Genomic DNA, 54,791 nt, shown 5'->3' with positions numbered 1-54,791 from the left:
GACCCAGTTCTGAAATTCATACGCACGCAGTAATCAGGCCACAGCGCGCGACCGTCCTGCGTTGCGCCCGGAAAAGATGCAGCCGCCCAGAAATGTGCCTTCCAGCGCGTTGTATCCGTGATAGCCGCCGCCGCCGAAACCGGCGACCTCTCCTGCGGCGAACAGCCCGGGAACGACCTGACCGTTTGCACCGATCATCTGACTGTCGAGGTTGGTCTGCAAACCGCCCAGCGTTTTGCGCGTCAGCATGTGAAGTTTGACCGCGATTAGCGGCCCATTCGCAGGATCAAGGAACTTGTGTGGTTTGGCGGTGCGGATCAACCTGTCACCCCGATAGTTGCGGGCCGCCAGAATAGCCGCCATCTGCGCGTCCTTGGTAAAAGGGTTGTCGACCTGTGAGTCCCGCGCTTCGATCTGGGCGCGCAAATGCGCCTCATTGATCAGATCGCCACCCAGTTGGTTCATGCCGCTGACCAGTTCGGTCAGAGTGTTGGCAACGATGAAATCTTCCCCGTGTTGTTTGAAGGCCTCGACCGGCGCGGTGGCTTGCGATCCTGACAAAATGCGCTGACGGATAACCTCTTTCCAGCTGCCCGAGGTGAAATCCGGGTTCTGTTCCGACCCGGAGAGCGCAAATTCCTTTTTGATTACCTTTTGGGTCAGCACAAACCAGCTGTATTCATAACCGGTTTTCAGGATCTCTTTCAGCGTGCCCAACGTGTCGAACCCCGGCAAACAAGGGGGCAACAGACGATTGCCGCGCGCGTCAAACCACATAGAGCTTGGGCCGGGCAGGATACGAATTCCGTGCGATGGCCAGATCGGGTTCCAGTTTTTGACGCCCTCGGTGTAATGCCACATCCGGTCGCCGTTGATCACATGCCCACCGGCCTTTTCGCTGATAGGGATCATCCGACCGTCAACGTGGAACGGCACGCCCGCGATCATGTCTTTGGGTGGTTCGCCCAGGCGGTCGCGCGGCCAGTTCTTGCGCACCATTTCGAAATTGCCACCAATACCGCCCGAACTGACGATGACCGAAGGAGCATAGACCTCGAATTCCCCGACCTCTTCCCGGTTGGTCTTGGCGCCATGCGCGGCTGCGTCCTCAGCCAAGACCTCTCCCGAGACGCCTTTGGCACAGCCGTTTTGCATAATGATATGGCTGACTTGGTGGCGGAACTTCAGCTGGATCAGGCCTGTGCTGACATGTTCGCGCACGCGACGGATGAAATGTTCCAGAATACCAGGGCCGGTGCCCCATGTGATGTGGAACCGAGGTACCGAATTGCCATGTCCATCGGCATAAGAACCGCCACGTTCGGCCCATCCAACCACAGGAAACCATCGCAGCCCCATATCGTGCAGCCAGGGCCGCATTTCACCGGCGGCGAATTCGACATAAGCCTCGGCCCATTTGCGGGGCCAAGCGTCTTCTTCGCGGTCAAACTGCGCGCTGCCCTGCCAGTCACGCAAGGCCAGTTCGTGGCTGTCCCTGATGCCCATCCGGCGCTGTTCCGGCGTGTCGACCATGAACAATCCACCGAGGCTCCAGAACGCCTGACCGCCGAGGAAATGACCGGGTTCCTGATCCAGTATGATCACCTTTTTTCCGCGGTCGCCTAGCTCGGCCGCGGCCGCAAGCCCAGCCAGCCCAGCCCCAACGACAATGGCATCTGCGGTGTTATTGGACATGTTTTTTCCTCTCAGCTGCGGCGCAGCCAGGCGATAAATGGCAGGGCGACGACATACATCAAGATACCATAGACGGCCGATGGCAGAGCAAGAGGGCTTAGCCCGTTTTCCGTGCTGGTAATCAGCGCTGCCAATGTGATGCCAAGAGTCGAGTTTTGGATGCCAGTTTCGATCGAGATCGTCTTGCTCTCGTTCCATGACAGGTTCACGGCGCGGGCCAGTCCCAGCCCGATCAGCAGCAGCGCAATGTTCAGGGTGATCAACGCCGACCCCATCAGCCCCAAATTTTCGACGAACATTTCCCAGTTCCCGGCCAGCGCGACGAGAACGATCAGGACGAAAAGAATCGAAGCCAGTTTGGACAGAGGGGCATCGACCCGTTCTGCGAATCCTTTTGCGAAATGCCGTATACTGACGCCGATAGCGACGGGCAGGGTGGTTATCAGGAACATCGCTATGGCGAGGCCGGTGATCGAAACCTCGGGTGCGTCCTCGCCCATGAAGTGATTGATCGACCAGGCGGCCAATACGGGTACCGTCACCATCGACAGCAAGCTGATGATGGCTGTCAGGCTGACGGAAAGAGCGACATCACCCTTGGCCAGTTTAGTCAGGATATTGCTGGTAACACCGCCGGGGCAAAAGCTGAGGAGCATAACACCGACTGCTATTTCCGGTGGCAGTGCTAAGAGTTTGACCGTCGTAAATGCCGCAATGGGAAGCAAGATCACCTGGCAGAACGCCCCTATCGCAAAAGGGTATCGTCTGCCGACAACCCGGCGGAAATCGGCGATCTCAAGCCCGACACCCAAGGACAGCATGATTATTGCCAACGATAGTGGCAGGCCGACATTAATAAGCAGATCCAACTACAACTCCTCCCAAAGCCGTTCGGACCAGCGTAAGCGAGGGTCAAAGCCGCAGGCAACCGCGCCGTAGGGTCAGCCGTAGCGTTGGGCGAACCTGCGCAGGATTTCACCGGGCAGAGTGACATTGGCGGCGTGGCAAATGTCGATCAGACGCTGCGCATCTTCGGGCGGGAAATAGCCGTGGTGTTTGTAGATTGTGATACGTTCTTCAAAGTCGCGGGCATCAGCCTCGGGGTGGAACTGTGTGGCATAGACATTCTGGCCCCAGCGGATCATCTGGAACGGGCAAGGGTCCGAGGCAAGCAGATGCACGCACCCTTCTGGCAGGGATTGCACAGCCTCTTTATGGCCCACAAAAGCATCAAAACTCTGACCCAGCCCCGAGATCAGTGGATCGGTCGCACCGTCCTCTGTCACGTGGCAGGTTGAGGGGCCGACGGGCTCTCCGAACTGGTCTTTACTGACATCGCCACCCAGATGCGCGGTAAGAATACCCAGCCCATAGCAGCACCCCATGAACGGATGATCGCGCGCGGTGATCTGCGGCATCAGGCCCATGATGGCGGCTTCGGTGCGGGCATCCGTCGGCGATTTTGTCGCCGGATCGTCGCTGACACAGCCGGGGCCGCCGCCGACGATCACTCCGGCATAGTCGGTCACGTCCAAGCCGTCGGGCAGGTCTTCACAATCCAACCGGATGCGATGGGTCTGTTCAGAACTCAGGCCGGTCTTGTCCAAAATCGAGGCATATTCGGCATCGGACGCATCGGTTTCCGGGCGTAACTGCAGGATCAGAAATTGTTTCATGGAACGGCTCTTACCCGTCACAGCGGCCAGAACACAAGGATGGCGGGTATCGAAACCGCAATGATCAGGATTTCCAGCGGCAGGCCCATGCGCCAGTAGTCTCCGAACCGATAGCCACCAGGACCCAGAACCAGCGTGTTGTTCTTATGCCCGATAGGCGTCAGGAACGCAGCCGAGGCTGCAACGGCGACCGTCATCAGAAACGGGTCGGGGGAAACCTCAAGCGTGCGGGCCATCTGAATGCCGACCGGGGCCGCCACAATCGCCGTGGCGGTGTTGTTCAACACGTCCGACAGGGTCATGGTGACCACCATCAGAACGGTCAGAATAGCCCATGCAGGCAGGCCGTCAGTTAACTGGATCAGCGCATTGGCGATCAGTTCGGTGCCGCCCGAGGTTTCCAGTGCGCTGCCCAGGGGGATCATCGAGCCCAGCAAAACGACCACCGGCCATTCGATGTGAGTATAGAGATCTGCGATTGGCATGATCTTGGTCAGCACATAGGCAACCACAACCAGCCCCAATGCGACCGGCAGGTAGATCAGCCCAACACTGGCTGCCAGTACCGCGGTGGCAAACAGGCCAATCGCAAGCCAGGCCTTTTCATTGGCGGTGACGTTCAGACCGCGTTGGGCCAGCGGTAGGCATCCCAGCCATTCGGTCACATCGGCGCTGCGATCACGCGGGCACAGCAACAACAGGATGTCGCCAGCCTCAACCTCGGTTTTGCGGACCTGTTCGGTGATGCTGCGGCCCTGGCGCGAAATGCCCATCAAAACGGTGCTCTGCCGCCATGCCAATCCCAACCCCTGCGCCGTACGCCCGGCGATGCGGGCGTTTTCGGTCACGACAACCTCGACGACTTCCAGCCCGTCGCCTTCAGCGGTCAGAAGCTCCTGTCGACGTGTGTCCGAAAAATCCAGCTTCAGCGCCGCGCGGAATTCATCCAGCTCCTCGGGGCGGGCTTCAAGCACCAGCGCGTCACCCTGATTCAGTGTTGCATGGGCCGACCGGCCATAGCGGCGCTTGCCGTCGCGGATCATGCCGATGATGGCGACGTCGGATTTCTCGGCATCTTCATAAAGCTCGCTGACCCGTTTGCCGATCAACGGCGATTCCGGTGGGACGGTCAGTTCTGCGATATATTCGGCCAGCGCCTCAGAGGTTTCGGTTTGCGGTCCCCGGTTCGGGATCAATCGCCAGCCCACCAGTGAGACAAAGGCTAGCCCGGCAATCGCAGCAATGCCACCCACAGGGGCGAAATCGAACATACGAAAGGGCTCGCCCAGAGTTTCTGCGCGGATTGAGGCGATGATGATGTTCGGTGGCGTGCCAATCAGGGTCGCCATCCCTCCCAGAATTGTTGCAAAGCTGAGCGGCATTAGGGTCAGGCCGACGGCTCGTCCGGCTTTTCGTGCGGTCTGAATGTCGACCGGCATCAACAGGGCCAAGGCAGCGACGTTATTCATGAAGGCGGACAGAACCGCCCCGATACCGCCCATCAAGGCGATATGGGCCCCAAGGCCGCGTGACGCGTCAACCAGGGATCGCGTGATCAGGAATACCGCACCGGACCGGACCAGCCCGGCCGAAACGACCAGAACCAGCGCGACGATGATGGTCGCCGAGTGACCAAAACCGGCAAAAGCGTCATCGACGGGTACTACACCCAACACCACTCCGATCAGAAGCGCGGAAAACGCAACAAGATCATAGCGAAACCGCCCCCAAAGCAGCATTCCGAATACAGTGGCAAAGAGAGCGAAAAGTATGATCTGATCTGTCGTCATACCGCCAACATACTCGCAGAAGAAGCCGTCGCAAGCCGGTCTCTTGATCCCATGGCCCGCAAACGTCTATATGGGCGCCAAATACGCAATCACTATCACGAGGACGCACCATGGCAGGCCACTCCAAATGGGCCAATATCCAGCACCGCAAGGGACGTCAGGACGCCGCGCGGTCCAAACTGTTTTCCAAGCTGTCAAAAGAGATCACCGTTGCCGCTAAGATGGGCGACCCCGATCCCGACAAGAACCCGCGTCTGCGTCTGGCGGTGAAAGAGGCTAAGTCGAACTCGGTCCCCAAAGACGTGATCGACCGTGCGATCAAGAAATCGCAGGCAGGCGACGGCGACGAATACGAAGAAATCCGGTATGAAGGCTATGGCCCCAACGGCGTGGCCGTCATCGTCGAGACGATGACCGACAACCGGAACCGGACCGCATCGACCGTGCGCTCGACCTTTTCCAAGAATGGCGGCAATCTTGGCGAGACCGGTTCCGTCGGCTTTATGTTCGAACGCAAGGGTGAAGTGGTCTATCCGGATACGGTTGGTGATGCCGACACCGTGTTCGAAGCGGCCATTGAGGCAGGCGCGGAAGATGTTGAAAGCTCGGACGAAGGTCATATCATCTGGTGCGCCGACACCGATCTGAACGACGTCTCGAACGCGCTCGAGGCCGCGCTGGGTGAAACGGAATCCACCAAACTGGTTTGGAAGCCAAGCACCACGACCGAGCTGGGGCTTGAGGATATGCAAAAGCTGATGAAGCTGGTCGATGCGCTGGAAGATGATGATGACGTTCAGCGCGTCACAACCAATTTCGAAGCCTCGGATGAGGTGATGGCGCAGCTTTGATCTGCCCCGCATCTTGAGATTTGGAAACCCGGCCGTCAGGCCGGGTTTTTTGTTGGTTGGAGGATAGGGCTATTGGCCGATCAGGTTCGAACCCATAGGCTGGGTCGAATAGCTGAAGCAGTGAGTCAAAGAGCAGATGACCGAACCTCAATTTGATTTGGCCAAACGCAATGTGCCTGTTTTGACCGGGCAGAGTATTCTGTCCCAGGTCGCCTGGACCCTTGGCAGCCCGTCCATTGTCTTGCCGTTTCTTGCGGTTTCGCTGGAACTCCCGATGTTCATCGCCGGCGCGCTGGTTTCAATCCGCATGGTCGGCAGCATGATCGCCGACGTGTTTCTGGCCCAGGTCATTGCGCTGCGCGAACAGAAGAAACGCAGCATCGCGATGACCGAAGTATTGATCGGGGCCTGCCTTGTCATGGCTCTGGCGGCGGCCGCGACGGGCAGTCTCGTGTTCACGGCCACAGCCTTTATCGCCGCATTTTTTTTGATCGGTCTCGTGGGTGAGATCCAGACATTGCTGCTTACTGACCTGCTGGGCGCGCACGTTCAGTCCAGGTCACGGATGATCATGCGATATCTGCAGTTAGGCGCCGGCGGATTGGGCGCAATCGGTCTTGTTCTGTTGGTCCATCAAATCACGCTGGGCAACCCTCCGTTTGCGCGCCATTCGGTTGTGATCGGAGTTGCAGTGGTGTTTTTTCTGTTGTCTGGCCTATCAATCCTGGCGATGTCCGAAGTTCCGCATCAGAAAATTTCCACAGCGCCTGAGGACGAAAGCAAAAGACATTGGTCCGAGTATTTCACCGATATTCTGGCGATGTTCAACCAGACCTGGTTCCGGCGCTATATGGTCATGCGCCTTCCGATTGTGGTTGTCAGTCTATCGGTTCCGTTCTTTGCCCTGATGGCGGCCGAGGCACATCACAGTTCGGCCAAAGGTCTTACCGCAATGATCATTTCGTCGGCCTCTGGATATCTGGTCTCTGCGCCTTTGTGGCAGTTTGTTAACCTGAAATCCCACCGGGCGGTCATGGTATCCGGAACTCTGATGGTGGCCTTGACCGGAGCAGGGCTGCTGACGGTCCATTACCTCCATATCGGTCATCAGGTGCACACTCATGCGGTTGCCCTGTTTGTGGTGACCGTGGCGGTAACAGGCATCAGCAGTGCCCGAAAGTTGTATTTTCTGGATATCGCCCCGTTTGATCAGCGGGTCAAAGGGGCGGCAGCGGTGAAAAGCATCTCGCGGATTGTTGCGGTCATCGTGTCGGCGGCACTGGCTGGTCTGGCACATATGCAAGAGGTCTCGGCGGCGGTTTTGATCGTTGTCTTGGTCAGCCTGATCGCAGCTTTTGCCTGTTACCGGGTGGTGACGCCGATTCCTAAAGCGCCCGAGCCATCCTGATCGGCCAATCCTGTCTATCGTTGAATAAGCGCGTCGACAGCCGCGCGCTTTACAGCGGCGGTCAGCGGCGAAAGGGCCGAGGATAAGACACGCCCGACCTGCCAGGTCAGCGGAACATCAAGGGGCTTGTCTGGTATCAAGGGGCACAACAGGCCATCTGCCAAAGGCTTTTGTACCAACTCAATCGGGTTCATTCCCCACCCGATGCCGGCGATCGCTGCATCCACAAACCCGTGTGAGGATGGCAGGAAATGCGATGGCGGGGAAATGTGGTGCCCGAACTCTCTCGCAAACCAGGCTTTCTGAAGACCGTCCTTTTGATTGAAGGTCAGGCACGGTGCCATGGCAAGGCTGCTTTTGGTTACACCTTCCCGGAACCATTTATGCATAAAACCTGGGCTGGCCGTTGGAATATACCTGAAATCCCCAAGTGGATGGGCATCGCAGCCAGAGACCGGTTGCCCTCCGGTGGTAACAGCCGCGCTGACCTCACCGCGGCGCAACCAATCGGCCGAATGGTCCTGATCATCAATTACCAGATCGAACAGCAACTCATCTGTTTGGGCCATCGCAGCGATGAACCATGTGGCCAAACTGTCTGCGGGAATTGCAATGCGCACCTGGGTGGGGCCAGAGGTTCCCTCCAACGCAAGTTCACGGGCCAGCTGTGCCTCAAGCAGCCCGATATCCTCGGCGTATCTGGCAATGCGCAAGCCGGCGGGTGTCGCTGTGCAGGGCGCACCACGAGTGATCAGAGCGGCGCCTATCCGATCCTCTAATGACTTGATCCGCTGCGATATCGCCGAAGGCGTCACCGACAGCTCTGAGGCGGCGGCGTCAAAGCTTCCGTGGCGTAGAATGGCCGAAAGTGCGGCAAGGTGATTGGGATCCAGCAACATTAGCAGAGCTTAACCAGGTGTAACTTCTTTAATTTGATAAATCGACTGACTGGCTCTAGTCAATCAAATCGAACACAGGAGGTTTCATGTCCGCATCTCTGATTTCCGGATTCGCTCTGGGCTTTAGTCTGATTTTGGCCATTGGTGCGCAGAACGCCTTTGTCCTGCGTCAAGGGCTGCGCCGCGAACATGTTTTTGCCCTATGCCTGACCTGCGCCGTATCGGATGCCATTCTGATTGCGGCAGGGGTTGCCGGGTTCGGAACGCTTGCTCAGACTGCTCCTTGGTTCGAGCCGGTCATGCGCTATGGCGGGGCTGTGTTTCTGACCTGGTACGGGTTGCGCAGCCTGCTATCGGCCTGGCGCGGCGGGTCTTCCATGGATGTCAGTGAAGGGACACGTTCAAGTCTGAGGTCTGTCCTGCTGACCGTGCTGGCCTTCACCTGGTTGAATCCGCATGTCTATCTGGACACGGTGGTTCTGATCGGGTCGATATCTGCACAATATGATGACCGGTTGGCCTTTGCTATTGGAGCGATGCTGTCCAGCTTTGTCTTCTTCTTCTCGTTGGGCTACGGGGCAAGGATTCTGTCGCCGGTCTTTGCCCGCCCAAGGGCATGGCAGGTGCTGGATGTTGTTATCGGTTTTGTCATGCTGGCGATTGCGGCCAAGCTGGTGGCGATCTGAGGTCTTGTTCCCGCCTGTGTTTCGGTGTTGAACCGTTAACATGACAACTCAACCTAACACCTATCGGCCATTGGCGGGAATGTTCTGGATGTTTTCCGCCGGTCTGTCCTTTGTTGTCATGACTGCGCTCGTCAAATCTCTGGGCACCTCCATGGACCCGATACAGGCCGCATTTCTGCGCTTTGTCTTTGGGTTGGTGTTCCTACTGCCAGCGTTACGGCTGATCGTTACGACACCTCTGACACGTAGGCATCTGACACTGTTCGGCATCCGCGGGGTGGTTCACGCCATTGCCGTGATGCTGTGGTTCTTTTCCATGAGCCGAATTCCGTTGGCCGAAGTCACGGCCATGAACTACATGACGCCGGTCTATGTCACATTGGGTGCTGTGCTGTTTCTAGGCGAGAAACTAGCCTTCCGCCGGATTGCCGCCATTGGTGTCGCATTGATCGGTGTAGCAATTATTCTCCGACCTGGGTTTCGGGATATCTCGGTTGGTCACGTGACCATGTTGGGGACTTCGTTGACGCTTGGTGCGTCCTACCTGCTGGCCAAGATGCTGGTGCGAGATCTGCCGCCCTCGGTCGTGGTTGCACATATGTCCATATGGGTGACGACGGCGCTGATACCTTTCGCCATTGCCGTGTGGTCCCCTCCAAGTCTCCATGATTTGGGTGTGCTGTTTCTGGTTGCCTGTTTTGCAACACTTGGACACTATCTGATGACCTTGGCCCTGCAGGCCGCCCCCGTTGCAGTGACGCAGCCCGTCACATTCTTACAGCTGATCTGGGCCACGCTGGTTGGGGCGTTGGTTTTCCACGAAAGCGTAGATTTGTGGGTGGTCGCGGGGGGCACGCTGATTCTGTTGGCAGTCAGTTTTATTGCCTGGCGCGAGGCCGTGTTGAACCGCAGCAGCCTGACGACCCCCAGTATTGCACCTAAACTTTAGCCGGTTTCTGCCGAAAAAACGTTATTAATTGACGAGTCAATAAAAATCTCCTAGCGTTTTTCTATCAAAAGCAGTTGAGGGGTACGGATGCCGAAACTCGGAATGGAGCCAATCCGCCGTGATGCGATCGTTAAGGCAACGATTGCTGAGCTCGGGTCGAAAAAATCCCTCGATGTAACCGTCAGCCAGATCGCTAAGCGGGCTGGCATGTCCAGCGCGCTGGCACATCACTATTTCGGCGGTAAAGATCAGATTTTTCTGGCAGCGATGCGCCGCATCCTGTCGGATTTCGGGGCAGAGGTCCGGTCAGAACTGAAAGCAGCCACGCCAAGTGGACGCGCGCAGGCGATCATCCGGGCATGCTTTGCCCCATCCTGTTTCACGCCGGATGTGACGGCAGCGTGGATGACATTCTACGTTCTTGCGCAGACCAATGACGACGCCCTGCGATTGTGGCAGATTTATCAGGCCCGTATCCGGTCGAACCTGGTTTATGCGCTGCGCCCGCATTTGGCCGATCCGGTTGAGGCGGCCGGCAACATGATCGCCTTGATCGACGGACTTTATATCCACGCCGCGCTGAGCGCCCCGGAAGAACCGCAACTGGCTGTAAACCACGCGATGCGCGTGCTCAGCACCTTGCTCGAGGCCGAGAAATGACAAAACCTAATATTCTGATCCTGATGGTGGATCAGTTGAACGGGACCCTTTTTCCTGACGGTCCTGTCGACTGGCTGCATGCGCCAAACCTGAAAAAGCTGGCCGAACGATCCACGCGATTTGCGAATGCCTATACGGCGTCGCCCTTGTGTGCGCCGGGTCGGGCCAGTTTTATGTCCGGTCAGTTGCCGTCGCGCACTGGTGTCTATGACAATGCCGCCGAGTTTGGCAGTGATATTCCGACCTATGCCCACCATCTGCGCCGTGCAGGGTACTATACCTGTCTGTCGGGCAAGATGCATTTCGTCGGGCCTGATCAGTTGCACGGGTTTGAAGATCGCCTAACCACCGACATCTACCCCGCCGATTTCGGCTGGACCCCGGACTACCGTAAACCAGGCGAGCGGATTGACTGGTGGTATCACAATATGGGTTCGGTCACGGGCGCAGGTGTAGCCGAGATTTCCAACCAAATGGAATATGATGACGAGGTGGCCTATAACGCCAAGTCCAAGCTATACGATCTGGCCCGTGGCAAGGACGACCGTCCATGGTGCCTGACTGTAAGCTTTACCCACCCGCATGATCCCTATGTTGCACGTCGCAAATACTGGGACCTGTACGAAGATTGCGAGCACCTTCTGCCCGAGATTGCCGACCTTGGTTATGATAATCAGGACCCGCATTCGAAACGGATTTTTGACGCCAATGACTGGCGCAGCTTTGACATCACTCAAGAAGATACCCGCAAATCACGCCGCGCCTATTTCGCCAATATCTCTTATCTGGACGACAAGGTCGGAGAAATCCTCGAGGTGTTAGAGACCACGCGGCAAGAGGCGATCATCCTGTTCGTTTCGGATCATGGCGATATGCTTGGTGAACGCGGATTGTGGTTCAAGATGACCTTCTATGAAGGGTCATCCCGCGTCCCGCTGATGATCTGTGCGCCCGATCTGCCAGCGGGCCGGATCGACGCTCCGGTTTCGACCATAGATGTGACGCCGACCTTGGGTGCTCTTGCCGGTGTCGATATGGCAGAGATCGCGCCGTGGACAGATGGCGAAAACCTAGTGCCGCTGGCCATGGGGCACGAGCGCAGCGCGCCGGTCGCGATGGAATATGCGGCCGAGGCCTCTTATGCGCCACTGGTGTCCTTGCGCTATGGCAAATGGAAATACAACCGATGTGCGCTAGACCCTGATCAACTGTTCGACCTCGAGGCGGACCCTTCCGAGTTGGAGAACCTCGCAGACCGGCCAGAGCATGCAGGAACGTTGCAGACCTTGCGTGCCAAGTCCGATGCTCGCTGGGATCTGGATCGGTTCGACGCCGAAGTTCGCGCCAGCCAGGCGCGTCGCTGGGTCGTGTACGAGGCGTTGCGCCAGGGCGGGTATTATCCTTGGGACTACCAGCCCCTGCAGAAAGCATCTGAGCGGTACATGCGTAACCACATGGATCTGAATATCGTCGAGGAAAGCCAACGCTTTCCACGCGGAGAGTAACAACCCGAATTAACAAGACCCTCTCCGGTCAGGCAGAGATTTTTCGATGAAAAATCTTGGCTCCGGTTGAGAATGGAGACCCGAAAATGGAAGCAGATTTCGTCATCGTCGGCGCAGGTTCCGCAGGCTGCGCGATGGCATATCGTTTGAGTGAGGCCGGTGCCTCGGTTCTGGTGATCGAGCATGGCGGTACCGACATGGGCCCGTTCATCCAGATGCCCGCCGCGCTAAGCTATCCGATGAACATGTCGCGCTATGACTGGGGCTATCAATCCGAGCCTGAGCCGCATCTGAATAACCGTCGTCTGGCCTGCCCGCGAGGGAAGGTGATTGGTGGGTCCTCTTCGATCAACGGAATGGTTTATGTGCGCGGCCACGCCCGGGACTTCGATACCTGGGCCGAGATGGGCGCGGATGGCTGGTCTTATGCGGATGTGCTGCCGTATTACAAACGGATGGAGACCTGGCATGACGGCGGTCATGGTGGTGATTCCGCGTGGCGGGGCACTGACGGGCCGCTGCATGTGTCGCGGGGCCCGCGTGCGAACCCGCTGTTCCAGGCCTTTGTCGATGCGGGCCAGCAAGCCGGGTATGAAGTCACGGGCGACTATAACGGTGAAAAGCAAGAAGGCTTCGGCCCGATGGAGCAGACCGTCTGGAAAGGGCGGCGCTGGTCGGCGGCAAATGCCTATCTGCGGCCTGCGCTCAAGCGCGAGAACTGTGATATCGTGCGCGGTCTTGCGACCCGGATTGTTCTGGAAAACGGAAGTGCTGTTGGTGTTGAACTGATCCGTGGCGGCAAGACAGAGGTGATCCGCGCGCGCCGCGAAGTGGTCATCGCAGCCTCGTCCATCAATTCGCCGAAACTTTTGATGCTGTCTGGAATCGGCCCGGCTGCGCATTTGGCTGAGCAGGGGATCGGAGTTGTTGCAGACCGTCCGGGGGTTGGCGCAAATCTACAGGACCATTTGGAGCTGTATATCCAGCAAGCCTCGCTTCAGCCGATCACGCTCTACAAACACTGGAACCTGGTCAGCAAAGGCCTGATCGGGGCGCAATGGCTGTTCACCAAGACCGGCCTTGGTGCCTCGAACCAGTTCGAAAGCGCGGCCTTCATCCGATCAAGGCCGGGTGTCGAATACCCCGACATCCAGTACCACTTCCTGCCGATGGCAGTGCGCTATGACGGGCAGGCTGCGGCCGAGGGGCACGGGTTCCAAGCACATGTGGGTCCGATGCGATCGGAATCACGGGGTGCTGTGACATTGCGCTCGGCTCGACCCGAGGACGCACCTGTTATCCGGTTCAATTACATGAGCCAGGAAAAAGACTGGGAGGAGTTCCGCACCTGTATCCGCCTGACGCGAGAGATTTTCGGGCAAGAGGCGTTCAGACCCTTTGCCGGGAAAGAGATTCAGCCCGGTGCTGCGGTACAAACAGATGAAGAGTTGAACGCCTTTATCGCTGAGCATGCCGAAAGTGCCTATCATCCCTGCGGCACCTGCAGGATGGGACGGGTGGATGACCAGAACGCGGTTGTCGACTCCGAAGGCCGGGTGATCGGCGTGGATCGGCTGCGTGTGGCGGACAGTTCGATCTTTCCGCAAATCACCAACGGCAACCTTAATGCGCCGTCGATCATGGTGGGCGAGAAAGTCTCGGATCATCTGCTGGGCAAAGATCCGTTGCCCAAAGCCAATGATCAGCCTTGGATTCATCCGCAATGGGCCTCGGCGCAGCGCTGATTTGATCCGCGTCAAAGCGGGGGGAGTGGGACCAATATAGACCTGAATCGCAACGCATTTTCTAAGGAGCGAACAGGAATGTCCCACACCCCGCACGAATTGGCCGAAGAGTTTCCCGACAAAGTCGAATTGATCAGTCAGCTTAAACAGTCCGATGCGCATTTTTCTCGGCTGGCCGAAGAGTATCATGAGGTCAATCGTATCGTGCACCGCGCGGAAACCAACGTCGAGCCGATGGAGGATCTCGCCGAAGGCGAGCTGCGCAAGAAACGCGCAGCACTGAAGGATGAGATCTGGGCGATTTTGTCGAACGCTTAAGGGTTGGGCGGGGGCATTGCCCCCGTTTCGGCTGGCCGTGGTTTTAGGCCGGGTAAAGCTCAGGTGACTTCATAGGGTAAGGTTCCGCGGGTATGAGTGTCGATGGACAGGCGACGTTCCAGCGGAGGAACTGACCGTTGGTGGCAGTTCTGGCGTTCGCAGATCCGGCACGAGATACCTATGGGCTCGTAGGCACTGGCGTTTGAGATATCCAGATTGTCGGCATAAACCAACGCTTCGGCGTGGCGGACCTCGCATCCAAGCGCAATCGCATAGCGCCGGACAGGCGCTCCGTACGAACCGCCCGATTTCGAAACATCCCGCGCCAGCGAGATATAGCGGACCCCGTCCGGGGTTTCGGCAAGCTGCCGCAGGAAGTGACCCGGAGTTTCAAAGGCGCGGTGCACATTCCACAACGGGCAGGCACCGCCAAAGCGTGCAAATTGCAGGCGCGTGGCGGAGTGGCGTTTTGTGATCGTTCCAGCCTGATCCACCCGAACAAAGAAGAATGGTATCCCCTTTGCACCGGGGCGCTGCAGCGTCGAAAGCCTGTGGGCCACCTGTTCGATGGATGCTCCAAAACGATTACTGAGCAATTCCAAATCATGGCGGTAAAGCTGGGCTGCACTGAGAAATTCGCCATAGGGCATCAGAGAGGCGCCAGCGAAATAATTCGCCAAGCCGATCTTCGCAATCGCGCGCGCCTCATCACTGTGAAATTTGGCGAAATCCAGTGTCGCTTCAAGCAGCTTGTCCTGATTGATTAGGGATACCTGCAAGAGCAGCTGAAACACTTGTGTTTGCGGTGCAATCCGTGATGACAGCAGCAATGTTTTGCTATCCGCATCGTATTTCCGGGTTTCTTCGATATCCGGGAACTGAACGCGAATACCATTTTCACCCAAGCTTTCGATTGCGGCGGCGCGAATTCCGCCTTTGTCCTGGGCGCGGCCAGAAAATCGTTCCGCAGCCCGGTCAACCGCGTCAATGTAGTTGTCGCAATAATGGAAAAAGTCTCGCACTTCTTCCCAGGGGCTGGCCTGAATCTGTGCGTCTTCACGTCCCAGGGCCTCGTCCAGCGAGGCCAGCCTTTCATGCGTCTGGCGATACGTGCGGTGCAGGGCGATAAACGCTCGGGCCATTGCGGGGGCGTTTGAAGCTGTCAGGCGCAGATCAGCGAGCGGTGGCATGGCGTCATCAAACACGGGGTCCGCCAGCGCCTCGCGCAGGTCTGAGACCAGACGTTCGCTGTCACCAGTGCTAAGTTCGGTCACGTCCATGCCGAATTCCTGCGCCAGAGCCAGAACAACCGTGGTCGAGATCGGGCGGTTGTTATTCTCCATCTGGTTCAGATAGGGAAGCGAAACCCCCAGTTTGGCTGCGAATTCCTTTTGTGTCAGCGTCAGGCGCGTGCGCATTTCACGCAGTTTTGCACCAGCATAGAGCTTTTGGGTCGCCATGGCGTGCCTTTGCAACTTTTCTAATCTTGAACGCTAGCTTTGCAAACCGTCCTGCGCAAGGCGTGTTACAGGCCCAAATACCGTTCGCGCCGGATCACGATGGCAATAGCAACGATGGCAAATGTTGCAGAGGCCAACATCAGCCACAGCAGCGGCATCGCGCCTGTTTCATGGGTTAGTATTGCGCCCGTGAGCGCGCTCAGGCCAGCTCCGCCGCCCAGCATGATGGCCCCGCTCAGCCCAGATGCTGTCGCGGCCAGGTGCGGGCGGACGGACAGTGCGCCTGAAGTTGCGTTTGGAATGGTCATACCATTGCCCACACCAACAATGGTCATGAACCCAAAGAAGCTGAGAACCGAGCCGAAGCCCGTAAGGAACACGATAGTCGACAGTGCAACGCCGGTTGCGTTCATCCAGCACCCCCAAAGAACCATCCGGTTCACGCCAAAGCGGACAGAGAACCTGCCGCTGAAGAAGTTGCCGAAGAAATAACCCACCGCAGGGGCGCCGAAGTAAATGCCCAGTTCTGACGCTGTTAGGCCGAACAGTTCAGTCCCGACGAAAGGCGCGCCGCCCAGATAGGCGAAAAAAGCGCCCGACGACAGGGCTGAGGCCATGGAATAGCCCCAGAACCGAGGGGATCTGAGCAATTCCGGGTATTCACGAAACTGCTGCAGCAAGGTCAGCCCGCTTTTGCGGGATGTTTCTCCGAAGTCGGAATAGGTCAGCATTAGCGCCAGTAGACCCAGCCCGAAAGGAAGCCAGAAATTTGCCTTCCAGCCAAAGCTCTCTTCCAGAAAGCCGCCGATGGCAGGGCCAATCATTGGAACAATGGCCATTCCCATGGTGACATAGCCGATCATCGAAGCGGCCTGATCTGCTTCGTAAAGGTCTCGCACCGCTGCACGGCTAAGGACCATTCCAACTGCCACGACCGCTTGAAACATCCTGAAGGCCAGAAATACTTCGGCGTTCGGGGAGTAGATGCAACCCAGTGTTGCAATCAGAAACAGTACCAATCCCCAGAGAATAACCGGTCTGCGGCCAACCTTATCTGCGATGGGGCCGATCAGAATTTGGATTACTGCGCTGATCATCAGATACAGAGCGATCGACAGCTGCATGACTTTGTAGTCTGCGTCAAAATACGCGGCCATATTGGGCAGGCTGGGAAGGAAAAGATTCAAGCTCAGTGCTGACAGCCCGGATAGCATCACAAGTGTGGCAATGGTGGGGGGCGAACGACGCGCTGGCGAAAAAGTAAACTGCATGGTTCACATGTATAGTGACGGTTTTTGGGATTGCCATCCGTGACCGTGTCTCAGTGCGAAACTTTGCATGTTTACAATTACCCGGAACTGTATTTTCAAAGATTTGCAAATTTGCCGAATGAGGCTTTGGTCTGAACGAAACTAAGTATAGTGTCGCGCCAAATTTCAAAGGGGATCATCGTTATGAAAGACATCCTTTCCGAGCTTGAAGGCCGCCGCAACGATGCACGGCTGGGGGGTGGGCAAAAACGTATTGATGCGCAGCATGCGCGGGGCAAGCTGACCGCACGCGAACGCATAGAGCTGTTGGTGGATGAAGGCAGTTTCGAAGAATTCGACATGTTTGTCAGCCATCGCTGCACGGATTTCGGGATGGAAAATCAAAAGCCTGCGGGCGATGGTGTCGTCACCGGATGGGGCACAATCAATGGTCGTATGGTCTATGTCTTCAGCCAGGACTTCACCGTTTTCGGCGGGTCTCTGTCGGAAACCCACGCGCAGAAAATCTGCAAGATCATGGACATGGCAATCCAGAATGGTGCCCCGGTGATCGGCATCAACGATTCGGGTGGTGCGCGAATCCAGGAAGGTGTGGCCTCGCTTGCGGGTTATGCCGAGGTGTTCCAGCGTAACATCATGGCCTCGGGCGTGGTTCCGCAGATCAGTGTGATCATGGGCCCCTGCGCCGGTGGCGCCGTCTACAGTCCGGCGATGACCGACTTTATCTTTATGGTCAAAGACACCTCGTACATGTTTGTGACAGGCCCCGATGTCGTCAAGACAGTCACCAATGAGGTTGTAACCGCCGAAGAGCTGGGTGGTGCATCGACCCATACCAAGAAATCCTCGGTTGCCGACGGTGCATTCGAAAATGATGTCGAAGCACTGGCCGAAGTGCGCCGTCTTGTCGATTTCCTACCGTTGAACAACAAGGAAAAACCGCCCGTTCGTCCCTTCTTTGACGAGCCGGGCCGGATTGAGGCTTCGCTGGATACGTTGATTCCGGACAACCCGAACACGCCTTATGACATGAAAGAACTCATTGCCAAAGTGGCGGACGAGGGTGATTTTTACGAAATTCAAGAAGATTACGCCAAGAACATCATCACGGGCTTTATCCGTCTGGAAGGTCAGACCGTAGGTGTTGTAGCCAACCAGCCGATGGTGCTGGCCGGCTGTCTGGATATCGACAGCAGCCGAAAAGCCGCGCGCTTCGTCCGGTTCTGTGATTGCTTTGAAATTCCGATTTTGACACTGGTCGACGTGCCGGGCTTTTTGCCGGGAACCTCGCAGGAATATGGCGGTGTGATCAAACATGGCGCAAAACTGCTGTTTGCCTATGGCGAGGCGACCGTTCCGAAGGTCACAGTGATCACCCGAAAGGCCTATGGCGGTGCCTATGACGTGATGGCATCCAAACATCTGCGTGGCGATTTCAACTATGCTTGGCCAACCGCCGAGATCGCGGTGATGGGGGCCAAGGGCGCGACCGAAATCATCCACCGTGCGGATCTGGGCGATGCCGAGAAAATCGCACAGCACGCTCAGGACTATGAGGACCGGTTCGCCAATCCGTTTGTGGCTGCGGAACGTGGATTCATTGATGAGGTGATCATGCCGCATTCGACCCGCCGCCGCGTATCGCGAGCTTTTGCAAGCTTGCGTAACAAGCAACTGAAAAACCCCTGGAAAAAGCACGATAACATTCCGCTGTAAGCTGAAGGTCGCGGGGCAGGTGCTCTGGTGTGCCTGCCTCTCGGCACGTTGGTGTAAAGACCCCCAAACGGCGAATTTGACTTTGAGAGCAAAGCTGCTAAATGAAATGCCTTATTGGACATAGAAAAGCGCGAGCCAGTAGGCATGCGCGCGCGATCCCGGAGAGAGGAGCTCGCCTTTGGTGGGTCTGGGATCGCGCCTTATGTCTGGCAATTCTCTGTCTTGGTTCGCCTACATTCGCTGAAGCATTGGTGCCGGTGCCCTCTGGGCAGCCTGTACATCTGAACGACGTCCTGCTGGACAACAATCCGGGCGAGTTATGGCTGCGCTTTCGGTTCATCGCGCCAAAGATCGGCTCGGATGTGGGACGCATTGGATATGATGTCGCCACGATCGACATGGAGCACCTGTGTCAGACGCTGGCCGTGGCCTATGTCGCGCACCACAAGCTGGAACCAGCCAGGGTTGTGATTTCCCTGTCGAACAAGCCGATAGATTTTGGCCATACCGCGCCGGATGCCACGCAGTTCTTCGAAGCGTATCTTCTGCAGGATTCCCAATGTGTCTGGGATGGAGGGATTTGAGAATGGTTGTCAATTACCACAATTTCTGTGCATTCCCCTTCGCCTCAAAGGACCTTAGCGAAGAGGCGCTGAAATGTTGAAACATCGCGGATTTCCCGGCCGTCTGACCGGGACGGATTATCAATTCACTATCAGACGGGCCAACCCAAAGGGTGTTACCCCACTGACAACGCGTGAACGGTTCCGGGATCGTAAACCAGCTGATCGTCGCGCGGATGCGGCCTTTATCGAGGCCTTGTGGGAGCATTTCGGCGACCAGCCATTCGAACGTGGCAATCTGGATGCCGGTCGCCTGAGCTGGTTTTTCGGGCGTGAGGTCATTCCGGCGGAGGATCCGTTTGACCCCGCCAGCTATGATGCCTTGCTGGTCATTGATCCGAGCGTGGCCAGAGCCTCGTTTCCTGACATTTTCGGCGGGGATGGCTGAAGGTGATCGACGTCGTCGCACATAGACGCCTTGGAAATTCCAACAGGGTTTGTTTGCCCCGGTTGGGCCAAGAAGGATATGTGCGCTGTGCAGATCGGGCGCGTGACAATCGCGCAAAATACCTGAGGGAAAGGGCGCAAACCGCTGATTCTATGGCGTGTATCACCCGTGGCTTGGTGGTGGGAGAACCTTCAAGGCTTGGGCAGGAAAAAGGCCGGTCGGCGGGGGGTGGCCGCGGCGACTTAGGATCGAATTCTTCAGGTCATTCGCTCTCAGGTAGCGCTGATAAAACAAAGGTTTGCGTAACTGTCGGGGCGCGAATTTCACCCTGCTCAACCAAAGTTCATGCGAGCGGAATCGGCGCGTTTCTGCGCGATATTTCGCTGAATGGGCAGATTCTGGCCGGAAATTTCACCACTGGCCAATCCCGGTTTGCAGGTGCAACCGGGCCGTGCATGGTGAGCGGGTCGTGCGGCTCTACTTTGCCTGCGTCGCACGCGCACCTACTATTCCGTACCCCTTCCTTCCGCGGGCAGGCTTGTGGTTTTCACAATGTCCTGCCCGCGTTTTTCTTTGTGCAAACTTCAGTCATTGGATGGCATAAAACTGCGCAAATGAGCATTTCGGTACGCTCGTTATTGAATAACAGTGGCGATTTCCCGCATCTGGCTCTGAAATTGTTAAAAAACCAAAAAGGGCAGACATCATGCGAATCTCGAAAGTCATTCTTGCAATGGCGACCTGTGCAGGGCTCGCCGCGTGCGGAGACTCGACCGGCGAGCAGGCGTTGCTTGGCGGCGGAGCCGGCGCCGTTGGCGCGGCAGTCGTCAGTGCCGACCCGCTGTTGGGTGCCGTGGTCGGCGCGGCAGGCAACGTGCTTTACTGCAAGACCCAGAACAACTGTAGATAACGAAATCTTCGGGGCCCCCGTCGCCCCGACCGTCATCGCGCGACACGCCGTCGTGGGGCCATTGCCCCGCGGCGGCGTTTTGCGTTTCCAGAACTTCAAGACAGAGGACGTTCCATGTTCAACAAGATCCTGATCGCCAACCGGGGCGAGATCGCCTGCCGGGTTATCAAAACCGCCCGCAAGATGGGCATCGGCACGGTCGCCATCTATTCTGACGCGGACAAGAACGCCCTGCATGTATCGATGGCGGATGAGGCGGTGCATATTGGCCCACCGCCTGCAAACCAGTCCTATATCGTCATCGACCGCGTGATGGAGGCAATCCGTCAGAGTGGCGCGCAGGCGGTTCACCCGGGGTATGGTTTTCTGTCGGAAAACTCGAGATTTGCCCAAGCGCTGGATGCCGAAGGCGTGGCCTTTATCGGCCCTCCGGTCGGTGCGATTGAAAGCATGGGTGACAAGATCACCTCTAAAAAGATCGCGCAAGAGGCCGGCGTCTCTACGGTTCCGGGCTATATGGGCCTGATCGAAGACGCCGACGAGGCCGTCAAGATTTCGAATGAGATCGGATATCCGGTCATGATCAAGGCCAGTGCTGGCGGCGGTGGTAAGGGTATGCGGATCGCATGGACCGACGACGAGGCGCGCGAAGGGTTCCAGTCCTCCAAGAACGAGGCCGCGAATTCCTTTGGCGATGACCGGATTTTCATCGAGAAGTTCGTGACCCAACCCCGTCACATCGAGATTCAGGTTCTGTGCGACAGCCATGGTAATGGCATCTATCTGGGCGAACGCGAATGCTCGATTCAGCGCCGAAACCAGAAGGTTGTGGAAGAGGCGCCATCGCCTTTCCTGGACGAGGCGACACGCAAGGCGATGGGCGAACAGGCGGTGGCCTTGGCCAAGGCTGTGGATTATGCCAGCGCTGGCACGGTCGAGTTTATCGTTGATGGTGACAAGAACTTCTATTTTCTGGAAATGAACACACGCCTGCAGGTGGAACACCCGGTGACCGAACTGATCACCGGTGTCGATCTGGTCGAACAGATGATCCGCGTCGCGGCCGGTGAGAAGCTGTCGATCTCGCAGGACGATGTCACACTGACCGGCTGGGCGATTGAAAACCGTTTGTATGCCGAAGATCCTTATCGTGGCTTCTTGCCGTCCATTGGTCGTTTGACGCGCTACCGCCCGCCTCAGGAAACTGCCGCTGGTCCGCTGTTGGTTAATGACAAATGGCAGGGTGAGGCCCCCAGCGGAGAGGCCGCCGTTCGCAATGATACCGGCGTCTATGAAGGCGGCGAGATCAGTATGTATTACGATCCGATGATCGCCAAATTGTGCACCTGGGCCCCGACCCGTGATCAAGCGATCGAGGCGATGCGGGTGGCGCTGGACAGTTTCGAGGTCGAAGGCATCGGGCACAATCTGCCGTTCCTGTCGGCAGTGATGGATCACCCGATCTTCATCAAGGGCGAGATGACTACCGCGTTCATCGAAGAACAGTACCCCGATGGGTTCCAGGGCGTAGAGCTGCCCGAGGCTGACCTGCGCCAGATCGCAGCCTCTTGCGCCGCCATGCACCGGGTGGCCGAGATTCGCCGCACCCGTGTATCGGGCCGGATGGACAACCATGAACGCAAGGTCGGCAAACGCTGGGTCGTGACCCTGCAGGGCCAGGAATACGCAGTTCAGGTGAATGCCGATAAAGAGGGCGCGACGGTCAAATTCGAAGACGGCGCGACATTGCGCGTGGCCTCGGAGTGGACGCCGGGCGACCAGCTGGCGGTGCTGGACGTAGACGGTAGCCCGCTGGTTCTGAAGGCCGACAAAATCTCGGGCGGGTTCCGGATCCGCAACCGGGGCGCGGATATGAAGGTGCATGTGCGCCGTCCGCGTCAGGCGGAACTGGCCAAGCTGATGCCCGAGAAACTGCCGCCGGATACGTCGAAACTGCTGCTCTGCCCGATGCCTGGCCTGATCGTAAAGGTCGATGTCGAAGTGGGCCAAGAAGTGCAGGAAGGTCAGGCGCTGTGCACCATCGAGGCGATGAAGATGGAAAACATCCTGCGCGCCGAGAAAAAAGGCACCGTTGCCAAGATCAACGCAGGCCCCGGCGACAGCCTCGCCGTGGATGATGTGATCATCGAGTTTGAATGATCATGACCGTGCGTTTGACATATCCTGCAAGGGAACCGGCGGTCGCCGCCGGGGCCGTCGGGTATGGGAAACGCGTTCAGCCGCCCTCGCGCCGTTCACGGATTTCGCGTTGGCGCAGGGGGGTCTTGTCGATGGAGCGACCGATTTCACGCACGCTCCAAGGGGAAGGTTTGCGCAGTTTGACCACGCCGTCCTTGTCGACAAACACCATCTGGAACCCGCGCGGGCGCAGTTTTGACCGGATGGGCGAGCGGGCGTCAGGGTCAGTGTCGATCAGAACGACCACATCGCGGTCGCGCATGACGTCCTCCCCTTCCAAAAGCATGTCGACCTGCTGCTGGAATCGCGGGTCAGCAGGTGTATCGGCGAAGACAACAATGGGCCGCTTGATCCACAGATATTCGCTGAGCTCGCTATCCCCCACAGGGCGGACAAATTTATCGTCAGCCGGGGCTACCCCGTCAGCTGCAAGCGCCGCCAGTGGAAATAGCGCCGAAAAAACAAAGGCTAGCGTTCGTATCATTGGGCCTCCTGTTGGATTGAATATAGTCCCTGCGCGCACGAATGCGACCAGCGAAATGCACGCAGCCCATAAAATATTGCGTCCCACCCAATTCGAATGGGCGCAACCACGGATGATAACGCGCAGGCCACGCCCTTGCGCGACCCGAATTGAGAAAAGGATATCGCAATGACCAATAGGAAAGACTGGCAGGCGCTGGCCGAGAAAGAGCTGCGCGGTCGCCCGTTGGACGACCTGACTAGAGAGACGCTCGAAGGCATCGCCGTCAAGCCACTCTATACGCAGGAAGATACGGCTGATCTGCCGCATATGGGCTCCATGCCCGGGTTTGGGCCGTTCACGCGCGGGGTAAAGGCGACAATGTATGCCGGTCGTCCCTGGACGATCCGCCAATATGCGGGGTTTTCCACCGCCGAAGAATCGAATGCCTTCTACCGTCGCAATCTGGCGGCGGGTCAGCAGGGGGTCTCGGTGGCTTTCGATCTGGCCACGCACCGCGGATATGACAGCGACCACCCACGCGTTGTCGGCGATGTGGGCAAGGCCGGTGTGGCCATCGACAGCGTAGAGGACATGAAGATTCTGTTCGACGGCATCCCGTTGGACAAGGTCTCGGTCTCGATGACCATGAACGGTGCCGTGGTTCCTATCCTGGCAAGTTTCATTGTAGCGGGTGAGGAACAGGGCCACGACAAATCCGTCCTGTCCGGCACTATTCAGAATGACATTCTGAAAGAATTCATGGTGCGTAACACCTATATCTACCCGCCTGAGCCTTCGATGAAGATCATCTCGGACATCATCGAATATACGTCGAATGATATGCCCAAATTCAACTCGATCTCAATCTCGGGCTATCACATGCAAGAGGCCGGCGCGAACCTGGTGCAGGAGCTGGCCTATACGCTTGCTGACGGGCGCGAATACGTTCGTGCAGCGACGCAGGCCGGAATGGATGTCGACAAATTCGCTGGTCGCTTGTCGTTCTTTTTTGCCATTGGCATGAATTTCTTCATGGAAATTGCCAAGCTGCGTGCGGCCCGTACCCTTTGGCATCGGGTGATGACCGATTTCGGCGCGAAATCCGAGCGCTCTAAGATGCTGCGGACCCATTGCCAGACCTCAGGCGTGTCGCTGCAAGAACAAGACCCCTATAACAACGTGATCCGCACCGCCTATGAGGCGATGAGCGCGGTTCTGGGCGGCACCCAATCGCTGCATACTAACGCCTTGGACGAGGCGATTGCGCTGCCCACCGATTTCTCTGCTCGCATTGCACGGAACACTCAGTTGGTGCTGCAAGAGGAAACCGGGGTGACCGATGTGGTCGATCCGCTGGCCGGGTCTTACTATATCGAAAGCCTGACCAATGAGCTGGTCGAAAAAGCCTGGGCTCTTATGGAAGAGGTCGAGGAAATGGGCGGCATGACCAAGGCCGTTGCATCCGGCATGCCAAAGCTTCGGATAGAAGAAAGCGCCGCCCGACGGCAGGCGATGATCGACCGAGGTGACGAGGTAATCGTCGGCGTCAACAAGTACCGCAAGGAACGGGAAGACCCGATAGACATTCTGGATGTCGACAACGTGGCTGTCCGCGAGGCGCAGGTGGCACGTCTGGAACGCATCCGTGCCACGCGCGATGAGGCTGCCTGCCAAAAGGCGCTGGACACCCTGACGACCACCGCCCGCGATGGCGGCAACCTGCTGGCCGCTGCTGTCGAAGCCGCCCGTGCCCGCGCATCCGTAGGAGAGATCAGCATGGCAATGGAAAAGGAATTTGGTCGCCACCGCGCCGAGGTCAAAACGCTGGCCGGTGTTTATGGGGCCGCCTATGAGGGCGACGAAGGCTTTGCCGCCATCCAGAAGTCCATTGAGGATTTTGCTGAGGCCGAAGGCCGTCGCCCGCGCCTGCTGGTCGTCAAGATGGGGCAGGACGGGCATGACCGGGGAGCCAAGGTGATCGCCACAGCCTTTGCCGATATCGGCTTTGACGTGGACGTTGGCCCGCTGTTCCAAACGCCGGCCGAGGCAGCACAAGACGCGGTGGACAATGACGTCCATGTCGTCGGCATTTCGTCTCAGGCAGCCGGGCACAAGACGCTGGCCCCGCAGCTGGTCGAAGAACTGAAAAAGGCCGGGGCTGAGGATATCATCGTCATCTGCGGAGGTGTCATCCCACAACAGGATTATAAGTTCCTCTATGATCACGGGGTTAAGGCGATCTTTGGTCCGGGTACGAACATCCCAGAGGCGGCACAAGATATCCTGAGTTTGATCGGCGAAGCCAAAGATTGACCCGGCGCAGAGGTTTTTCGTCGAAAAATCTTGTGATCCAGCGCCTTTGAGGAAAACATACGGCCAGACCCTTGCGGTCTGGTCGTTTGTCATCTGGGGGGCTCATCCGTGTTACTTGATCACTTGGCGGTAGCTGGCGAAACGCTTGAACAGGCTTCGGCTCATGTCGAACAGGCGCTGGGCGTACCCTTGCAGGACGGCGGCAAGCACGAGAAATTCGGAACTCATAACCGGTTGTTGGGCCTGCGGGACGGTTTGTATCTGGAAGCCATCGCGATTGACCCCGATGCACCCAATCCGCAAATAACCCGCTGGTTCGATCTAGATCGGTTTCAGGGCGCTCCCCGCCTGACCAACTGGATTTGCCAGGTTCCGGATATCGAGACCTCACTGATGGTCTTTCCTGACGGAGTCGGCCAACCGATCGACCTAAACCGTGGCGCGCTGCGTTGGCGCATGGCGGTGCCTCCCAATGGGCGCCTGCCGTTTGATAATCTTTTCCCGGCGCTCATCCAGTGGCAGGGTGACCTTCACCCGGCAAACATGCTGAACGACAGTGGCTGCCAGCTGCGCCGCCTAGTCGTCTATCACCCTGATGCGCTGGATCTCGCCAAAGCGGTTGGGCCGTTGGGGCAAGTTGAGTTCGACAGCGGTCCGGCGGCGTTGCGCGCGGAAATTGACACGCCGCACGGGGTGCGGGTGCTGGAATGAATATCCGGCAAGCCAGTTCAGACGACGCGCCCGCCGTTGCGGCGATCTCGAATGCGATCATCCGCGACACGCTGGTGACCTTCACCACCGAATTGCGCAGCGATGACGCCGTTGCATTGGATATCAAATCCAGAGGGGCGGCGTTTCTGGTGGCCAAGCGTGACGGCGTTGTTCTGGGCTTCGCAACCTATGGTGCGTTTCGGTCAGGGCCGGGCTATGCCCATACGCGTGAACATTCGATCCTGTTGGCACCGCAGGCGCGGGGCCAGGGGATAGGCCGCGCATTGTTGCAGGCCTTGGAAGCCCGCGCACAGATGGACAATGTTCATGTTTTGATTGCGGGCATTTCCTCGGCCAACCCTGCGGCCATCGCTTTCCATACGGCTGCCGGATTTACACAAGTGGGCCTGATGCCCGAGGTGGGGTTTAAATGCGGTCAGTGGTTGGATCTTGTGCTGATGCAGAAAATTCTTGCCCCGCAGTGATCTGTCGCACCTGACAGTCGCGACGGAGCGGGTTAGGGTGCGCTCATGTCGATTTGGACCCGTATATCCGATGCGCTAAGCGCGCTTGCACAGGGCGAAAGCCTGACGGCCGTGTTCGAGAAACTGCGCACGCCGCCGGAACGCTCGGTCGCCTTTGCGATTGCGGTCATCGCCCTGGGGGCCAAGATGGCCAAGGCCGACGGGCAGGTCACGCGAGACGAGGTTACTGCCTTTCGGGATGTATTCCAGATCGCGCGCGAAGATGAGGCCGGTGCAGCCCGTGTCTTTGACATGGCGCGCACCGATGTCGCCGGGTATCAGGAATATGCCAGCAAAATTGCCTATATGTTCGCAGAAGACAGCACCACCTTGTGCGACCTGATGGAGGGGTTGTTTCATATCGCAATGGCCGACGGGTTTTATCATCCCAACGAAAATAAGTTTCTGGAAGATGTCAGCCGGATATTCGGTCAGACCGATGCTCAGTTTCTGGCCTTACGCGCACGGTTTGTACCGGATGCACCAAAGGATCCCTATACGGTGCTGGGTGTGCCGCGGAATATGCCTCTGCCCGACATTCGTAAGGTCTGGCGACAACTTGTACGCGACACTCATCCCGACGCCATGATGTCACGAGGCGTTCCGGAAGAGGCCATTCGTCTGGCCGAAAAAAAGATGATCGACATCAATCGCGCCTGGGATGAAATCAAAGGCGCGCAGGCCTGAACCGATGCGATTGGCAACCTACAATATTGAATGGTTCGCCAATCTCTTCGACCGGCAAGACCGTTTGATCGTAGATGACAGCTGGTCCGGCAGATACAATGTCACCAAAGCTGAACAGATCGAGGCCATCGCAAAAGTGCTGACGGCGATTGATGCGGATGCCGTGCTGATTGTTGAAGCTCCGAATACTGGTAAGACGCAGAACACGGTGCGTGCGTTGCAAGGGTTTGCCGAAGCGTTCGATCTCCGCATAGGAAACGCGATCATGGGGTTTCCGAACGATACCCATCAGGAACTTGCGTTTCTTTTCGATCCTCAGATCCTGTCATTGCGCCATGATCCCAAAGGAAACAAGGAAGGAAAAGGGGCTGCCCCTCGTTTTGATGGCGTGTTCAAGATCGACCTGGATATTGATGCAACCGAGGATCATGTGCGCTTTTCCAAGCCGCCAATGGAGTTGTCAGCGCAGACGTCAGGCGGGGCGACGTTCCGCCTGATCGGAGCGCATCTGAAATCCAAAGCCCCGCATGGGGCAGAAAGCCGCGATGAGGCGATCCGGATATCCATCGCCAATCGACGCAAACAGCTTGCACAGGCTGTCTGGTTGGGGCGGCGAGTACAGGCGCATATTGCGGCTGACGAGCATGTCATCCTTTTGGGCGATCTCAACGACGGGCCGGGCTTGGATGAGTTTGAAAACCTGTTCGGGCGCTCATCTGTTGAAATCCTGTTGCAGACCGGTCTGTTCGATCCGCATGCGGTGATGGCAAATGAGGCTGAACCCGAAATCTTACCCTCGTCCGCGCGCTTTGTGCGCCGCGACAGGGCTGATCATCTTGAGGCGTTGTTGGATTATGTCATGATCAGCGAAGGGCTGCGCGCAAAGCGTCCGAAATGGCGCATCTGGCACCCCTTTCAGGACCCGGCTTGTTTGGCCGCGCCGGATCTGCACAAGGCGTTGCTGACTGCCTCGGATCACTTCCCTGTCACGCTGGATATTGATCTGTGACCTTTCATCGCCGGCGTGGGCGACTTATATCTGAAGCATGAAAAAGTTCATTTCAATATGTGTGGTCACAGCGGCCATGGGCGTTCCGGCACAGGCAGAGGACGACACAGGCAAATCCTTGATGGAACAAGGGGCTGAGTTGTTCTTTGAAGGGCTGCGTCAGGAAATGGAACCCGCGCTTGAGGATTTGTTGGGGCTGGCAGATCAATTCGGCCCCGCGATGCAGTCGTTTTTTGAGGAAATGGGACCGGCCCTGGCGGAACTGGCCGCCGAAGTACAGGACTGGAGTGTTTACGAGGCTCCGGAAATCCTGCCGAACGGGGATATCATTATCCGCAAAAAGCCGCCCGAGCCCGAGGTTGAGCCGGAAAAACCCGAAAATGAGCCCGAAGGCGAGATTGATATCTGAGGGTCAGCCTTTGATGATCAAGCGGGGTTCGGATTTCAGCGTGCTTGCCAATGAGTTCAGTCGTGCTTCGGCTACTTCGCTAAAGAGAGGGGCTGCGGTTTCGGGCAAAATCAGCTCTAGCTGACGTTTTTTAGGGTACAGCCGAAGCGTGCCCATCGTGGCTTCGTTCTGCATCCACAGCATTGCACCAAAGCGCATGGCTTTGCCCAGAATCTCGGCCTGTTCCTGATCTTTTTCGCCCAACAAGTCATAGAGAGGGGTAAACCGGTTGCCCTCACGCTTGTTGCGATACCTGTGCTGCAGGGCCAGCCCGATATAAACCCGTTCGGAATGCTTTAATCCGCCCAAGTTGGCGCGAGTTACGTAATCAAAGCAGGTTTCAGCCCGGTAATCCGGATGGGCGCGCCAACTGACATCGTGCAAAAGACACGCAGCCTTGATCAGCCTGACCCGCGCGGCCGGCGCGGATTTGAACAGAGGCATGACGAATTCGAACAGATGTTTGCCAAAACCGGGCAGGCGGGCATCTTTGGCTTCGGAAAAATAGCTGGCTTCGATCAGAGGGTCACGATCGCGCAGGATTTGTGGCATCTGTTCGTAAAGCAGGCCTTCGCGGATGCCATAGCTGGAAACGGCAATGTCCTTGGGTTTGAACGTTCGCACCAGTCGCGCAAGCACATCCATCGCATAAGGGATCAGCGCCATCCGAGAACCCGAGACGCCTGCCAGACTGCGCAGTTTTTCCGGGTCACCCTTTTCGATGAATTTGATGGTTTGATGCACCTGCTTCGTCGTCATCCGATATTCATGCAGCACGTTCAGGGGATATCCCCGGCGCAGCATGTCGAGCCTTGCAAAGGCCCGCCAGCTTCCGCCCACCAGAAACAGACGATCGCGCTGAGGGCCCATCTGGTCGCGCAGGTTTTCCATCGTCTCCTTGATTTGCGCCTTGCGCGCGCGACGACCGCCCTTGATATCCCGCAGCTTCAGCGGACCTAGGGCCGACGACAGGCGACGACCAACGTCTCCGCCACCGATCTCGGCCAGCTCCATCGAGGACCCGCCGATATCACAGATCAGACCATATGCACCGGGCCAGCCCAGTAAAACGCCCTGAGCGGACAGGCGTGCCTCTTCCCCGCCGTCGATGACCGAGACCGTCAACCCGGTTAGCGCGTGAACTTCGGCGCAGAAATCCGGGCCATCCTTGGCCTCTCGCACGGCGGCGGTGGCCACGACGTGCAGCCCCGGCAGACCCAGATCGTCTGACAGCCGGGAAAAACGCTTCAACGCAGCCAGGGCACGTATCCTGCCAAGCGGGTTCAGGCGGCCGGTCTCGGACAGGCCCGCGCCAAGCTCGCACATGACTTTTTCATTGTAGAAATAGGCAGGCGATCGCGCCGCACCATCAAAGATGACCATCCTAACCGAGTTCGACCCTACATCAACAACGCCGACGCGCGACAGGGCGCGGGCCTCGGGGTTGTCAAACAACGGCTTTCCGAAAGGTCCCCAGTCGGGAATGTTGGTATCTACGGCTTGATCCATATCTCGTCCAGATATTCCAGGCTTAAGATGCGAAATCACCGGGGACGGGTCAATCGCTGGTTTCGGCATCTTCCAGTTCCGCACTCAGTACTCGTACGGCCAGAGCCCGCGTGATGTCTCGTTTCTCAGACAGCGCCAGTTGATCCAGCAGCGCCACAGTGCTGGCGGCGGTTTCGAAACGGCGATCCATATGTTTGACGAGGTAAGCGATGACCTCGGGTCCGGGGTTCAGCTGTCGGTCTACGAACAGTTTGGCCAGCACGGCGCCTAGCAGCGCGTCATCGGGCGGGTCCAGCGCAACGTGATGTGCGCCTTCGATCCTGCTTTGCAGGTCAGGCAAGGGCAACTGCCAGAAATTTGGCGCAAGGCGCCCGGTCATCAACAGGGCGTGGCCTTCTGCCAACACAAGATTGTGCAAATGGAATAGGGTTTTCTGCTGGTCGATATCGCCAGCAATCATGGGGACATCTTCCACTGCGATCGGTGTTTGGGCGAGGTCAGGAACCTCGTCGTGCTTAATCTGCGAGGCTTGCACAATGCGACCACCGGTCTCGGCCGCCCACACATGGGCCAGATGTGTCTTGCCCGCGCCTGCAGGACCGCTGAGCACCAGTTTATTCCCCGGCCATGAGGTAGCCGAGATCATGGCCACGGCCAGCGCATTTGCGGGCGAGACGAAAAAATCCTCGCGCCCCAGCGCAGTCTTGGCCGGTAGATCAAAGCTCAGCTGTAGGGCCATTCAATCGTCTTCCTGGTCCAAACCCACAAGGCCAGTATACAGACGGCTATCCAAATAGATCGACGTGGCAAAGCGCGCCAGAACGCCAAGTGCTGCGGCGACCGGGACGGCGATCAGCATCCCGACAAATCCGAACAGGGCGCCAAAGACCGACAATGCCAGCAACAGCCAGACCGGGTGCAACCCGACCGAGCTGCCGACGAGCTTTGGCGTCAGAAAATTGCCCTCGGCCACCTGACCCAATGCAAAGACCGCTGCGACCAGCCCAATTTGCGTCCAGTCTCCCCAGAACTGGAAAAGTGCCAAACCAATGGCCAGTGAGCCCCCGATCAGGGCGCCCAGATAAGGGATAAACGTGACCAAGCCGGCGATGAACCCAACGACCAGCCCGAACTGCAGTCCGACGGCCATCAGCGCGACGGCGTAATAGGTGCCCAGGATCAGGCAGACCGTGCCCATTCCACGTACAAATGAGGCCAGAACGCTGTCAATCTCACCAGCCAGTCGCTTGATGGTGGGGGCGTGGTCGCGGGGCAAAAGCTCTGCGATACGAGCAATCATGCGGTCCCAGTCCAACAGCATGTAGACGGTGACTACTGGGACAATCACCAGCAAAACCACCACGTTGATGGCTGATCCAAGCGACGCAGCGACAGATTGCAGGACATCACCAGTTTTGGACTGAAGCGTCTCACCCAAGGACACCAGAAACTGGTGCGTGTTGGATTCGCGGTCCAAAAGCGACGGGAATTGCTGTTCGATAAACCCTCTTAGCTGCTTGAGAAGGCTGGGCATAACCTCGACCAGGTCGATCAACTGGGTGATCAGCGCCGGAACGACCATCAGGATAAGCAGTACGAAACCCAAAACGCCGACAACCGTGATTACCCCGGTAGCGGCCATGCGGGACAGGCCCAGCTTTTCAAGCCTATCCGCAACAGGATCAAGGAAATAGGCAATCGCGCCACCGATTACAAAGGGCAGCAATACATCGCCAAGTGCCCACAACAGCAGTACAATAACCACTGCGGCGATGCCCCAGTACCTGAGTTGATCTCTTACCGGCAAAGCCATGGCTGTCCCCTTGTTTCGGCACGTCCAAATGTTCTTGGCGTATGCGGCCCTACGATGCAAGCGCTTCATGACCCGCCAGAATCGCGCGGGGCTAGTCGCTTAACGTGCCCAGTTCAGGGGTGGCGTCATGCGCTGTTTCATCGGGCCAGTTGGTGCGCCAGATTTCAGCCGACCAATGGCCGCAATGCACGGATGGCCTGTCAAAGCCGGGCAGGGGCGGTAAAAGCGGTTCGACAACCACATCATGACGCGGCACCGCGAAATACGGGAAGGAATAGCGTTCTTTTCCCGACCGGTTGACCACCCGGTGCGGCGTGGATTTCAAGCGCCCACCTGACCAAAGCTCCAGCATGTCACCGATATTGACGACGAACCCACCCGGCGGGCAGTCGGGGGTTATCCAGCCTCCGTCACGGGTCTGAACCTCAAGCCCGCCGACTGGGTCCGGGGCGATGATGGTCAGCGCATCCGTGTCTTTATGCGGGTGGATGCCGTACCCGGCCTCGTCCGGGGCCTGAGGGGGGTAGTGCAACAAGGTAATATTGGTCATGGGGTCGCGGAACGCAGCGCGCAGCTGGTTCGCAGGTAGCTTCAATCCCATCTCCAGCGCGCCCAGCAGCATATGCGCGACACCGTCCAGCTTTGACCAGTAATCCAGAATCACTGCCTGTGCCCGTGGAACATGGCGGGGCCAGATATTGGGGCCATAGAGGGCACAATCTCGGCGGATGGGCGCATCCAGGTCCACCTGATAATGCAGCTTGTAGCCTTCGTATTTATCCGCTTTGCCCGACCCGTCATTCGGGGTGAAAAACCCCATCGGGATAAAACCGCGATAATTCTCGCGTGTGATCGCCTGATCCCATTTCGCATCATCGTCGATGTCGAAAATCGCCCGGACGCAAGTGCGCATGTTGTTGACGGTGTCCCGCGAAACGCCGGTGCCGGTAATCGACAGGAACCCAATCCGGGTGCAGGCATCCATGACTGCCTGAACGGTTGCGTTGAAATCGGTGTGGCTGGCATCACCCAGCGGAGCAATGTCGATTGTTGGGATGTGGTCCATCAGCGTATCCTCACGCCTTGCCGTGCCAGTTCTTTATGCACCGGGGCAAGGTTCAATTTATCGAGGTCTTGGTTGCTTTTGAGTGAAAGCGCCGCAGCAATCCCCGCGCCCTGACCCATGACCGCACAGCAAGCCATGTTGCGCGTCGCCGCATGGGCAACCCGGTCCGCCCCATGTGACCGGCCCGCGACCAGCAGGCCCTTGATCCCTTTGGGCAGCATCGACCGATAGGGGATATGCATGTACCGACCAGTCGTGGGCAGGATCAAAATGCCATAGCCGTCGATGAATTCGGGGTAGATGCCGATTGTGTCTTCGAACCGGCCCTGATGGCGGGCATCATCCTCGGTCATGTTGTACACCGCGTCGATCTTGCGGGTGTCGCGAATGCCGATGGTCATCCCGAAATTCCGCAGCCGGGCGTTCTCACACCCGGGCATGAACCGGCGCAGCGCCTCGATGGCGAGCATTGACTGACGCCGCCCTTCGATCTCACCGCGGGTCATGCTGTCGGGATCGGTGCCATCGATCTCGGCCAGATGAATAAGGTTCATATAGGTCAGCTCACCGGTGTCATGCATCGCGCCCCAAGTGCCCGCGATGGTGTTCAGATGTGCTGGGATCAGCCCCTGATCAATCGCCTGCTGGAACGGTTTGTGCACAAAGGGCGAGTACATGTCGTCCTCTTTACCGCTGGTCTCAATGTTCCATTCGCCACCACCGCCCCAGTCCTTATAGGTCTGGGGGTCGGCCTTTACGCCTTCGATAAAGGCGCGCTTGTCGACGCCCGCCAGATGGAACATGACCGAGGCCGCCATCATGTCTTCGCGTGCGGTCTTGTGCGTGGGCGCACCGGCGCGATGGGCGACATCTGCGTCCCCGGTAGCGTCAATGACAACCTTCGCCAGTATCGCCTCGCGCCCGGCTTTGGATTCGGTGATGATGCCGGTGATCCGCTCGCCGTCCATGATCGGAGCCACGAATTGCCGGTGCAGCATCGGATGCACACCGGCCTCTTCGATCAGTTTGTCGGCGACCAATTTGAACCCTTCGCTGTCCAACTCATAACTCAGCGACTGACTTTCTGGCACCGCCGCACCCATTTCCTTGGCGCGGGTTTCGAACTCCATGCCGATGCCGCCAGCCTCAACCGTTTGTTCGTGGCGATACCAGGCAAAGCCTTCAACGCCGACAGCGGTGATATTGCCGCCCATGCAGCCGAAGCGGTCGACCAGCGACACTTCGGCTCCGGCTCGTGCGGCCGCCAGCGCTGCGGCCAGACCTGCAGGCCCGGAGCCAACAACCAGAACGTCCGTGGAATGGACAACGGGGATCTGACGGGCGGGTTCTTGAATGGTCTGCATGGGCGCCTCGGTGACTTTACATTGCCGCCACATTTGACGCAGCTAACTGGCGGGTCAATCAAAAAACCGACAGGCCCGTGGTCGTAAAACCCCAATGCGTGATTGCCCCCGGCGGGGCTTTGGCATAATCACCTTTGAAGTCGAATTTTACCTCTAAAGGTCAAGCCATGCGCCTCAGCCGTTACTTTCTGCCCGTTCTCAAGGAAAACCCCTCCGAGGCTCAGATCGTCAGCCACCGGCTGATGCTGCGCGCGGGCATGATCAAGCAGGCCGCTGCTGGGATTTATTCCTGGCTCCCGCTGGGGTTCAAAGTTCTGCGCAAGCTGGAAAACATCGTGCACGAAGAACAGGCGCGGGCGGGTCACATCGCCATTCAGATGCCTGTCATGCAATCGGCAGATCTGTGGCGCGAATCCGGACGTTATGACGACTACGGCCAGGAAATGTTGCGCATGAAAGACCGGCATGACCGGGACATGCTTTTTACCCCGACTGCCGAGGAACTGGTGACCGACATTTTTCGGGGTCATGTCAGTAGCTACAAGGACCTGCCGCTGACGCTCTATCAGATCCAGTGGAAATTCCGCGATGAAATCCGTCCGCGTTTCGGCGTGATGCGGGGCCGCGAGTTCTATATGAAGGACGGTTATAATTTCGACTTGACCAAAGAGGATGCGCTGCACGCCTATAACCGCCACCTGGTTACATATCTGCGCACCTATGAGCGCATGGGCTTGCAGGCGATCCCGATGCGCGCCGATTCCGGCCCAATCGGTGGCGACGATACGCATGAATTCCTGGTTTTGGCTGAAACCGGCGAGTCTGAGGTGTTCTATGACAGCGCCGTCACCGACCTAACTTTTGGCGACCGTCAGATTGACTATGACGACCGTGGTCAATGTCAGTCCATTCTGGAAGAGTTCACTTCAAAATACGCCCGCACCGACGAGACGCATGACGAGGCGCTGTTCAATCAGGTGCCGGAAGATCGGCGCCGCGTGGCGCGCGGGATCGAAGTTGGCCAGATCTTTTATTTCGGCACAAAATATTCCGAACCTCTTGGGGCAACCGTTCAAGGCCCCGATGGCAAACCGGTTCCGGTCCATATGGGTAGCCACGGCATCGGTGTCAGCCGCTTGGTTGGCGCGATCATTGAAGCCAGCCATGACGACAAGGGCATCATCTGGCCCGAGGGCGTGACCCCGTTCCATTGCGGTATCGTGAACCTGAAGCAAGGCGATGACGAAGCGGACGCAGCCTGTGAAAAACTCTATGCCGCGCTGACCGTGCTGGGGTTGGAGCCACTTTATGATGACCGTAACGAACGGGCAGGCGGTAAATTCGCCACGATGGATTTGATCGGCCTGCCTTGGCGGATCACGGTCGGCCCGCGCGGCCTGAAGAACGGTGTGGTGGAACTGACTTGCCGCCGCACTGGCGAAAGCGAAGAGTTGAGCCCCGAAGCCGCCGTCACCAAGATCGCCGAGATTTATGAGCGCATCGCCTGAAACCGACTCGCCGCTGATCTCGGTCATCACGGCGACATATAACCTTCTGTCCCAAGGGCGGCAGGACAGTTTCCGCGAAGTCATAGCCTGTATGGCCCGGCAGAGTTGCGACCGGGCCGAACATATCATTCAGGATGGCGCATCGGATGACGGCACGGTGGCGTTTCTGGAAGAGCTGATGGCAGGTGCACCACGAACGCGCGTGATCAGCGCGCCTGATACTGGCCTGTATGATGCCATGAACAAAGGCGCCGAGGCTGCACAGGGTGAATATCTTCTGTTCCTGAACTCGGATGACTCGTTGGCATCGGATGGCATTTTGAACACCCTTGCCGACCGGCTTGCGGAATCTCGACCGGATTTCCTCTATGGCTCGACCCTGCGCAAATACGAGGACGGCACGGAAAGTCGGGAAAAGCGCATGGCGCTCAAGGCGATCCTGCAACGGATGCCGTTCTGCCACAACTCGGTCTTGCTGAGGCGGGATGTGTTTCAGGCGCTGGGCGGGCATGACACGCAGTTTCGGGTGGCTGCCGATTATGACCTGATGCTGCGGCTCGTCGCCGGAGGATATCAGGGCGCGCGCACGGATGAGCCGATTTCGATGTTCTGGGGCAGGGGTGTCACCAGCGATATCGTCAACACCGCCGAAGATTATGCCCGCGTCTGGGTGCAGTTCTATTCAGGCTTCAATGCGGCTCGGACCCTGACCCAGCAGGATTTCTTCCGGTTCTACCGCCGCGGACATATGCCCGCCAATCTGATGATTGAATTGCTGCGACGCCCTGATACGCCGGACGGGATCAAATTGGCTGCACGCCATAGCCTTTGGAAAACAGCCCGCCGGTCCATACAGTTTTGGCGGCGCTATTAGTGGCCTGTCGCAGTCGGTCGGACCGAGACCAGGTCGCCATCAGCACCTGATCCGCGTGGGACAACGATCGGACGACCCAAACGATTGACCAGGTCCTTAAACTCGAACCCCAGAAATCGTATTCCGCAAACACGGTCACCGGTCATGCGGTCGGTGATACAGAGCCGCCCTTGCCGGAACGCCAGATGATACCCTTTGTCTTTCAGGATATCTGTCAGATTGCTCCAACTTGCGGCGCCAGAAAATATCGGACGTATCGCTGCGCGCAGCAGTGCTGCGGTCTCGCAATCAATTTCTGTAGATAGTTTCCGGGCCGAAATTGCGCCCGGTTGTTCTGTCTCAGTACGAATATTCATGAGCGACCCCCGCTCTGGAAATGAATTCCCCCACAAAGTAGGGTGACAAAGTTTCTTTAAATAATCAAAAAGCGAAATAATATTGCGCCTAAAATGTTGCATTTTGAGTGCAGTTTCACCCTGAATGCTCACATTGACTTCATAGCTGAAACAATGCGGTGCTGTCTGTGAAGGGCTTCACAACCAAGGGTATAATGCGGCATGTGGAAATCATCCGTATTTTGAAAAAACTCCGACCTGATTCGCCGATGGTTGAATTTCTTGCGGAATTGGATCACCTGCAATTTGCTGATACACGGGCCGAAAATCACAAAAGGATCCACGGTTTGCTGAGCTTCACAACCGTCGTCTATTCCAAAGACTTCCCCTTGCTTGAATTGCAGGCATTGTCTTTTGCCCGATTTGTTGACCCTGATCAGGTCGGCTCGATCCGGGTGATCATGAACGATGTGGACGAACCGGCACTGCGCGCGATGGTGGAACCGATTTTGGCTTCTTACGGTCCGTTGCGACCCAAAGTTGAAGTCCTGAGCGGCGATGACGTTTTGCTGGCTCCTGGGCAATGCGCGCGCCGGTCGATCTCGGACAGGATATTAGTCGAAAACCGATACCGCATTCCGGGCGCGCGCAAGGGTGGATGGCGTGGCAACAACGGATACCGGACACAGCAGGTTTTGAAATTGGGATCTGCTCGGGCTGCCTCGACAGAAAACATTGTAATACTGGACACCAAGAACCTGTTTCTGCGCCCCTTTCAGGAGGCCGAGTTTTTCTCGGACAGTGGTGCGGCGCGGATTCCGTTTATCGGTGTGAACAGCGATTATCACAGACGCTGGCTGGAACAGAGCTTTGATGCGCTGGGCGCGTCGATCCCGGAAACGGACGGTATACAGACAACAAATTTCGCAACGCCTTATCCTGTGCGCCGGTCGCTGATCCTGAATCTGCTGCAAGAGATAAATGCGCGCCACGGATCGGTTCAGTCGCTATTTGCCTCTCGCAGGCGCCCGTCTGAGTTTATGTTGTTGAATGCATTTTGTCTGAAATCCGAAGCCGGTTTTGCGCCTTGGTTCGAACCCTCGGGAAACACCAGCATAGGGCTGTGGCCATCCTTCTCGGCGCAGAAACTGACCAATGAGCTTTCCCGCCTCGACGATCCGGAAACTCTGACCCTAGGCTTGCATAACAGAGCGCTTTACAAGCTGCCCGCCGACATTCGAAACCGGGTGTTTCACGAGCTGGAAAGCCGCGGTATCTGCGATCGTTCCATCGCCGAGGCAGCCTTGAACAGAACCGCTGCTTTGACGGGGCAAGTCGAAGTGGGCGGATAACCGGCTTGACCCCCGATCGAATTGCCGAGAGGGTCGCCACAAAACAAAACCAGCGGAGCAGACATGGCCAAGACACCACCGCCATTTGCGCTTTTTGAGTGGAAAATCGCTTGGCGATACCTGCGTGCGCGCCGTGCTGAAGGTGGCGTCAGCGTGATGACATGGATTTCGCTGATCGGGATTACCCTGGCAGTGTTTGCGCTGATCGCCACATTGGCCGTCAGATCCGGTTTCCGGTCCGAATTTGTCGGAACCATTCTGGGGGCTAACGCCCATGTGACCGTGTATTCATCGGGTGAGTTCACTGCGCAGGGGCAGGTAGATCGCACTATTGCGGATTATACGGACATGGCCGACCGGATCGCTCAGGTTCCAGGCGTTCAGCGTGCAGCACCTTTGGTGAAAGGTCAGGTTCTGATCACCAATCGCGACCGCAGCAGCGGGGTTGAGGTATTTGGCATCCAGCCCGAAGATTTGCTGGAGCTGCCCGGTGTCGCCGAAAGCGAACAGGCGGTTGGTGATCTGTCGATGTTTCAGAACGGCCAGGACGTCATTGCCATAGGTTCAGGCGTCGCGCGCAGCATCGGGGCGACGGTGGGCGATACCATCAAGCTGACCTCGCCCAATGGGGTGAAGACCGCGTTTGGCACCTCTCCCCGAGTGAATGCCTATCAGGTGGTTTATGTGTTTTCTGCTGGGCGTTATGACATCGACCGGACGCGGGTCTATATGCCCTTCGAACAGGCGCAGGGTTTTTTCAACCGCGAGGGCGTGGCTGATGAGATCGAAGTTATGGTTGACCGCCCTGAAGAGCTGACGCCGATCCTGATCCCGATCCTTGAAGCCGCAGGCGAGCGCAGCCAGATCTGGACATGGCAGGATGCCTCGGGCGGGTTCCTCCGCGCGCTTGAAGTGGAAGACAACGTCATGTTCATCATCCTGTCGATCCTGGTTCTGATCGCGGCGATGAACATCGTCTCGGGTCTGATCATGCTGGTGAAAAATAAGGGCCGAGACATCGGCATCTTACGCACCATCGGGCTAAGCGAAGGCTCGATCCTGCGCGTGTTCTTCATCTGCGGGGCATTTACGGGGATCATCGGCACTGCGTTGGGCGTGGTGCTGGGCTGTCTCTTTGCGATCTATATCGACCCAATCTTCAGTTTTGTGAACTTTGTGATGGGGGGCGGGGTTTGGGATCCGTCCATCCGCGGCATCTATGCGCTGCCTGCGGAGCTGCATCTGTCGGATGTGCTCAAGGCTGTTGGTCTTTCACTTGGGCTGTCCTTCCTGGTCACCTATTTCCCCGCCCGTCGCGCGGCGCGGCTGAACCCTGTTGAGGCGCTGCGCTATGAGTGATGTAATGATGCGATTGGCCGGTCTAACCAAGACTTATCTCAAAGGTAAGCCGGGTGAGGTTCAGGTATTGCGCGGTGTCGATTTGGACCTGCGTGCGGGCGAGGCCGTGGCTCTTGTGGCGCCCTCTGGTGCCGGTAAGTCGACGCTGTTGCATATTGCCGGATTGTTGGACACACCCGACACAGGATCGGTTGAGATTGCAGGCCAGAACGTGACCGGGAAAGGTGATCGCACGCGTACTGCCTTGCGGCGGCAGGATGTCGGCTTTGTCTATCAGTTCCACCATCTGTTGCCGGAATTCACCGCGCTGGAAAATATCACACTGCCGCAGCTGGCCAATGGCGTGTCCGAAAGGGCAGCCCAGGAACGGGCGATGTCCCTTCTGGATCATGTCGGCGTCGCCGCGCGCGCCGATCACCGGCCGGCCGCCCTGTCTGGCGGTGAGCAGCAACGCGTGGCCTTCTGCCGCGCATTGGCCAACAAACCTCGGGTTCTTCTTGCGGATGAGCCGACAGGCAATTTGGACCCTGAAACCTCGGATCAGGTTTTTGACGCATTGATGGCTTTGGTGCGGGACGAGGGGCTCTCGGCTCTGATCGCCACACATAACATGCAGCTTGCCGCCCGGATGGACCGAACACTGAGGCTGGACGGAGGCGCGCTTAGGCCAGTTGAGTGATGGCAACGCCTGCAGCCATCACTGCGATACCGCTTGCGCGAACCCATGTCAGCGGGGTGACCTGCGCGCCAAACAAGCCGAAGTGGTCGATGGCTGCAGTGCTGACGAGTTGCCCAAGAAGGACAAAGAACACCGCGTTGCCGACCCCAAAATGTGGCGCAACATGGGTGATTGACAGAACATAAAAGGCGACAAGCACACCGGCCAGAAGCAGGTGCTTGGGGGCATCGGCAATTTTTGAAAGGGCTCCAAAGCCGGGAAAAACCACCATCAACGCTGCACTTGATGCAAAGGCTATCGCAAACAGGACCACAGCCGCTGTTGTTGGCGACCCGATCAATTTGCCCAATGCGGCATTCAACGCGGCAAGGATCGGAACCCCAATTCCAGCCACAAGCATAATAGCAGCATATTGTGTCATGCGGTTTTCCTATTGGCTCGTTGATCTGGATCATTGCGCCAAGCCCAGGCACGGGCAAGCCTGAAAATGTCAAATCTGACAGGAGGATGTGATGATCAGACAGGCAATGGGGGCGCTATCGATAGCGGCGTTTGTGACGGCGTCTCAGGTCAGCGCGCAGGATACAGATACCGGCGCCGAGCTGTACCAGCATTATTGTGCAACCTGCCACGGGATCGACGCGACGGGATACGGTCCAATGGCAGGCGTCCTTGTTATTCAGCCAACTGACCTGACGCGGCTTGCAAGCAGCGAAGGGGTATTCCCGACCGCTCGTGTTGTGGCGCGCATAGATGGACGAGACCCGCTGGTCAGCCATGGCAGCCCGATGCCAGTCTATGGACCGTATTTCGAAGGGCAGGATACGGCGATGAAAACACCAGATGGGCAGCCGATCCTGACCAGCCAGCCGATCGTGGATCTGGTGGCTTATCTGCAGACGCTGCAGGCCAACTGAACGTTACCGACAGATTCCTTTGATCTCGGCATCGGCCCAGGGGATGACCACTGCGCTTTCACGCTTGTCACCACGTAGCGGAGCCAGATCGAAATGTGCGCCCAGCATCTCGTGCAGACGTCTGGTGCGGGGTGCCGAAGGATCCAGCGCCCGGCAACAAATGTATTCCTCGACAATGGCGCCCTGCTGTTCGAACCCGTAGGAAAGGAAATCTGGTGAGTTCTCCAGATCGAATTGATAGGGGTCGTTATTCCCGCCATGCTCGGCTGCGGCGCGCAGCGGATGATAGCCGGTCTTCTTGCGGTTTTGCCATTGCCACACATGGGTCAGTTCATGACCCAGCAGCATCGCCGCGATCAGGTTCATCCGATCCGGGAATTCGGACATGTAATCGTCCAGATACCAGTCCCGGGTGAAATAGACCTTGTTGAACAGGGCCACTGCCGCGGGTTTTGCGGTAACGATACCTTCCTGCGGGGCGGGAAAAATGCGCTCGCGGCAGGCAAGGCGTGACCGATCTTTACGATAGAAAGTTATTGGCGCAACTGGTGCGCCTTCGACCAACCGCACTTTGTTGAGTTTCAGGGTATCACCCTGAAGTGTGCGGGTAAAAGCAGCCTCCTGATCAGTCAGGGGGCGACCGCAAGCGGTGAATACCAAAAGGGACGTCATCAAAATGAGGCGTAACATGACAAAAAATCTATTCTGGCAGCACACGTGTGCAAATGGTTTTTTTACAGGCTCATTGCCAGGACGCGGCTGATTTCCGTCAGAGATCGCCCGGACTGTTCCATCCATGTGTTGAATGCCGCTTGAACCGAGGCCATCGCCTTTTTCGATGTCGGCGGCTTATCGACCACGCCCTCGGCCACCAGCCGTGCGGTCACATCCTGCGACAGGATGAAACTTTCACGCCCCGCAAATCGCATCGCATATTGCGCCGATGCACCGCCCAGCCGCGACCCGCGCTTGCCCAGCATATTCAGCAGACCGACATAGTCATCCGAAGGCCACCCACCCAGAATCTTTCCGACGCCACCTTCTTGGCGCAGTTCCAGCAAAAAGGCAGCATTGTCGCGGACCGTGGCGATCTTGGTGCCATTGCGCACGATCCGAGTGTCCTGCAGCAGAGCATCGAACTTTTCGTCGTCCATAAAGGCGCAGCGTCCAATGTCGAACCCGTCAAAAGCGGTTTCGAACCCGTCCCATTTGTTTTCGATGACCTTCCAGTTAAACCCGGCCTGAAAGATGCATTTCGTGATAATCGACAGCCAGCGATCTTCGGGCATTTCAGCCAGTTCCGCAGGGCTTTTGGGTTTGGAAAGCTTGTTGCTCAGGGCATCTGTCCCGCCGTGACGGTTGGCGGCTATGGCGAAAATCTCGTCGAAATGGCGCATCTGCAGAATCCTCCAAACCTAGCGTCGCGTTTTGCGGTCGATGTTGCAAGGTGGCCCGGGACACATGCCTGCCAAGGTAAAAAAACATCCCAAGCCCAAAAGAAATGCTCGACAAAGTGGGTGATTCTGGTTTGTGATTGACTCGTCAATCAATATCCGCACCGCAATGCTGGGGAAATGCAGTGGGCGCGGGCGCCTAGCATGATGCTGAAAGAGTGGAAACACTGGGGCAAAGGGGTGAGTTATTCCGTGCCGCGCCGAACTGTCTGCTTCCCTTCTTCGCCAGTTTTTGTGCATGTTGCGACATGGATTTGTCACATGACAAGCCGACTGGCGCGAAACAACGCGCCGGACCGGGCAAAACGAATATTGCAGGGAGAAAATCAATGAAAAAACTGAGTGTAAGCCTGATGGCGCTGACCGTTGCAGGCTCTGCCTATGCCGCCGAGATGGGGGCCGTGGATCAGCCGATCAAACTGGCGATCAACGAATGGACTGGCCAGCACGTGACCACCCATGTCGCGGGTGAGATGCTGAAAGCTGCCGGATACAATGTGGAATATGTGACTGCAGGCATGATGAATCAGTTCCAGGCGTTGGCCGATGGTGACATCGACGCGACCCTGGAAATCTGGTCGTCCAACGTATCGGATGAATATGCCAAGAAGATCGACGAAGGCACCGTCGTTGAAATCGGCGATCTGGGCCTCGACGCCAAAGAAGGCATCGCCTATCCCGCGCATGTGGCTGATCTGTGTCCCGGCCTGCCCGCATGGGAAGCGCTGAAGGACTGCGCGCAGGTATTTGCGACGGCCGAAACGCTGCCCGGGGGCCGTCTGGTCGATTACCCGGCTGATTGGGGTACGCCCGGCGCTGACCGTATGGTGGGCCTGGATCTGCCGTTCAAAGCGGTTCCCGCAGGTTCCGAGGGGGCTTTGATAGCCGAGCTTCGGGCCTCGACCGAGCGCAACTCGCCGCTGCTGATCACCTTCTGGCAGCCGCATTGGGCTATGTCGGCCTATGATGTGCAATTCGTCGAACTGCCAGCCGGGGAAGACGCCTGTTTCACCGATCCCGCTTGGGGCCCGAACCCGAACGCTGTGAACGATTGCGATTTCTCGCCGTCGCGCATCTTCAAGGCGGGTTGGAGCGGTATGGAAGACAAATGGCCCGCAGCCTATGAAATCCTGACCAACTATCAGCTGGCGGTCGAAGATCAGCAGCCGATGATGGGTGCGATCGACGTTGATGGTGGTTCCGTCGAAGAGGTCGTCGCCGCTTGGATGGCTGAAAACGAAGGCAAATGGCGCCCTGTTGTTGACGCGGCAACGCAGTGAGCTGACATCAGTGACTGACGCAAATTCGCCAGCCATCGCCTGCCAGAATCTCTGGCAGGTGTTTGGCCCCGGCGCTGACAAAGCCCTGACCGACGCGCTGTCTCGGTCAGGGAATGACGCCGAAAAAGCCGCCGCCGATCTGCGGGAAAACGGGTTCATCCCCGCCGTTCAGGATGCCAATTTCGAGGTCAAGGAGGGCGAGCTGTTTGTGATCATGGGCCTGTCCGGTTCGGGCAAGTCCACTTTGATCCGCTGTATCTCGCAGCTTTTGCCGGGCACGGGTGGCGAAATCCGTGTGGATGGCGAGAACGTCATCGGCGCGTCAAAGAAAGCCATGACCGAGCTGCGCCGCAAAAAGCTGGGCATGGTATTTCAGCATTTCGGCCTGTTCCCGCATATGACCGTTGCCGAAAACGTCGCCTATCCGCTGCGTGTTCAGGGTGTTAGCCGCAAAGAGCGGATGGCCCGTGCGCAGGAGGTAATCTCGTTGGTCGGTCTGGAGGGGCGCGAAGACAGCTTCCCGCGTCAGCTTTCGGGTGGTCAGCGACAGCGTGTCGGGATTGCCCGGTCTCTGGCCGTGAACCCCGATATCTGGTTTTTGGACGAACCGTTCTCGGCCCTCGATCCCTTGATCCGCCGTCAGTTGCAGGATGAATTCCTGCGCATTCAGGCGACGCTGCAGAAATCCATCGTCTTCATCACCCACGATATTCAAGAGGCGCTGAAACTGGCCGACCGGATTGCCATCATGCGCGACGGCAAGATAGTCCAGATCGGTACACCCACCGATATCGTACTGCGCCCGGTGGATGATTACGTGCGAGAGTTTTCAAAGGATGTCGCCAAGGGTCAGCATGCCAAGGTCGCATCGGTCATGCGCCAAGACGGAGAGCGGGGACCAGATGACCCTGGCCTGACAACCTCGATGACATTGGACGCTGCATTGGCGCATTGCATGGAGTTATATGAACCGGTGCCCGTCAGGGATGCCGATGGTAACATCGTCGGAACGGTTCATCCGTCCGATCTGGCCGCCGCCCTGCAGGTTGATGAAACATGACTGTAGCGACGGAAGTTTCTGTGCCGCAGGCGCGCCTGAGCATTGGCGCGCGCGCCGCACTGTTCACAGTCATCGTCGGTGCGTTGTGTCTGGCGCTGGAAGGCGTCGCGCCCTGGCTGGTCAAATGGCCCGCAGGCTGGGAACTGCCTGCAACGCAATGGGTAGGCACGTTTCTGGACTGGTTCCTGAACGGGATCAAACCGGTGGCGCGGCTGTTTTCCGATCTCATGGCCTATCCCATGAACTGGGCCAACTTTGTGCTCGGCAATACGCCATGGCCCATCCTGATCGGTCTGGTGACTGCGCTGGGTTGGTATCTGGGCGGCTTGCCGATGGCGGCGCTGGGCTTTGTGGGCCTTAGCTTTGTGTTGGCATCGGGCTATTGGGCCGAAAGTATGAACACCCTAGCGTTAGTGGCCGTTTCCGTGCCAGTTGCGCTGATCATGGGCGGAGCTATCGGTATCCTTGCCAACGAAGTTCCGCGCGTGAAGTCATTTGTGCAGGCCGTGCTGGACGTGATGCAGACCGTGCCGACATTCGCTTATCTGACGCCGCTGCTGCTGCTGTTTGGTTTCGGTCCTGTGGTTGGGCTGATCGCCTCGGCCATCTATGCGGCCCCTCCGATGGCGCGCAACGTGATGTTGGGGCTGGAGCGGGTCGAACCGGAAATCAAAGAGGCTGCCATCATGTCCGGCGGCACGCGGTTTCAACAGCTGTTTCAGGTCGAGATCCCGGCTGCAGCCACGCAGATCATGGTCGGTGTGAACCAGTGCCTAATGGCTGCGCTGTCGATGGTTATCATCGCAGCCGTCATTGGCGGCTTCAACGATATCGGTTGGGAGGTTCTTCTGACCATGCGCAAGGCACAGTTCGGCGAAGCCTTGATGGCCGGTCTGGTGATCGTGGTCTTTGCCGTCGTCATCGACCGGATGAGCGGGACGCTGGCGACCGAACGTAAACGCTATGACCAGCGTGTCGCCTGGGCAGTAATTGGCGTTGCCGTGCTGTTCACCGCTGTCTTCTGGACCAGGCTGCCGAACCCGTCCGAACTGACCATTCTCGACCCGCTGGCCGGGGTGATTGACGGCGGGCTGACGGCGTTTACCCAGGCTAATGGGCCTTGGCTTGACGCGCTCAAGAACAACTCTTTGTTCTATGTGCTGCTGCCGCTTCGGATTGGTTTGGACCAGGCCGTGCTGCCGTTCACATGGGGTTTTCAGTGGACGCCCGTGATGAGCTATGGCCTGTTCGCCGCCGCCGCAGCGATTGCTGTGCTAATGGCATGGCGCGGACATCTGACCGGCGGGCTGGTGATGCTGATCCTGATCGGGATGCTGGAAACCGGCATTGCCAATCTGCCCTGGCCTTTCGTTCTGACTGCCGCCGCCGCGTTGGGTTGGGTGGCAGGGGGCTGGCGATTGGCGGCGCTTTCGGTCGGATTGCTCTGTACCATTCTTGTCTCGGGCCTGTGGGAACGCGCGCTGTTATCGCTGTATCTGAGCGGTGCTGCGGTGTTTTCCTGTGCCGTAGTCGGCGGTGTGATTGGTCTGGCCAGTGCGGTCTGGTTGCCTGTTTGGAAAGTGGTCCGCCCCGTCTGTGACATGTTGCAGACGATCCCACTGTTCGTGTTCCTGATTCCTGTGCTGATGGTGTTTCAGATCGGCGAGTTTTCGGCCTTTCTGGCAATCTGCGCCTATGCCGTTGTTCCGATGATCCGCTACACTCGGCACGGGCTGGTCAATACACCGGATGAGATGATGGAGGCCGCCATCTCTAGTGGCGCGACCGAGTGGCAGATCATGCGTGACGTGCGCGCGCCTTATGCTGCGCCGACTATCTTACTGGGTCTGAACCAGACCATCCTTTACGCCTTTGCCATGCTGGTGATCGCTGCGCTGATCGGAACCACCGGTCTGGGCCAGTCGATCTACCTTGCGCTGGGCCAGGCGGATGTGGGGTTGGGGATTTCAGCAGGGGCGGCGATGGCTATCCTTGCGCTGATAGCTGACCGCATCGTGCAGGGCTTTGCCGAGGAACGTCGCAAGGCGCTGGGCCTGTAAACATCGGCAGAAAGGCGGAACAACCGCCTCTCTGCCTCATTTGATTTCGGGCAAGGACGTTCCGGCGCCGGTAATTAAACCTGGCGCAAATGATCGGAGACTACCATGGCAGGCTGGCCCCTATTCTTTGCTGCACTGATAGCGTTTCTGGCGACCCATGCGATACCAGCGCGCCCCGCTGTGCGCGATCGTCTGATCACTACGTTCGGACGGCGCGGGTATTTCGTGGCTTATTCCATCTTGTCTCTGCTGGTTCTGGGTTGGTTGATCATCGCTGCAGCGCAAGCCCCGTATGTCGAGGTGATCCCACCCATTTGGATATTCCGCTGGATTCCCGTTCTGATGATGCCCGTTGTGTGCTGGCTCGCGGTTGCGGGCTTGACGATCCAGAACCCGTTTTCATTTGGTGGTTTAGGCCAGCGCCCGTTCGATCCGGAAAAGCCCGGCATTCTGCGCACCACGCGCCACCCGGTTTTGGTGGCGCTGTTGGTGTGGGCCGTCGCTCATCTGCTGGCCAATGGCAGCCTGTCCCACGTGATTTTGTTCGGTTTGTTTGCGGTATTTGCTGCGATGGGGCTGCCGCTGATTGATCGACGCAAATCCCGTCAGATGGGTGCTGAATGGGGTCGGCTGTCGCGCAACACTGCAAGGTTTTCTTTGCGTGCGCCACGCCCTTGGCCGCCTGTTTGGATCGGGTTTGTAGCGCTGGCGGCATTTGCAATCCTGCTTCACCTACACGAACCGGTGATCGGATTGTCTCCGCTGCCATAAGCTGAGTGGTGGTCGGGGCGGGTCGTGCGTGCTATTTGATGTTTCGAACTGTTGCGACAAGGGGATTTGCATGTACCTCGCCTATGTTACGACCACCGACCGCGGTGCAACCGACCGTCTGCTGAGCGCGGCTGCGGATCGCCTTTTGGCGGTAGATGCGCAGTTGGCGGGTGTGGTGCAAACCAACACCGAATGCGCCGACAGCAGCAAGTGCGACATGGACGTCCGTGTCCTGCCCGAGGGCGAGACCATCCGGATTTCGCAGTCTTTGGGTACTCAGTCGCGCGGCTGCCGTCTCGACCCTGCGGCACTTGAGCGGGCAGTTGGATATGTGACGGCATCGCTGGCAGAGAATCCCCAATTGCTGATCGTTAACAAGTTCGGCAAGCACGAGGCGGATGGGCGCGGTTTTCGCCCGGTCATCGCTGAAGCACTGGCGCAGGACATTCCGGTTCTTGTCGGGGTGAACGGTTTGAACACGGCCAAATTCGAAGAATTTACGGGCGGCGGTGCCGAGCAGATTGAGCCCGACCTTGAGGCGATCTTGGCCTGGTTTGACCGGGTCACTGCGCAACGTGAAGCTGCCGCCTGACAGAACGGTCATAAGGCGGGGCCATTGGTCCTGCCAATTTCTGCATGGTGCGGTGTGATCAGCCATCCATCACCCGCGCTGGCAAAGCTTGCTGGATGTCTGGAAGAAAATGGTGGGCGACCCTGGAATCGAACCAGGCGTGCGTCTCCGCGAGGGAGTTACAGTCCCCTGCCACACCTTGCGGCCTGTCGCCCACTGTCAGGCGTTGCACCTGACGTGGAGGCGTGATTACTAGCGCTCTAAAGGAGCGTCAACAGGAAAATACTGCTTTGACGCAGGAAACCGAATTCGCGGCCCGGAGGCCAAAGAAATGAAGAAACCCAAGTGGGTCGTCGAAAAAGAACAGGCGCGCAAAGCTGCCGCATCCGAAACTGTTTGGCTGTTTGGTCTGCATGCGGTGCGGGATGCGCTGATGAACCCAAACCGCACAAAATTGCACCTGATTGTGACACGGAATGCGCGGGACAAGCTGGTGGAAGCCATTGAATTTGCAGGTATTGAGCCCGAGATGGTTGATCCACGCAAATTTACCGCTCCGATCGACCCGGGGTCGGTTCATCAGGGCGCGGCCCTTGAGGTTAAGCCTTTGGAATGGGGTGGTCTGGCGGAAAACTGCATCGGGCGCGAACACCCGCGCGTCATTTTGTTAGACCGCGTGACCGACCCCCATAATGTCGGAGCGATTCTACGGTCAGCTGAGGTTCTTGGAGCCAGCGCTGTAGTCGGTATGCGCCATCACGCGGCGCCGGAAACTGGCGCGCTGGCTAAGACCGCCAGCGGTGCACTGGAACGTCAACCCTATCTGCGGGTGCGTAACCTGGCTGATGCCATTGTCGAGTTGCAGGGAATGGGGTTTCTGGTCCTAGGACTGGACGGCGAGGCGGACGACACGATCGAGGCCGCCTTGAGAGGTAACCCGGACCAGCCAGTGGCATTGGTGTTAGGCGCAGAGGGACCGGGCCTGAGGCAAAAAACCAAAGAAACCGTCGACAAGTTGGTCAAAATTGACGCTGTGGGCGGGTTTGGTTCTCTCAATGTCTCAAATGCGGCGGCGATTGCCCTATATGCTTCTAGGCAAAGATAACGACAGGAGAACGCCATTTCCACGCCATCCAAAATTGCGACCTGCTGTTACTGTGGGACCCGGGCAGCGCTTGTTCTAAAAGGCACGCAGCGCCAAGAGCTCAGTTGTTCAAGCTGCGGTGCCCCGCTGCATAACCTCAAGATGATGCCAAAGCGCAAACTGGACGATGCCAAGGCGAACCGTCAAACAGCCAAGCAGGATCGTCCCTACAAGAGCAAAAAGAAGAAAAAAGGCGTTTTCTCACGGGTGCTGGATGAAGCCTGGGATGTGATCGAGGACATTTTCGACTAAAGGCTGGCGTTGACGGTTCGAATGTTCACAAGCGCGTTAAAAGGGGTTTCAGTCGCGATAATAAATTGCATCTTGATACCCTGAGTTTCTATTTGTGATCCGATGACCATGAACAGACGTTTCCTTTTTGGCGCGATTGCCGCCTGTGTGATTGCTCTTCCTGCGTTTGCGCAGGATCTGCCCGTCTTCTATCGGACGGACGGTGCAGCCATGGCCGGATATGATGCGGTGTCCTATTTCAATGGCGAAACACCTGTTCGGGGTCAGCCTGAATACGCGGTTATGTGGAAAGGCGCCGAATGGCACTTTGCCACCGCTGAGAATCGGGATGCGTTTGAGATGAATCCGCGTGCCTATGCACCTCAGTTCGGCGGGTACTGCGCCTTTGCAATGGCGCAAGGAGAGCTTGTCAGCACCGATCCGACTATTTGGCAGGTGATTGACGGTCGGCTATATCTAACCCACTCGCCAGAAATCGAGCGCATCTGGCAACGCGATACCGCAGCTTATATCCGCGAGGCCGAGGCGCATTGGCCAAGCGTTCTGTATGAATAACAGGGCGGCGGTCGTTTTTTTCTGATCTGTCATCACAAAATTGCGCGCTACCTCTTTTTTTCTCTGAACTCATGCTTAAATGTCACAGTGACCGCGGAACGGAACTGCCGCGGGTCATTTCACTGTCCCTCGTTCCAACAACTGGCGCTCAGGTATTCCTGGGCGCTTTTTTCTTTTGGAAAGGGCGACTAGGGTGCGCAAATGACTGAATATTCCGATGATTTCCTGACCCAGATTCTAAAGCGTACCAAGACCATTGCGGTGGCGGGCGTGTCGATGAATCCGGTGCGACCCAGCTATTATGTGGCGCGGTATTTGTCACTCAGGGGATACAAAGTGATCCCTGTTAACCCCGGCCATGCGGGCAAGATGCTGTTTGGCCAGACAATCCGTACGTCGCTATCCGAGATTTCGGAACCGGTAGACATGGTCGATATCTTTCGCCGATCCGAAGCTGTACCACCCATAGTGGACGAGGCGCTTGAGGCGTTTCCCAATCTGCGCACAATCTGGATGCAGATTGGAATAGAACATGCCACGGCTGCGGCCACAGCGCAGGCGCGCGGGGTGGATGTCGTGATGAACCGCTGTCCGAAGATCGAATATCAGCGTTTGTTTGGCAAATTGCGCATGGGTGGTTTTGCCACCGGAATGATTTCGTCGAAACTCTGAGCGGTTATTCACCGAGATATGGTTGGAGTTCGCCGAATTGTTCCAAACGCCGCTTTTCCAGAACCACTTCGCGCGGAACCCAGTCATAGCGCGTGTCTTGTGGTAAGGGCGTCCAGTACAGCACGCCGCCATAGCGCCAGGGGTCCAGCACAACACCGTCATACATTGTCTCGCCTTTGCGACTGATGATTGCCGTGCTGTGGTCGATCCGGAACGGGTTGTCGGCATTAGCGATGGCGCGGTGCATTTCCAGCGTCTGGAAGTTTTCCTGATCCAGCCGCCGTTCGATATCCTCGGCCCAGTGCCAACACAGTCCTCGCGGCTTCAGGCCCTTGTTGACTTTGGCATTGTGGATCAGTGGCGGGTCGGTGATCTGATATTCCTGAGCCAGTTGATCGGTGTAGGCATAGGCAATGCGCGCGGCGCGGTTGGCCTCTTCAGGGTCGATGTCAGGCCCGAGGTTGCGGATTTCAGACGCCAGGCGCTGAACTTCATCACTGGTGGACGGCGGGGCAATTGCGCAGGACCCCAGAACGGCTAGCGCCAGTCCAAATACCAAAGCTCTGATCATCTGCGCACCCTTTGACCTGCGAACCTGTCAGGATCAGAATAATGGATCGACAACACCTGCGTCACCCCTTGGGTCGCGCGGCCTTTTCCGCGATGCCGCTGGTGCCCTGACGCCGGGCCAGTTCGGCCAGCACATCATCCAGCGCCACATCGCGCGCGGCCAGCATGACCAGCAGGTGATACAGTACATCCGCCGCCTCTGAGGTCAGCTTGGCCTGATCGCCCTTGACCGCCTCAATGATGGCCTCAACCGCCTCTTCGCCGAATTTCTCGGCGCATTTCTCGGGGCCTTTGGCCAACAGCTTGGCGGTCCAGCTGCCTTCAGGATCCGTCCCTTTGCGGGCCTCAATCGTTTGGGCCAGGTCGTGGAGAATGCTCATGTCAGCCTCATCGGGATGCCAGCGGCGGCCATGTGTTCCTTGGCCTCGCGGATGGTGTATTCGCCGAAGTGAAAGATCGATGCGGCAAGGACAGCGCTGGCACCGCCTTCGGTGACGCCTTCGACCAGATGATCCAGAGTTCCAACCCCGCCCGAGGCGATCACTGGCACATTCACAGCATCCGAAATGGCACGTGTCAGCGGCAAGTTGAACCCGGCTTTGGTACCATCGCGATCCATCGAGGTCAGCAGAATTTCACCCGCGCCCTTGGCAACGACGGTTTTGGCGAACTCAACCGCGTCGATGCCAGTGGGCTTGCGTCCGCCATGAGTAAAAATTTCCCACTTGCCGGGACTGACAGTCTTGGCGTCGATGGCACAGACGATGCACTGGCTGCCGAATTGATCGGCGGCTTGGGCGATCACATCCGGGTTTGCCACTGCCGCCGAGTTGAAGCTGACCTTGTCTGCACCGGCCAGCAACAGAGCGCGCACGTCTTCCTTGGTCCGCACGCCGCCGCCAACGGTCAGGGGTACAAAGCACTGTTCCGCTGTGCGCTGCACCACATCGAACATGGTCCCGCGGTTTTCATGGGTGGCATGGATGTCCAGAAAGCAAATCTCGTCAGCGCCTGCCGCGTCATAGGCCTTGGCGGATTCCACCGGGTCACCCGCATCGCGCAGGCCAACAAAGTTAACACCTTTGACAACGCGGCCATCGGCGACATCCAGACAGGGTATGATACGGGTTTTCAGCATCTCTCGTCCTTTGTTGGCGCACCTCTAACGGCAAAGCCCCGCCGATGCCAGACTTGTGATTGTCACAACTCTGGAACCTGTGAAAACTGTCCCCAATTCATCAGGAGATCAATGAGATGCGTAGACTCTTTTTAGCAACCACTTTCATTTTCGCAGGAGCAGCTGCCGCAATGGCTGACGATATCATCAAGATGAAGACCGACAAATCGGTGACCCAGGCGCTGGACGCGCTTGAGACGGCGATTGGCAACGCGGGTGCAACGGTTTTTGCGCGGATCGACCACGCCGCCGGAGCTGAAAAGGTCGGAACGCCGATCCCGCCCAATCAGGTGCTGATTTTCGGCAATCCTGCGCTGGGTACGCCTGCAATGCAGATCGACCCCCGTGCCGGACTGTTCCTGCCGCTCAAGGTGCAAGCGTATGAAGATGCCGACGGTCAGGTTTGGCTGATCTATGAAGATCCAAAAGAGACGATGGATGAGTTCGACGCGGTCGAAAACTCTCCCATCATCGAGAAAATGCGCGGGGCGCTGGCAAAGCTGACTGCGGCTGCCGCGCAGTAAATCAGGTCAGGGCGCGAATGGCCTCTGCCAGGTCAATCGCGCCGTCATACAGCGCCCGGCCGGAAATCGCGCCGTTCAGTTCCACACCGCAATCACGCAGAGCAATCAGATCATCCAATGAGCTGACGCCGCCTGACGCGATCACTGGGATCGATACGGCACCGGCCAAGTCCGCGGTGGCCTCAATGTTAGGGCCCTGCATCGCGCCATCGCGGTTGATATCGGTATAGATGATTGCAGCAACGCCGGCATCCTCGAAGCTGCGCGCCAGATCAGTGACCTGCACATTCGTCTCTTCAGCCCAGCCTTTGGTCGCGACCATGCCGTTGCGGGCATCAATGCCAACGGCAACTTTGCCGGGAAAGGCTTTGGCCGCCTTGCGCACCAGATCCGGGTTCTCGACCGCGATTGTGCCCAGAATCACTCGGGCCAGACCTTTGTCGATCCAGGTTTCAATGGTGGCCATGTCGCGGATACCGCCGCCAAGCTGGGCGGGAACGTTGCATTCCTTCAGAATTGCCTCGACTGGGGCGGCGTTGACCGGCTCACCGGCAAAGGCACCGTTCAGGTCAACCAGATGTAGCCATTCGCACCCCGCGTCGACAAAGGCACGGGCCTGGGCGGCGGGGTCTTCATTGAACACGGTCGCTTTGTCCATTTCTCCGCGCAGCAGGCGCACGGCCTGTCCGTCTTTGAGGTCGATGGCAGGATAGAGGATCATGTTGTCAGGCCTTGAATCGCTGTTTTCCCGGCGGGATATCGCACAGGCAGGGTAGGGGATGCAACGCGACGCAAAGTCAATCTTGCCCCACGTCCACCAGCGCGCCAGACTGCTGGTCAAATAGGGAGGATTTTATGAAGAAAACAACTTTTGCAGCAGCCTTGGGGCTGGCATCTCTGATTTCGGGAGCGGCGATGGCCGACCCGGTTGACGGTCTTTGGAAAACCCAGCCCGGAGACACCGGCGGATATCTGCATGTTTCGATTGCCGAATGCGGCAGCGCGATTTGCGGTACCA

58 protein-coding genes and 1 tRNA gene (2 of these 59 running past the window's edge) are annotated in these 54,791 nt (G+C 57.7%); 37 read left to right on the top strand and 22 right to left on the bottom strand.

Features of this window, described 5'->3' with window-relative positions; genetic code table 11:
- Positions 1 to 33, top strand: the end of a protein-coding gene (locus AC2FIZ_RS06795; protein ID WP_281994931.1) for a YbaY family lipoprotein. Its footprint begins 714 nt before the window's first position; only the last 33 of its 747 coding nucleotides appear in the window; its start codon lies off the left edge, out of view; its stop codon occupies positions 31 to 33.
- Here the strand turns inward: AC2FIZ_RS06795 and AC2FIZ_RS06790 are convergent, their stop codons facing one another.
- The 4 genes from AC2FIZ_RS06790 to AC2FIZ_RS06775 form a co-directional block, all read right to left on the bottom strand.
- Positions 34 to 1,695 carry an FAD-binding dehydrogenase gene (locus AC2FIZ_RS06790; protein ID WP_281994930.1) on the bottom strand — a complete coding sequence of 554 codons (1,662 nt, stop codon included), beginning with the start codon at positions 1,693 to 1,695 and terminating at the stop codon, positions 34 to 36.
- A gap of 11 nt (positions 1,696 to 1,706) precedes the next feature.
- Positions 1,707 to 2,564, bottom strand: coding sequence for a bile acid:sodium symporter family protein (locus tag AC2FIZ_RS06785; protein WP_496790798.1), 858 nt, complete (start codon positions 2,562 to 2,564; stop codon positions 1,707 to 1,709).
- A 72-nt stretch (positions 2,565 to 2,636) separates the two neighbouring features.
- A complete protein-coding gene (locus tag AC2FIZ_RS06780) occupies positions 2,637 to 3,371 on the bottom strand; it encodes a glutamine amidotransferase (RefSeq protein ID WP_271949429.1) in 735 nt (244 codons plus the stop codon).
- 17 nt (positions 3,372 to 3,388) lie between these two features.
- The gene (locus AC2FIZ_RS06775) at positions 3,389 to 5,161 is read right to left on the bottom strand and encodes an SLC13 family permease (protein ID WP_496790797.1); all 1,773 of its coding nucleotides are present in this window, start codon (positions 5,159 to 5,161) and stop codon (positions 3,389 to 3,391) included.
- Between the two features lie 110 nt (positions 5,162 to 5,271).
- Here AC2FIZ_RS06775 and AC2FIZ_RS06770 point away from each other — a divergent pair, with 110 nt between their 5' ends.
- Complete coding sequence (locus tag AC2FIZ_RS06770) at positions 5,272 to 6,012, top strand: YebC/PmpR family DNA-binding transcriptional regulator (protein ID WP_142636775.1); 741 nt, start codon at positions 5,272 to 5,274, stop codon at positions 6,010 to 6,012.
- A gap of 136 nt (positions 6,013 to 6,148) precedes the next feature.
- Complete coding sequence (locus tag AC2FIZ_RS06765) at positions 6,149 to 7,420, top strand: permease (RefSeq protein ID WP_281972728.1); 1,272 nt, start codon at positions 6,149 to 6,151, stop codon at positions 7,418 to 7,420.
- Between the two features lie 14 nt (positions 7,421 to 7,434).
- Here the strand turns inward: AC2FIZ_RS06765 and AC2FIZ_RS06760 are convergent, their stop codons facing one another.
- The gene (locus AC2FIZ_RS06760) at positions 7,435 to 8,319 is read right to left on the bottom strand and encodes a LysR family transcriptional regulator ArgP (RefSeq protein ID WP_281972729.1); all 885 of its coding nucleotides are present in this window, start codon (positions 8,317 to 8,319) and stop codon (positions 7,435 to 7,437) included.
- 86 nt (positions 8,320 to 8,405) lie between these two features.
- Between AC2FIZ_RS06760 and AC2FIZ_RS06755 the strand changes: the two genes are divergently transcribed.
- From AC2FIZ_RS06755 to AC2FIZ_RS06730, 6 genes are all read left to right on the top strand, one after another.
- Positions 8,406 to 9,005, top strand: a complete 600-nt coding sequence (locus tag AC2FIZ_RS06755) for a LysE/ArgO family amino acid transporter (protein WP_281972730.1) — start codon at positions 8,406 to 8,408, stop codon at positions 9,003 to 9,005.
- Positions 9,006 to 9,045: 40 nt separating this feature from the next.
- On the top strand, positions 9,046 to 9,954 hold the full coding sequence (locus AC2FIZ_RS06750; protein WP_496790796.1) for a DMT family transporter: 909 nt from the start codon (positions 9,046 to 9,048) through the stop codon (positions 9,952 to 9,954).
- A gap of 87 nt (positions 9,955 to 10,041) precedes the next feature.
- Positions 10,042 to 10,614, top strand: coding sequence for a choline-binding transcriptional repressor BetI (gene betI / locus AC2FIZ_RS06745; RefSeq protein WP_271949443.1), 573 nt, complete (start codon positions 10,042 to 10,044; stop codon positions 10,612 to 10,614).
- Complete coding sequence (betC, locus tag AC2FIZ_RS06740) at positions 10,611 to 12,119, top strand: choline-sulfatase (RefSeq protein WP_142636786.1); 1,509 nt, start codon at positions 10,611 to 10,613, stop codon at positions 12,117 to 12,119. Before betI ends, betC begins: the two co-directional genes overlap by 4 nt.
- Positions 12,120 to 12,205: 86 nt before the next feature.
- A complete protein-coding gene (gene betA, locus AC2FIZ_RS06735; RefSeq protein WP_281972732.1) occupies positions 12,206 to 13,864 on the top strand; it encodes a choline dehydrogenase in 1,659 nt (552 codons plus the stop codon).
- A gap of 78 nt (positions 13,865 to 13,942) precedes the next feature.
- Entirely contained in the window at positions 13,943 to 14,182 is a 240-nt protein-coding gene (locus tag AC2FIZ_RS06730; protein ID WP_142636790.1) for an HP1242/YdcH family protein, read from the top strand.
- Positions 14,183 to 14,241: 59 nt separating this feature from the next.
- On the opposite strand, the gene AC2FIZ_RS06725 is transcribed toward AC2FIZ_RS06730, so the two are convergent.
- Together AC2FIZ_RS06725 and AC2FIZ_RS06720 are read right to left on the bottom strand one after the other, a co-directional pair.
- Complete coding sequence (locus tag AC2FIZ_RS06725; protein WP_142636792.1) at positions 14,242 to 15,642, bottom strand: helix-turn-helix domain-containing protein; 1,401 nt, start codon at positions 15,640 to 15,642, stop codon at positions 14,242 to 14,244.
- A 65-nt stretch (positions 15,643 to 15,707) separates the two neighbouring features.
- Positions 15,708 to 16,913 carry a multidrug effflux MFS transporter gene (locus tag AC2FIZ_RS06720; RefSeq protein WP_281972733.1) on the bottom strand — a complete coding sequence of 402 codons (1,206 nt, stop codon included), beginning with the start codon at positions 16,911 to 16,913 and terminating at the stop codon, positions 15,708 to 15,710.
- Between the two features lie 183 nt (positions 16,914 to 17,096).
- Here AC2FIZ_RS06720 and AC2FIZ_RS06715 point away from each other — a divergent pair, with 183 nt between their 5' ends.
- From AC2FIZ_RS06715 to AC2FIZ_RS06695, 5 genes are all read left to right on the top strand, one after another.
- Positions 17,097 to 18,629 (top strand): acyl-CoA carboxylase subunit beta, encoded by a 1,533-nt coding sequence (locus tag AC2FIZ_RS06715; RefSeq protein ID WP_142636795.1) that lies wholly within the window; start codon positions 17,097 to 17,099, stop codon positions 18,627 to 18,629.
- Positions 18,630 to 18,880: 251 nt separating this feature from the next.
- Complete coding sequence (locus AC2FIZ_RS06710) at positions 18,881 to 19,213, top strand: DUF6497 family protein (protein WP_281972735.1); 333 nt, start codon at positions 18,881 to 18,883, stop codon at positions 19,211 to 19,213.
- Between the two features lie 73 nt (positions 19,214 to 19,286).
- The gene (locus AC2FIZ_RS06705) at positions 19,287 to 19,640 is read left to right on the top strand and encodes a hypothetical protein (protein WP_496790795.1); all 354 of its coding nucleotides are present in this window, start codon (positions 19,287 to 19,289) and stop codon (positions 19,638 to 19,640) included.
- 706 nt (positions 19,641 to 20,346) lie between these two features.
- Complete coding sequence (locus AC2FIZ_RS06700; RefSeq protein ID WP_142636801.1) at positions 20,347 to 20,550, top strand: hypothetical protein; 204 nt, start codon at positions 20,347 to 20,349, stop codon at positions 20,548 to 20,550.
- A gap of 114 nt (positions 20,551 to 20,664) precedes the next feature.
- A complete protein-coding gene (locus tag AC2FIZ_RS06695) occupies positions 20,665 to 22,710 on the top strand; it encodes an acetyl-CoA carboxylase biotin carboxylase subunit (RefSeq protein ID WP_281972736.1) in 2,046 nt (681 codons plus the stop codon).
- 76 nt (positions 22,711 to 22,786) lie between these two features.
- Here AC2FIZ_RS06695 and AC2FIZ_RS06690 read toward each other — a convergent pair whose 3' ends face one another.
- Positions 22,787 to 23,233: a DUF4174 domain-containing protein gene (locus AC2FIZ_RS06690; RefSeq protein ID WP_496790793.1), complete on the bottom strand. Its 447-nt coding sequence runs from the start codon at positions 23,231 to 23,233 to the stop codon at positions 22,787 to 22,789.
- Positions 23,234 to 23,401: 168 nt separating this feature from the next.
- Here AC2FIZ_RS06690 and scpA point away from each other — a divergent pair, with 168 nt between their 5' ends.
- The 6 genes from scpA to AC2FIZ_RS06660 all read left to right on the top strand — a co-directional run bounded on the left by scpA (position 23,402) and on the right by AC2FIZ_RS06660 (position 28,868).
- Positions 23,402 to 25,528 (top strand): methylmalonyl-CoA mutase, encoded by a 2,127-nt coding sequence (gene scpA / locus AC2FIZ_RS06685; protein WP_281972737.1) that lies wholly within the window; start codon positions 23,402 to 23,404, stop codon positions 25,526 to 25,528.
- Between the two features lie 108 nt (positions 25,529 to 25,636).
- A complete protein-coding gene (locus AC2FIZ_RS06680) occupies positions 25,637 to 26,239 on the top strand; it encodes a VOC family protein (protein ID WP_281972738.1) in 603 nt (200 codons plus the stop codon).
- Entirely contained in the window at positions 26,236 to 26,724 is a 489-nt protein-coding gene (locus AC2FIZ_RS06675) for a GNAT family N-acetyltransferase (protein WP_496790792.1), read from the top strand. The genes AC2FIZ_RS06680 and AC2FIZ_RS06675 overlap by 4 nt, the downstream gene beginning before the upstream one ends.
- Positions 26,725 to 26,769: 45 nt before the next feature.
- Complete coding sequence (locus tag AC2FIZ_RS06670) at positions 26,770 to 27,450, top strand: molecular chaperone DjiA (protein ID WP_142636813.1); 681 nt, start codon at positions 26,770 to 26,772, stop codon at positions 27,448 to 27,450.
- 4 nt (positions 27,451 to 27,454) lie between these two features.
- The gene (locus AC2FIZ_RS06665) at positions 27,455 to 28,459 is read left to right on the top strand and encodes an endonuclease/exonuclease/phosphatase family protein (protein WP_496689680.1); all 1,005 of its coding nucleotides are present in this window, start codon (positions 27,455 to 27,457) and stop codon (positions 28,457 to 28,459) included.
- A 37-nt stretch (positions 28,460 to 28,496) separates the two neighbouring features.
- A complete protein-coding gene (locus AC2FIZ_RS06660; protein ID WP_496689681.1) occupies positions 28,497 to 28,868 on the top strand; it encodes a hypothetical protein in 372 nt (123 codons plus the stop codon).
- Between the two features lie 3 nt (positions 28,869 to 28,871).
- Here AC2FIZ_RS06660 and AC2FIZ_RS06655 read toward each other — a convergent pair whose 3' ends face one another.
- The 5 genes from AC2FIZ_RS06655 to AC2FIZ_RS06635 form a co-directional block, all read right to left on the bottom strand.
- Positions 28,872 to 30,416 (bottom strand): Ppx/GppA family phosphatase, encoded by a 1,545-nt coding sequence (locus tag AC2FIZ_RS06655; protein ID WP_496790791.1) that lies wholly within the window; start codon positions 30,414 to 30,416, stop codon positions 28,872 to 28,874.
- Between the two features lie 49 nt (positions 30,417 to 30,465).
- Positions 30,466 to 31,155 (bottom strand): P-loop NTPase family protein, encoded by a 690-nt coding sequence (locus tag AC2FIZ_RS06650; RefSeq protein ID WP_281972741.1) that lies wholly within the window; start codon positions 31,153 to 31,155, stop codon positions 30,466 to 30,468.
- Positions 31,156 to 32,229: an AI-2E family transporter gene (locus tag AC2FIZ_RS06645; protein ID WP_142636822.1), complete on the bottom strand. Its 1,074-nt coding sequence runs from the start codon at positions 32,227 to 32,229 to the stop codon at positions 31,156 to 31,158.
- A gap of 91 nt (positions 32,230 to 32,320) precedes the next feature.
- Positions 32,321 to 33,295, bottom strand: a complete 975-nt coding sequence (locus tag AC2FIZ_RS06640) for an isopenicillin N synthase family dioxygenase (protein ID WP_496790790.1) — start codon at positions 33,293 to 33,295, stop codon at positions 32,321 to 32,323.
- Positions 33,295 to 34,659, bottom strand: a complete 1,365-nt coding sequence (locus AC2FIZ_RS06635) for an FAD-dependent oxidoreductase (RefSeq protein ID WP_281972743.1) — start codon at positions 34,657 to 34,659, stop codon at positions 33,295 to 33,297. The genes AC2FIZ_RS06640 and AC2FIZ_RS06635 overlap by 1 nt, the downstream gene beginning before the upstream one ends.
- 167 nt (positions 34,660 to 34,826) lie before the next feature.
- Here AC2FIZ_RS06635 and proS point away from each other — a divergent pair, with 167 nt between their 5' ends.
- The gene (gene proS / locus AC2FIZ_RS06630; RefSeq protein WP_271949474.1) at positions 34,827 to 36,167 is read left to right on the top strand and encodes a proline--tRNA ligase; all 1,341 of its coding nucleotides are present in this window, start codon (positions 34,827 to 34,829) and stop codon (positions 36,165 to 36,167) included.
- Positions 36,151 to 37,041, top strand: a complete 891-nt coding sequence (locus AC2FIZ_RS06625; RefSeq protein ID WP_496677732.1) for a glycosyltransferase family 2 protein — start codon at positions 36,151 to 36,153, stop codon at positions 37,039 to 37,041. Before proS ends, AC2FIZ_RS06625 begins: the two co-directional genes overlap by 17 nt.
- Here AC2FIZ_RS06625 and AC2FIZ_RS06620 read toward each other — a convergent pair.
- Positions 37,038 to 37,397, bottom strand: coding sequence for a hypothetical protein (locus AC2FIZ_RS06620; RefSeq protein ID WP_142636832.1), 360 nt, complete (start codon positions 37,395 to 37,397; stop codon positions 37,038 to 37,040). The genes AC2FIZ_RS06625 and AC2FIZ_RS06620 overlap by 4 nt on opposite strands.
- A gap of 248 nt (positions 37,398 to 37,645) precedes the next feature.
- Here AC2FIZ_RS06620 and AC2FIZ_RS06615 point away from each other — a divergent pair, with 248 nt between their 5' ends.
- From AC2FIZ_RS06615 to AC2FIZ_RS06605, 3 genes are all read left to right on the top strand, one after another.
- Positions 37,646 to 38,728 (top strand): DUF6492 family protein, encoded by a 1,083-nt coding sequence (locus tag AC2FIZ_RS06615; protein ID WP_496790788.1) that lies wholly within the window; start codon positions 37,646 to 37,648, stop codon positions 38,726 to 38,728.
- Between the two features lie 63 nt (positions 38,729 to 38,791).
- On the top strand, positions 38,792 to 40,087 hold the full coding sequence (locus tag AC2FIZ_RS06610; RefSeq protein ID WP_271949481.1) for a lipoprotein-releasing ABC transporter permease subunit: 1,296 nt from the start codon (positions 38,792 to 38,794) through the stop codon (positions 40,085 to 40,087).
- Positions 40,080 to 40,766, top strand: coding sequence for an ABC transporter ATP-binding protein (locus AC2FIZ_RS06605; RefSeq protein ID WP_281972747.1), 687 nt, complete (start codon positions 40,080 to 40,082; stop codon positions 40,764 to 40,766). Before AC2FIZ_RS06610 ends, AC2FIZ_RS06605 begins: the two co-directional genes overlap by 8 nt.
- On the opposite strand, the gene AC2FIZ_RS06600 is transcribed toward AC2FIZ_RS06605, so the two are convergent.
- Positions 40,750 to 41,187 (bottom strand): DMT family transporter, encoded by a 438-nt coding sequence (locus AC2FIZ_RS06600; RefSeq protein ID WP_271949483.1) that lies wholly within the window; start codon positions 41,185 to 41,187, stop codon positions 40,750 to 40,752. The genes AC2FIZ_RS06605 and AC2FIZ_RS06600 overlap by 17 nt on opposite strands.
- Before the next feature lie 91 nt (positions 41,188 to 41,278).
- Between AC2FIZ_RS06600 and AC2FIZ_RS06595 the strand changes: the two genes are divergently transcribed.
- A complete protein-coding gene (locus AC2FIZ_RS06595; protein WP_281972748.1) occupies positions 41,279 to 41,683 on the top strand; it encodes a c-type cytochrome in 405 nt (134 codons plus the stop codon).
- Positions 41,684 to 41,686: 3 nt separating this feature from the next.
- On the opposite strand, the gene AC2FIZ_RS06590 is transcribed toward AC2FIZ_RS06595, so the two are convergent.
- Both AC2FIZ_RS06590 and AC2FIZ_RS06585 read right to left on the bottom strand, forming a co-directional pair.
- On the bottom strand, positions 41,687 to 42,373 hold the full coding sequence (locus AC2FIZ_RS06590; RefSeq protein ID WP_496790786.1) for a hypothetical protein: 687 nt from the start codon (positions 42,371 to 42,373) through the stop codon (positions 41,687 to 41,689).
- A 44-nt stretch (positions 42,374 to 42,417) separates the two neighbouring features.
- Positions 42,418 to 43,080, bottom strand: a complete 663-nt coding sequence (locus AC2FIZ_RS06585) for a DNA-3-methyladenine glycosylase I (protein ID WP_282021468.1) — start codon at positions 43,078 to 43,080, stop codon at positions 42,418 to 42,420.
- A gap of 386 nt (positions 43,081 to 43,466) precedes the next feature.
- Here AC2FIZ_RS06585 and AC2FIZ_RS06580 point away from each other — a divergent pair, with 386 nt between their 5' ends.
- The 5 genes from AC2FIZ_RS06580 (at position 43,467) to AC2FIZ_RS06560 (ending at position 48,900) form a co-directional block, all read left to right on the top strand.
- Entirely contained in the window at positions 43,467 to 44,417 is a 951-nt protein-coding gene (locus AC2FIZ_RS06580) for an ABC transporter substrate-binding protein (RefSeq protein ID WP_142636848.1), read from the top strand.
- A 10-nt stretch (positions 44,418 to 44,427) separates the two neighbouring features.
- On the top strand, positions 44,428 to 45,477 hold the full coding sequence (locus tag AC2FIZ_RS06575) for a quaternary amine ABC transporter ATP-binding protein (protein ID WP_281994917.1): 1,050 nt from the start codon (positions 44,428 to 44,430) through the stop codon (positions 45,475 to 45,477).
- Entirely contained in the window at positions 45,474 to 47,537 is a 2,064-nt protein-coding gene (locus tag AC2FIZ_RS06570) for an ABC transporter permease (RefSeq protein WP_281972752.1), read from the top strand. The genes AC2FIZ_RS06575 and AC2FIZ_RS06570 overlap by 4 nt, the downstream gene beginning before the upstream one ends.
- Positions 47,538 to 47,642: 105 nt before the next feature.
- Positions 47,643 to 48,308, top strand: coding sequence for an NnrU family protein (locus AC2FIZ_RS06565; RefSeq protein WP_142636854.1), 666 nt, complete (start codon positions 47,643 to 47,645; stop codon positions 48,306 to 48,308).
- A gap of 70 nt (positions 48,309 to 48,378) precedes the next feature.
- A complete protein-coding gene (locus AC2FIZ_RS06560) occupies positions 48,379 to 48,900 on the top strand; it encodes a DUF2478 domain-containing protein (RefSeq protein WP_281972753.1) in 522 nt (173 codons plus the stop codon).
- A gap of 110 nt (positions 48,901 to 49,010) precedes the next feature.
- Here AC2FIZ_RS06560 and AC2FIZ_RS06555 read toward each other — a convergent pair.
- Positions 49,011 to 49,094: transfer RNA gene (locus AC2FIZ_RS06555), tRNA-Tyr, on the bottom strand.
- A gap of 116 nt (positions 49,095 to 49,210) precedes the next feature.
- Between AC2FIZ_RS06555 and rlmB the strand changes: the two genes are divergently transcribed.
- The 4 genes from rlmB (at position 49,211) to AC2FIZ_RS06535 (ending at position 51,502) form a co-directional block, all read left to right on the top strand.
- Positions 49,211 to 49,984: a 23S rRNA (guanosine(2251)-2'-O)-methyltransferase RlmB gene (rlmB, locus tag AC2FIZ_RS06550; RefSeq protein WP_271949501.1), complete on the top strand. Its 774-nt coding sequence runs from the start codon at positions 49,211 to 49,213 to the stop codon at positions 49,982 to 49,984.
- 15 nt (positions 49,985 to 49,999) lie between these two features.
- A complete protein-coding gene (locus AC2FIZ_RS06545; RefSeq protein ID WP_271949529.1) occupies positions 50,000 to 50,275 on the top strand; it encodes a hypothetical protein in 276 nt (91 codons plus the stop codon).
- 108 nt (positions 50,276 to 50,383) lie between these two features.
- Positions 50,384 to 50,830, top strand: coding sequence for a YHS domain-containing (seleno)protein (locus AC2FIZ_RS06540; RefSeq protein WP_271949503.1), 447 nt, complete (start codon positions 50,384 to 50,386; stop codon positions 50,828 to 50,830).
- A 201-nt stretch (positions 50,831 to 51,031) separates the two neighbouring features.
- The gene (locus tag AC2FIZ_RS06535; RefSeq protein WP_496790784.1) at positions 51,032 to 51,502 is read left to right on the top strand and encodes a CoA-binding protein; all 471 of its coding nucleotides are present in this window, start codon (positions 51,032 to 51,034) and stop codon (positions 51,500 to 51,502) included.
- 4 nt (positions 51,503 to 51,506) lie between these two features.
- On the opposite strand, the gene AC2FIZ_RS06530 is transcribed toward AC2FIZ_RS06535, so the two are convergent.
- From AC2FIZ_RS06530 to hisF, 3 genes are all read right to left on the bottom strand, one after another.
- Complete coding sequence (locus AC2FIZ_RS06530; protein ID WP_142636866.1) at positions 51,507 to 52,073, bottom strand: hypothetical protein; 567 nt, start codon at positions 52,071 to 52,073, stop codon at positions 51,507 to 51,509.
- 61 nt (positions 52,074 to 52,134) lie between these two features.
- The gene (locus AC2FIZ_RS06525) at positions 52,135 to 52,452 is read right to left on the bottom strand and encodes a phosphoribosyl-ATP diphosphatase (protein WP_281994915.1); all 318 of its coding nucleotides are present in this window, start codon (positions 52,450 to 52,452) and stop codon (positions 52,135 to 52,137) included.
- Complete coding sequence (hisF, locus tag AC2FIZ_RS06520) at positions 52,449 to 53,210, bottom strand: imidazole glycerol phosphate synthase subunit HisF (protein WP_281994914.1); 762 nt, start codon at positions 53,208 to 53,210, stop codon at positions 52,449 to 52,451. The genes AC2FIZ_RS06525 and hisF overlap by 4 nt, the downstream gene beginning before the upstream one ends.
- 170 nt (positions 53,211 to 53,380) lie before the next feature.
- Here hisF and AC2FIZ_RS06515 point away from each other — a divergent pair, with 170 nt between their 5' ends.
- Complete coding sequence (locus AC2FIZ_RS06515; RefSeq protein WP_496690916.1) at positions 53,381 to 53,773, top strand: DUF302 domain-containing protein; 393 nt, start codon at positions 53,381 to 53,383, stop codon at positions 53,771 to 53,773.
- A gap of 1 nt (position 53,774) precedes the next feature.
- On the opposite strand, the gene hisA is transcribed toward AC2FIZ_RS06515, so the two are convergent.
- Positions 53,775 to 54,494, bottom strand: coding sequence for a 1-(5-phosphoribosyl)-5-[(5-phosphoribosylamino)methylideneamino]imidazole-4-carboxamide isomerase (gene hisA / locus AC2FIZ_RS06510; RefSeq protein ID WP_496790783.1), 720 nt, complete (start codon positions 54,492 to 54,494; stop codon positions 53,775 to 53,777).
- A 134-nt stretch (positions 54,495 to 54,628) separates the two neighbouring features.
- On the opposite strand from hisA, the gene AC2FIZ_RS06505 reads away from it, so the two are divergent.
- Positions 54,629 to 54,791, top strand: the 5' portion of a protein-coding gene (locus AC2FIZ_RS06505) for a DUF2147 domain-containing protein (RefSeq protein WP_142636876.1). The gene runs 245 nt beyond the window's last position; the window shows 163 of its 408 coding nt (coding positions 1-163); the start codon lies at positions 54,629 to 54,631; its stop codon lies off the right edge, out of view.

Source organism: Ruegeria sp. CDSB022 (assembly GCF_059611145.1).
The sequence above is the reverse complement of the archived record's forward strand: the minus strand, read 5'-3'. Positions and strand labels throughout refer to the sequence as shown.

Coding starts and splice junctions, on each gene's coding strand:
- AC2FIZ_RS06725 (WP_142636792.1), bottom strand. CDS start 15,642: ATGGCGACCCAAAAGCTCTATGCTGGTGCAAAACTGCGTGAAATGCGC.
- AC2FIZ_RS06660 (WP_496689681.1), top strand. CDS start 28,497: ATGAAAAAGTTCATTTCAATATGTGTGGTCACAGCGGCCATGGGCGTT.
- scpA (WP_281972737.1), top strand. CDS start 23,402: ATGACCAATAGGAAAGACTGGCAGGCGCTGGCCGAGAAAGAGCTGCGC.
- AC2FIZ_RS06640 (WP_496790790.1), bottom strand. CDS start 33,295: ATGGACCACATCCCAACAATCGACATTGCTCCGCTGGGTGATGCCAGC.
- AC2FIZ_RS06675 (WP_496790792.1), top strand. CDS start 26,236: ATGAATATCCGGCAAGCCAGTTCAGACGACGCGCCCGCCGTTGCGGCG.
- AC2FIZ_RS06790 (WP_281994930.1), bottom strand. CDS start 1,695: ATGTCCAATAACACCGCAGATGCCATTGTCGTTGGGGCTGGGCTGGCT.
- AC2FIZ_RS06600 (WP_271949483.1), bottom strand. CDS start 41,187: ATGACACAATATGCTGCTATTATGCTTGTGGCTGGAATTGGGGTTCCG.
- AC2FIZ_RS06765 (WP_281972728.1), top strand. CDS start 6,149: ATGACCGAACCTCAATTTGATTTGGCCAAACGCAATGTGCCTGTTTTG.
- AC2FIZ_RS06775 (WP_496790797.1), bottom strand. CDS start 5,161: ATGACGACAGATCAGATCATACTTTTCGCTCTCTTTGCCACTGTATTC.
- AC2FIZ_RS06570 (WP_281972752.1), top strand. CDS start 45,474: ATGACTGTAGCGACGGAAGTTTCTGTGCCGCAGGCGCGCCTGAGCATT.
- AC2FIZ_RS06650 (WP_281972741.1), bottom strand. CDS start 31,155: ATGGCCCTACAGCTGAGCTTTGATCTACCGGCCAAGACTGCGCTGGGG.
- AC2FIZ_RS06625 (WP_496677732.1), top strand. CDS start 36,151: ATGAGCGCATCGCCTGAAACCGACTCGCCGCTGATCTCGGTCATCACG.
- AC2FIZ_RS06610 (WP_271949481.1), top strand. CDS start 38,792: ATGGCCAAGACACCACCGCCATTTGCGCTTTTTGAGTGGAAAATCGCT.
- hisF (WP_281994914.1), bottom strand. CDS start 53,210: ATGCTGAAAACCCGTATCATACCCTGTCTGGATGTCGCCGATGGCCGC.
- AC2FIZ_RS06670 (WP_142636813.1), top strand. CDS start 26,770: ATGTCGATTTGGACCCGTATATCCGATGCGCTAAGCGCGCTTGCACAG.
- rlmB (WP_271949501.1), top strand. CDS start 49,211: ATGAAGAAACCCAAGTGGGTCGTCGAAAAAGAACAGGCGCGCAAAGCT.
- AC2FIZ_RS06615 (WP_496790788.1), top strand. CDS start 37,646: ATGGTTGAATTTCTTGCGGAATTGGATCACCTGCAATTTGCTGATACA.
- AC2FIZ_RS06540 (WP_271949503.1), top strand. CDS start 50,384: ATGAACAGACGTTTCCTTTTTGGCGCGATTGCCGCCTGTGTGATTGCT.
- AC2FIZ_RS06770 (WP_142636775.1), top strand. CDS start 5,272: ATGGCAGGCCACTCCAAATGGGCCAATATCCAGCACCGCAAGGGACGT.
- AC2FIZ_RS06715 (WP_142636795.1), top strand. CDS start 17,097: ATGAAAGACATCCTTTCCGAGCTTGAAGGCCGCCGCAACGATGCACGG.
- AC2FIZ_RS06755 (WP_281972730.1), top strand. CDS start 8,406: ATGTCCGCATCTCTGATTTCCGGATTCGCTCTGGGCTTTAGTCTGATT.
- AC2FIZ_RS06525 (WP_281994915.1), bottom strand. CDS start 52,452: ATGAGCATTCTCCACGACCTGGCCCAAACGATTGAGGCCCGCAAAGGG.
- proS (WP_271949474.1), top strand. CDS start 34,827: ATGCGCCTCAGCCGTTACTTTCTGCCCGTTCTCAAGGAAAACCCCTCC.
- AC2FIZ_RS06530 (WP_142636866.1), bottom strand. CDS start 52,073: ATGATCAGAGCTTTGGTATTTGGACTGGCGCTAGCCGTTCTGGGGTCC.
- AC2FIZ_RS06645 (WP_142636822.1), bottom strand. CDS start 32,229: ATGGCTTTGCCGGTAAGAGATCAACTCAGGTACTGGGGCATCGCCGCA.
- AC2FIZ_RS06565 (WP_142636854.1), top strand. CDS start 47,643: ATGGCAGGCTGGCCCCTATTCTTTGCTGCACTGATAGCGTTTCTGGCG.
- AC2FIZ_RS06720 (WP_281972733.1), bottom strand. CDS start 16,913: ATGCAGTTTACTTTTTCGCCAGCGCGTCGTTCGCCCCCCACCATTGCC.
- AC2FIZ_RS06605 (WP_281972747.1), top strand. CDS start 40,080: ATGAGTGATGTAATGATGCGATTGGCCGGTCTAACCAAGACTTATCTC.
- AC2FIZ_RS06560 (WP_281972753.1), top strand. CDS start 48,379: ATGTACCTCGCCTATGTTACGACCACCGACCGCGGTGCAACCGACCGT.
- AC2FIZ_RS06535 (WP_496790784.1), top strand. CDS start 51,032: ATGACTGAATATTCCGATGATTTCCTGACCCAGATTCTAAAGCGTACC.
- AC2FIZ_RS06695 (WP_281972736.1), top strand. CDS start 20,665: ATGTTCAACAAGATCCTGATCGCCAACCGGGGCGAGATCGCCTGCCGG.
- AC2FIZ_RS06580 (WP_142636848.1), top strand. CDS start 43,467: ATGAAAAAACTGAGTGTAAGCCTGATGGCGCTGACCGTTGCAGGCTCT.
- betC (WP_142636786.1), top strand. CDS start 10,611: ATGACAAAACCTAATATTCTGATCCTGATGGTGGATCAGTTGAACGGG.
- betI (WP_271949443.1), top strand. CDS start 10,042: ATGCCGAAACTCGGAATGGAGCCAATCCGCCGTGATGCGATCGTTAAG.
- AC2FIZ_RS06655 (WP_496790791.1), bottom strand. CDS start 30,416: ATGGATCAAGCCGTAGATACCAACATTCCCGACTGGGGACCTTTCGGA.
- betA (WP_281972732.1), top strand. CDS start 12,206: ATGGAAGCAGATTTCGTCATCGTCGGCGCAGGTTCCGCAGGCTGCGCG.
- AC2FIZ_RS06515 (WP_496690916.1), top strand. CDS start 53,381: ATGGCTGACGATATCATCAAGATGAAGACCGACAAATCGGTGACCCAG.
- AC2FIZ_RS06700 (WP_142636801.1), top strand. CDS start 20,347: ATGCGAATCTCGAAAGTCATTCTTGCAATGGCGACCTGTGCAGGGCTC.
- AC2FIZ_RS06590 (WP_496790786.1), bottom strand. CDS start 42,373: ATGTTACGCCTCATTTTGATGACGTCCCTTTTGGTATTCACCGCTTGC.
- AC2FIZ_RS06750 (WP_496790796.1), top strand. CDS start 9,046: ATGACAACTCAACCTAACACCTATCGGCCATTGGCGGGAATGTTCTGG.
- AC2FIZ_RS06620 (WP_142636832.1), bottom strand. CDS start 37,397: ATGAATATTCGTACTGAGACAGAACAACCGGGCGCAATTTCGGCCCGG.
- AC2FIZ_RS06730 (WP_142636790.1), top strand. CDS start 13,943: ATGTCCCACACCCCGCACGAATTGGCCGAAGAGTTTCCCGACAAAGTC.
- AC2FIZ_RS06595 (WP_281972748.1), top strand. CDS start 41,279: ATGATCAGACAGGCAATGGGGGCGCTATCGATAGCGGCGTTTGTGACG.
- AC2FIZ_RS06760 (WP_281972729.1), bottom strand. CDS start 8,319: ATGTTGCTGGATCCCAATCACCTTGCCGCACTTTCGGCCATTCTACGC.
- AC2FIZ_RS06585 (WP_282021468.1), bottom strand. CDS start 43,080: ATGCGCCATTTCGACGAGATTTTCGCCATAGCCGCCAACCGTCACGGC.
- AC2FIZ_RS06690 (WP_496790793.1), bottom strand. CDS start 23,233: ATGATACGAACGCTAGCCTTTGTTTTTTCGGCGCTATTTCCACTGGCG.
- hisA (WP_496790783.1), bottom strand. CDS start 54,494: ATGATCCTCTATCCTGCCATCGACCTCAAAGACGGACAGGCCGTGCGC.
- AC2FIZ_RS06665 (WP_496689680.1), top strand. CDS start 27,455: ATGCGATTGGCAACCTACAATATTGAATGGTTCGCCAATCTCTTCGAC.
- AC2FIZ_RS06705 (WP_496790795.1), top strand. CDS start 19,287: ATGTTGAAACATCGCGGATTTCCCGGCCGTCTGACCGGGACGGATTAT.
- AC2FIZ_RS06635 (WP_281972743.1), bottom strand. CDS start 34,659: ATGCAGACCATTCAAGAACCCGCCCGTCAGATCCCCGTTGTCCATTCC.
- AC2FIZ_RS06780 (WP_271949429.1), bottom strand. CDS start 3,371: ATGAAACAATTTCTGATCCTGCAGTTACGCCCGGAAACCGATGCGTCC.